49 protein-coding genes, 3 tRNA genes and 6 pseudogenes (1 of these 58 cut by a window edge) are annotated in these 57,057 nt (G+C 61.1%); 33 read left to right on the top strand and 25 right to left on the bottom strand.

The features are described from left to right. The first annotated feature begins 617 nt into the window (after nt 1–617). The 4 genes and pseudogenes from DQ405_RS16255 (at nt 618) to DQ405_RS16240 (ending at nt 3,661) form a co-directional block, all read left to right on the top strand. Nucleotides 618–1,067: a DUF2231 domain-containing protein gene (locus DQ405_RS16255; protein WP_168425179.1), complete on the top strand. Its 450-nt coding sequence runs from the start codon at nt 618–620 to the stop codon at nt 1,065–1,067. Next, a pseudogene (locus tag DQ405_RS16250) lies at nt 1,064–2,357 on the top strand (PQQ-dependent sugar dehydrogenase). Before DQ405_RS16255 ends, DQ405_RS16250 begins: the two are co-directional and overlap by 4 nt. Before the next feature lie 200 nt (nt 2,358–2,557). After that, entirely contained in the window at nt 2,558–3,013 is a 456-nt protein-coding gene (locus DQ405_RS16245) for a DUF6196 family protein (RefSeq protein ID WP_168425178.1), read from the top strand. Between the two features lie 144 nt (nt 3,014–3,157). Next, a complete protein-coding gene (locus DQ405_RS16240) occupies nt 3,158–3,661 on the top strand; it encodes a nucleoside deaminase (RefSeq protein ID WP_168425177.1) in 504 nt (167 codons plus the stop codon). A gap of 79 nt (nt 3,662–3,740) precedes the next feature. On the opposite strand, the gene DQ405_RS16235 is transcribed toward DQ405_RS16240, so the two are convergent. Next, entirely contained in the window at nt 3,741–3,932 is a 192-nt protein-coding gene (locus DQ405_RS16235) for a hypothetical protein (protein ID WP_168425176.1), read from the bottom strand. Between the two features lie 98 nt (nt 3,933–4,030). On the opposite strand from DQ405_RS16235, the gene DQ405_RS16230 reads away from it, so the two are divergent. The 4 genes and pseudogenes from DQ405_RS16230 (at nt 4,031) to DQ405_RS16215 (ending at nt 7,640) form a co-directional block, all read left to right on the top strand. Further along, nucleotides 4,031–4,174: a hypothetical protein gene (locus DQ405_RS16230; protein ID WP_241730035.1), complete on the top strand. Its 144-nt coding sequence runs from the start codon at nt 4,031–4,033 to the stop codon at nt 4,172–4,174. After that, nucleotides 4,171–4,248, top strand: a pseudogene (locus DQ405_RS16225) (YeeE/YedE family protein); the annotation flags it as partial. The gene DQ405_RS16230 and the pseudogene DQ405_RS16225, both read left to right, overlap by 4 nt. A 153-nt stretch (nt 4,249–4,401) precedes the next feature. Beyond that, complete coding sequence (locus DQ405_RS16220) at nt 4,402–5,187, top strand: sulfite exporter TauE/SafE family protein (RefSeq protein WP_206678909.1); 786 nt, start codon at nt 4,402–4,404, stop codon at nt 5,185–5,187. Nucleotides 5,188–5,414: 227 nt separating this feature from the next. After that, nucleotides 5,415–7,640, top strand: coding sequence for an esterase-like activity of phytase family protein (locus DQ405_RS16215; protein WP_168425175.1), 2,226 nt, complete (start codon nt 5,415–5,417; stop codon nt 7,638–7,640). Nucleotides 7,641–7,745: 105 nt separating this feature from the next. On the opposite strand, the gene DQ405_RS16210 is transcribed toward DQ405_RS16215, so the two are convergent. Together DQ405_RS16210 and DQ405_RS16205 are read right to left on the bottom strand one after the other, a co-directional pair. Beyond that, the gene (locus DQ405_RS16210) at nt 7,746–8,771 is read right to left on the bottom strand and encodes a CNNM domain-containing protein (protein WP_168425174.1); all 1,026 of its coding nucleotides are present in this window, start codon (nt 8,769–8,771) and stop codon (nt 7,746–7,748) included. Between the two features lie 304 nt (nt 8,772–9,075). Continuing rightward, nucleotides 9,076–9,534, bottom strand: coding sequence for a carboxymuconolactone decarboxylase family protein (locus DQ405_RS16205; RefSeq protein ID WP_168425173.1), 459 nt, complete (start codon nt 9,532–9,534; stop codon nt 9,076–9,078). 91 nt (nt 9,535–9,625) lie between these two features. Between DQ405_RS16205 and DQ405_RS16200 the strand changes: the two genes are divergently transcribed. The 3 genes from DQ405_RS16200 to DQ405_RS16190 all read left to right on the top strand — a co-directional run bounded on the left by DQ405_RS16200 (nt 9,626) and on the right by DQ405_RS16190 (nt 12,659). Further along, the gene (locus DQ405_RS16200) at nt 9,626–10,471 is read left to right on the top strand and encodes a helix-turn-helix transcriptional regulator (protein ID WP_168425172.1); all 846 of its coding nucleotides are present in this window, start codon (nt 9,626–9,628) and stop codon (nt 10,469–10,471) included. A gap of 341 nt (nt 10,472–10,812) precedes the next feature. Further along, complete coding sequence (zigA, locus tag DQ405_RS16195; RefSeq protein WP_168425183.1) at nt 10,813–12,015, top strand: zinc metallochaperone GTPase ZigA; 1,203 nt, start codon at nt 10,813–10,815, stop codon at nt 12,013–12,015. After that, nucleotides 12,015–12,659, top strand: a complete 645-nt coding sequence (locus DQ405_RS16190; RefSeq protein WP_168425171.1) for a DUF1826 domain-containing protein — start codon at nt 12,015–12,017, stop codon at nt 12,657–12,659. Before zigA ends, DQ405_RS16190 begins: the two co-directional genes overlap by 1 nt. Before the next feature lie 50 nt (nt 12,660–12,709). Here the strand turns inward: DQ405_RS16190 and DQ405_RS16185 are convergent, their stop codons facing one another. After that, nucleotides 12,710–13,039: a four-helix bundle copper-binding protein gene (locus tag DQ405_RS16185; protein ID WP_168425170.1), complete on the bottom strand. Its 330-nt coding sequence runs from the start codon at nt 13,037–13,039 to the stop codon at nt 12,710–12,712. 197 nt (nt 13,040–13,236) lie between these two features. On the opposite strand from DQ405_RS16185, the gene DQ405_RS16180 reads away from it, so the two are divergent. The 3 genes from DQ405_RS16180 to DQ405_RS16170 all read left to right on the top strand — a co-directional run bounded on the left by DQ405_RS16180 (nt 13,237) and on the right by DQ405_RS16170 (nt 15,734). Then, entirely contained in the window at nt 13,237–13,827 is a 591-nt protein-coding gene (locus DQ405_RS16180) for an IMPACT family protein (RefSeq protein ID WP_168425182.1), read from the top strand. 149 nt (nt 13,828–13,976) lie between these two features. Then, nucleotides 13,977–14,273, top strand: a complete 297-nt coding sequence (locus tag DQ405_RS16175; RefSeq protein WP_168425169.1) for a hypothetical protein — start codon at nt 13,977–13,979, stop codon at nt 14,271–14,273. A 510-nt stretch (nt 14,274–14,783) separates the two neighbouring features. Further along, the gene (locus DQ405_RS16170) at nt 14,784–15,734 is read left to right on the top strand and encodes an adenosine deaminase (RefSeq protein ID WP_168425168.1); all 951 of its coding nucleotides are present in this window, start codon (nt 14,784–14,786) and stop codon (nt 15,732–15,734) included. Between the two features lie 29 nt (nt 15,735–15,763). Here the strand turns inward: DQ405_RS16170 and DQ405_RS16165 are convergent, their stop codons facing one another. Continuing rightward, on the bottom strand, nt 15,764–16,681 hold the full coding sequence (locus DQ405_RS16165; RefSeq protein WP_168425167.1) for a LysR family transcriptional regulator: 918 nt from the start codon (nt 16,679–16,681) through the stop codon (nt 15,764–15,766). Between the two features lie 105 nt (nt 16,682–16,786). Between DQ405_RS16165 and DQ405_RS16160 the strand changes: the two genes are divergently transcribed. Continuing rightward, on the top strand, nt 16,787–17,800 hold the full coding sequence (locus DQ405_RS16160) for a zinc-binding alcohol dehydrogenase family protein (RefSeq protein ID WP_168425166.1): 1,014 nt from the start codon (nt 16,787–16,789) through the stop codon (nt 17,798–17,800). Nucleotides 17,801–17,830: 30 nt separating this feature from the next. Here the strand turns inward: DQ405_RS16160 and DQ405_RS16155 are convergent, their stop codons facing one another. Beyond that, nucleotides 17,831–19,021 (bottom strand): Bcr/CflA family multidrug efflux MFS transporter, encoded by a 1,191-nt coding sequence (locus DQ405_RS16155; protein ID WP_168425165.1) that lies wholly within the window; start codon nt 19,019–19,021, stop codon nt 17,831–17,833. A 200-nt stretch (nt 19,022–19,221) separates the two neighbouring features. Between DQ405_RS16155 and DQ405_RS16150 the strand changes: the two genes are divergently transcribed. Continuing rightward, on the top strand, nt 19,222–19,857 hold the full coding sequence (locus DQ405_RS16150; protein ID WP_168425164.1) for a TetR family transcriptional regulator: 636 nt from the start codon (nt 19,222–19,224) through the stop codon (nt 19,855–19,857). 47 nt (nt 19,858–19,904) lie between these two features. Here DQ405_RS16150 and DQ405_RS16145 read toward each other — a convergent pair whose 3' ends face one another. After that, nucleotides 19,905–20,096, bottom strand: a complete 192-nt coding sequence (locus DQ405_RS16145; protein ID WP_168425163.1) for a heavy-metal-associated domain-containing protein — start codon at nt 20,094–20,096, stop codon at nt 19,905–19,907. A gap of 146 nt (nt 20,097–20,242) precedes the next feature. Between DQ405_RS16145 and DQ405_RS16140 the strand changes: the two genes are divergently transcribed. The 5 genes and pseudogenes from DQ405_RS16140 (at nt 20,243) to DQ405_RS28605 (ending at nt 27,390) form a co-directional block, all read left to right on the top strand. Further along, on the top strand, nt 20,243–22,624 hold the full coding sequence (locus DQ405_RS16140) for a heavy metal translocating P-type ATPase (RefSeq protein WP_168425162.1): 2,382 nt from the start codon (nt 20,243–20,245) through the stop codon (nt 22,622–22,624). 109 nt (nt 22,625–22,733) lie between these two features. Continuing rightward, nucleotides 22,734–23,147, top strand: coding sequence for a Cu(I)-responsive transcriptional regulator (cueR, locus tag DQ405_RS16135; protein ID WP_168425161.1), 414 nt, complete (start codon nt 22,734–22,736; stop codon nt 23,145–23,147). 289 nt (nt 23,148–23,436) lie between these two features. Continuing rightward, nucleotides 23,437–25,003 (top strand): annotated as a pseudogene (locus tag DQ405_RS16130) (malate:quinone oxidoreductase). Nucleotides 25,004–25,344: 341 nt separating this feature from the next. Further along, nucleotides 25,345–26,487: pseudogene (locus tag DQ405_RS28610) on the top strand (methyl-accepting chemotaxis protein); the annotation flags it as partial. A gap of 39 nt (nt 26,488–26,526) precedes the next feature. After that, the gene (locus DQ405_RS28605) at nt 26,527–27,390 is read left to right on the top strand and encodes a methyl-accepting chemotaxis protein (RefSeq protein WP_446730887.1); all 864 of its coding nucleotides are present in this window, start codon (nt 26,527–26,529) and stop codon (nt 27,388–27,390) included. 52 nt (nt 27,391–27,442) lie between these two features. Here the strand turns inward: DQ405_RS28605 and bfr are convergent, their stop codons facing one another. Next, a complete protein-coding gene (gene bfr, locus DQ405_RS16120; protein ID WP_168425159.1) occupies nt 27,443–27,910 on the bottom strand; it encodes a bacterioferritin in 468 nt (155 codons plus the stop codon). Between the two features lie 201 nt (nt 27,911–28,111). Beyond that, nucleotides 28,112–28,999 (bottom strand): annotated as a pseudogene (locus DQ405_RS16115) (PA4780 family RIO1-like protein kinase); the annotation flags it as partial. Between the two features lie 162 nt (nt 29,000–29,161). On the opposite strand from DQ405_RS16115, the gene ada reads away from it, so the two are divergent. The 3 genes from ada to DQ405_RS16100 are packed head-to-tail and all read left to right on the top strand — an operon-like array spanning nt 29,162 to nt 31,318. Further along, nucleotides 29,162–30,199 carry a bifunctional DNA-binding transcriptional regulator/O6-methylguanine-DNA methyltransferase Ada gene (ada, locus tag DQ405_RS16110; RefSeq protein ID WP_168425158.1) on the top strand — a complete coding sequence of 346 codons (1,038 nt, stop codon included), beginning with the start codon at nt 29,162–29,164 and terminating at the stop codon, nt 30,197–30,199. A 48-nt stretch (nt 30,200–30,247) separates the two neighbouring features. Further along, nucleotides 30,248–30,493, top strand: a complete 246-nt coding sequence (locus tag DQ405_RS16105) for a hypothetical protein (protein ID WP_168425157.1) — start codon at nt 30,248–30,250, stop codon at nt 30,491–30,493. A gap of 45 nt (nt 30,494–30,538) precedes the next feature. Next, a complete protein-coding gene (locus DQ405_RS16100; protein WP_168425156.1) occupies nt 30,539–31,318 on the top strand; it encodes a TatD family hydrolase in 780 nt (259 codons plus the stop codon). Nucleotides 31,319–31,332: 14 nt separating this feature from the next. Here DQ405_RS16100 and DQ405_RS28600 read toward each other — a convergent pair whose 3' ends face one another. The 5 genes and pseudogenes from DQ405_RS28600 to nfi all read right to left on the bottom strand — a co-directional run bounded on the left by DQ405_RS28600 (nt 31,333) and on the right by nfi (nt 35,837). Continuing rightward, nucleotides 31,333–32,046, bottom strand: coding sequence for a methyl-accepting chemotaxis protein (locus DQ405_RS28600; RefSeq protein ID WP_446730886.1), 714 nt, complete (start codon nt 32,044–32,046; stop codon nt 31,333–31,335). Nucleotides 32,047–32,187: 141 nt separating this feature from the next. After that, nucleotides 32,188–32,325: pseudogene (locus DQ405_RS28595) on the bottom strand (HAMP domain-containing protein); the annotation flags it as partial. Between the two features lie 1,298 nt (nt 32,326–33,623). After that, nucleotides 33,624–34,460 (bottom strand): regulatory signaling modulator protein AmpE, encoded by an 837-nt coding sequence (ampE, locus tag DQ405_RS16090; protein WP_168425154.1) that lies wholly within the window; start codon nt 34,458–34,460, stop codon nt 33,624–33,626. Nucleotides 34,461–34,484: 24 nt separating this feature from the next. Further along, on the bottom strand, nt 34,485–35,036 hold the full coding sequence (ampD, locus tag DQ405_RS16085) for a 1,6-anhydro-N-acetylmuramyl-L-alanine amidase AmpD (RefSeq protein ID WP_168425153.1): 552 nt from the start codon (nt 35,034–35,036) through the stop codon (nt 34,485–34,487). Between the two features lie 72 nt (nt 35,037–35,108). Beyond that, entirely contained in the window at nt 35,109–35,837 is a 729-nt protein-coding gene (gene nfi, locus DQ405_RS16080) for a deoxyribonuclease V (RefSeq protein WP_168425152.1), read from the bottom strand. A 171-nt stretch (nt 35,838–36,008) separates the two neighbouring features. Here nfi and DQ405_RS16075 point away from each other — a divergent pair, with 171 nt between their 5' ends. Beyond that, nucleotides 36,009–37,001 carry a GlxA family transcriptional regulator gene (locus DQ405_RS16075; RefSeq protein WP_168425151.1) on the top strand — a complete coding sequence of 331 codons (993 nt, stop codon included), beginning with the start codon at nt 36,009–36,011 and terminating at the stop codon, nt 36,999–37,001. Between the two features lie 53 nt (nt 37,002–37,054). Here the strand turns inward: DQ405_RS16075 and zapE are convergent, their stop codons facing one another. The 3 genes from zapE to DQ405_RS16060 form a co-directional block, all read right to left on the bottom strand. Beyond that, nucleotides 37,055–38,149 (bottom strand): cell division protein ZapE, encoded by a 1,095-nt coding sequence (gene zapE, locus DQ405_RS16070; protein WP_168425150.1) that lies wholly within the window; start codon nt 38,147–38,149, stop codon nt 37,055–37,057. Nucleotides 38,150–38,305: 156 nt separating this feature from the next. Continuing rightward, the gene (locus DQ405_RS16065; protein WP_168425149.1) at nt 38,306–39,664 is read right to left on the bottom strand and encodes a tryptophan--tRNA ligase; all 1,359 of its coding nucleotides are present in this window, start codon (nt 39,662–39,664) and stop codon (nt 38,306–38,308) included. A gap of 75 nt (nt 39,665–39,739) precedes the next feature. Continuing rightward, the gene (locus DQ405_RS16060) at nt 39,740–40,369 is read right to left on the bottom strand and encodes an alpha/beta hydrolase (protein ID WP_168425148.1); all 630 of its coding nucleotides are present in this window, start codon (nt 40,367–40,369) and stop codon (nt 39,740–39,742) included. A gap of 247 nt (nt 40,370–40,616) precedes the next feature. Between DQ405_RS16060 and DQ405_RS16055 the strand changes: the two genes are divergently transcribed. Continuing rightward, a complete protein-coding gene (locus DQ405_RS16055; protein WP_168425147.1) occupies nt 40,617–41,048 on the top strand; it encodes a ZapG family protein in 432 nt (143 codons plus the stop codon). Between the two features lie 42 nt (nt 41,049–41,090). Here DQ405_RS16055 and nadC read toward each other — a convergent pair whose 3' ends face one another. Next, nucleotides 41,091–41,939, bottom strand: coding sequence for a carboxylating nicotinate-nucleotide diphosphorylase (gene nadC / locus DQ405_RS16050; protein ID WP_168425146.1), 849 nt, complete (start codon nt 41,937–41,939; stop codon nt 41,091–41,093). Nucleotides 41,940–42,254: 315 nt separating this feature from the next. Between nadC and DQ405_RS16045 the strand changes: the two genes are divergently transcribed. The 3 genes from DQ405_RS16045 (at nt 42,255) to DQ405_RS16035 (ending at nt 46,229) form a co-directional block, all read left to right on the top strand. After that, the gene (locus tag DQ405_RS16045; RefSeq protein ID WP_168425145.1) at nt 42,255–44,531 is read left to right on the top strand and encodes a DUF1631 domain-containing protein; all 2,277 of its coding nucleotides are present in this window, start codon (nt 42,255–42,257) and stop codon (nt 44,529–44,531) included. 171 nt (nt 44,532–44,702) lie between these two features. Further along, nucleotides 44,703–44,876 carry a DUF3094 family protein gene (locus DQ405_RS16040; protein ID WP_168425144.1) on the top strand — a complete coding sequence of 58 codons (174 nt, stop codon included), beginning with the start codon at nt 44,703–44,705 and terminating at the stop codon, nt 44,874–44,876. A 57-nt stretch (nt 44,877–44,933) separates the two neighbouring features. Continuing rightward, nucleotides 44,934–46,229 carry an NAD(P)/FAD-dependent oxidoreductase gene (locus tag DQ405_RS16035; protein WP_168425143.1) on the top strand — a complete coding sequence of 432 codons (1,296 nt, stop codon included), beginning with the start codon at nt 44,934–44,936 and terminating at the stop codon, nt 46,227–46,229. A 163-nt stretch (nt 46,230–46,392) separates the two neighbouring features. Here DQ405_RS16035 and DQ405_RS16030 read toward each other — a convergent pair. From DQ405_RS16030 to rluD, 6 genes are all read right to left on the bottom strand, one after another. Beyond that, nucleotides 46,393–46,468 (bottom strand) — tRNA-Lys (locus tag DQ405_RS16030). Nucleotides 46,469–46,473: 5 nt separating this feature from the next. Then, nucleotides 46,474–46,550 (bottom strand) — tRNA-Pro (locus tag DQ405_RS16025). Nucleotides 46,551–46,559: 9 nt separating this feature from the next. Continuing rightward, nucleotides 46,560–46,635: transfer RNA gene (locus tag DQ405_RS16020), tRNA-Asn, on the bottom strand. A 214-nt stretch (nt 46,636–46,849) separates the two neighbouring features. Then, nucleotides 46,850–49,420 carry an ATP-dependent chaperone ClpB gene (clpB, locus tag DQ405_RS16015; protein WP_168425142.1) on the bottom strand — a complete coding sequence of 857 codons (2,571 nt, stop codon included), beginning with the start codon at nt 49,418–49,420 and terminating at the stop codon, nt 46,850–46,852. Nucleotides 49,421–49,602: 182 nt separating this feature from the next. Then, nucleotides 49,603–50,337 (bottom strand): peptidoglycan editing factor PgeF, encoded by a 735-nt coding sequence (pgeF, locus tag DQ405_RS16010; protein ID WP_168425141.1) that lies wholly within the window; start codon nt 50,335–50,337, stop codon nt 49,603–49,605. Then, entirely contained in the window at nt 50,334–51,308 is a 975-nt protein-coding gene (gene rluD / locus DQ405_RS16005; RefSeq protein WP_168425140.1) for a 23S rRNA pseudouridine(1911/1915/1917) synthase RluD, read from the bottom strand. Before rluD ends, pgeF begins: the two co-directional genes overlap by 4 nt. 307 nt (nt 51,309–51,615) lie before the next feature. Between rluD and DQ405_RS16000 the strand changes: the two genes are divergently transcribed. The 4 genes from DQ405_RS16000 to DQ405_RS15985 all read left to right on the top strand — a co-directional run bounded on the left by DQ405_RS16000 (nt 51,616) and on the right by DQ405_RS15985 (nt 55,992). Then, nucleotides 51,616–52,623 (top strand): outer membrane protein assembly factor BamD, encoded by a 1,008-nt coding sequence (locus DQ405_RS16000; protein WP_168425139.1) that lies wholly within the window; start codon nt 51,616–51,618, stop codon nt 52,621–52,623. Nucleotides 52,624–52,719: 96 nt separating this feature from the next. Further along, nucleotides 52,720–52,956, top strand: coding sequence for a PP0621 family protein (locus DQ405_RS15995; protein WP_168425138.1), 237 nt, complete (start codon nt 52,720–52,722; stop codon nt 52,954–52,956). After that, nucleotides 52,946–54,538, top strand: coding sequence for an ATP-binding protein (locus DQ405_RS15990; protein WP_168425137.1), 1,593 nt, complete (start codon nt 52,946–52,948; stop codon nt 54,536–54,538). The genes DQ405_RS15995 and DQ405_RS15990 overlap by 11 nt, the downstream gene beginning before the upstream one ends. A gap of 113 nt (nt 54,539–54,651) precedes the next feature. Next, on the top strand, nt 54,652–55,992 hold the full coding sequence (locus DQ405_RS15985; RefSeq protein WP_168425136.1) for a sigma-54-dependent transcriptional regulator: 1,341 nt from the start codon (nt 54,652–54,654) through the stop codon (nt 55,990–55,992). A gap of 36 nt (nt 55,993–56,028) precedes the next feature. Here DQ405_RS15985 and DQ405_RS15980 read toward each other — a convergent pair whose 3' ends face one another. Then, on the bottom strand, nt 56,029–57,057 hold the 3' portion of the coding sequence (locus tag DQ405_RS15980; protein WP_168425135.1) for a DUF2333 family protein. It continues 27 nt past the right edge of the window; 1,029 of the gene's 1,056 nt are visible here — the last part of the coding sequence; the start codon falls outside the window, past its right edge — the gene reads right to left on this strand; the stop codon is at nt 56,029–56,031.

Genomic DNA, 57,057 nt, shown 5'->3' with positions numbered 1-57,057 from the left:
TTATTTATTTCGGGTGCCGTGTTTGCTGCAGCCGTAACCTTCCTCGTTTACGTAAGGGCTAATTGGGCGCCGTCAACCGCTGAGGACCTACTTGCCCTAGGCCACCTATTTTCACTACCTGGCGCAGCTATTGGCTTATTCATAACGGGGATTATCAGTCGACATGCAAAAAATCGTAGGCCAGCTCTCGCTTTCACAACTGGCGCACTAGGTTTCGCTACAGGTTTTTTAGTGAATCAAGTAGCGATATGCGGCTCTGTTCTGACTTGTGGTGTGCTCTTGGGCAGCTAATTAATTCAGTCAGCGGTCAGGTCGTGGCATAGATCTACTCAGACGGTTTTAAACCGGTCCCTTCGCTTAATCGCCAGACGCAAAGGAGGCATACCGCTCGCATCCTTCGCTTCGCTAATGCACTTCAGCCCTCCAACCGAATTTAGCCAGCCCATTCCAGCGGTATGGGCAAACATGGCGGTCGTTTCGGTGGTTCGACTCGTCGATCAGAGTGAACTTACCCCTCAGCGGCACGATCCCCTTCTAAGCACAGTCAGTGCGATCCGGGCAGCCAGTGCATTCGCGCCGCGCATCAAGCCCGGGTGGCCAGCGATGAGGACGCCTCCGTGACCGTTATCACCCAAAGCACTCACCACACGACACACAGCATCTCCCGCCACGTGCCAAACCCGCTGCATGCCACGCTGCTGGCCGGGACCATCCCCTTGTTCCTTGGCGGCCTGCTGAGTGATATCGCCTACTTTCGCACTTACCAGATTCAGTGGAGCAACTTCTCCTCCTGGTTGATCGCTGGCGGCCTGGTTTTTTGCGGCTTGGCGCTACTGTTTGCGCTGGCCAACCTGATCCGAGCCAACCAGAAGAAAGGGAGGCCGCTGGTTTACCTTCTTCTGCTGCTGGCGACCTGGGTGCTGGGCTTCATCAATGCTCTCGAGCACGCCAAGGACGCATGGGCGACCATGCCCCTGGGCCTGCTGCTGTCGGTAATCGTGACGCTGCTGGCCTGCGCGGCAACCTGGATCGGCTTAACCAACCTTCGCGCAGGAGGTGAATCATGAAACCGACGAGCGCACTTTCCGTTCTGACGATTTCGCTGCTGCTCAGCGCGTGCGGTGGCGCCGACGACGACACCCAATCACTCGGTGCCGAGCCCAGGCTTCCCGACCCTCAGCGCGGCCTGTTGCCCAGCATGACGATTGCTGATCCGGTGCAGTGGGGCGATCAGACGCCTACCGTGCCGGAGAATTTCACCGTCACGGCGATCGCGACCGATCTGAAGATCCCGCGCCAGACGCTCGTCCTGCCTAATGGCGACATCCTCGTGGCAGAAGGCCGCGGAGGCAACGCGGCGAAGCTCAAGCCGAAGGACGTGATCGCCGGCTACATCAAAGCCCAGGGCAACACCTCGGTCAAAAGTGGGAACCGCCTGACGCTGCTGCGGGATGCCGACGGCGACGGCAGCTACGAGCTACAAACCGTGTTCGCGGACAACCTCAACGCGCCGTACGGGCTGGCGCTGTTCGAGGGCAATCTATACGTGGCCAACCAGGATGCGCTGGTGCGCTTCGATTATCAGGAGGGCCAGACCGAGGCCAGCGGCCCACCGACCAAGGTCACCGATCTGCCATCGGAAATAAACCACCACTGGACCAAGGCGATGACCATCAGCCCCGACGGGCGCTTTCTGTATGTCGGCATCGGTTCGAACAGCAATATCACCGAGCGCGGAATGGAGGCCGAAGTCGACCGGGCGATGGTCTGGCAAATCGACGCCGAGACAGGTGCCCACAAGCCCTACGCAACCGGCCTGAGAAATCCCACGGCGCTGGCGATTCAGCCCGGGTCCGGTCAGTTGTGGGCGGTGGTAAATGAACGGGACGAGCTAGGCCAGGATCTGGTGCCGGACTACCTGACGTCGGTCCAGGAAGACGGCTTCTACGGCTGGCCTTACAGCTATTGGGGCCAGAACGTCGACGACCGCGTGCGCCCTCAGAACCCGGACAAGGTCGCGCGCCGCGATCAAGCCTGACTACGCCCTGGGCTCGCACGTCGCCGCACTCGGCCTGGACTTTTCCTCGGACGTCATGGGCAGCGAATATGCCGAAGGCGTGTTCATTGGCGAACATGGCAGCTGGAACCGCGAAAGCCCGGTCGGCTACAAGGTCGTTTTCGTGCCATTCAGCGACGGGCGCCCTTCAGGCGAGCCGGTGGATTTCGTCACCGGGTTTCGCTCATCCGACGGCAAGACCCGCGGCCGCCCCGTCGGGGTAACCGTCGACCCAAGTGGTGCACTTATCGTCGCGGACGACCTGGCAAATACCGTGTGGAGGGTGACCCGCACTCAGTAATCCGGGCCGGTCAATCTGGGAAAGCCAAGGGCCAGCGGGGTCGTTGGCTATCCTTTGCTTGTTGATCACGTCAGCCGGGGTTTCGTATCCGTTTCGTTACGTGTCGAGGACTACAGTTCATGCGAATCAACCCATGAGCATGGACTCCGCGATGGTATCCGGTATGTGTCCATCTACATTAAGTAACGGAGGGCCGGACGATGGTTCACATCAGCCATGAAACAAAAGAGCAAACAGAGCAGAGACTTCGGAAAGTAATTGCCCAAACAAAGTTCATTGCCTATGAGAACAGCTACGCTTTCGAAGAATTCCCCTTAGATCTTTTCCCATCAAGCGCAAACCCTAATGCTTTGGCTCTGGTTCGTGACAGCGAGGTCTGGAGTCAGTTAGTTCCTTCTAACGATCTGAGCAGAGAACTATTTCTTGTTTTCTCTTTTCACTTTGAGGGCTGCCTCGACAATAGCGGATTTGTTGGATGGCTCGCTTCTCATCTAAAACAATCGCTGGGCACAGGCGTATTTGTCACCTGTGGTCATAATTCTAATCGTGGCGGTATCTTTGACTACTGGGGGTGCCCGTTAGAGCTGGGCAAGCAAGCTATCGAGGAAATCCATCAACTCATAGCGCAAGGGAGAAGCCTGAGTGGTGAGGTATAACAAGACGCTCACTCGGAACCCGTTCTACGGCTCCTTAGCTCGGGATGATGCATGGAAGGAAATTAGCATTAAGCAATTTATTAAATCGGCTAAAGAAATCTTCGAATCTATTGAAAGCGGCAAGTTATAACTCAGGAGACCTTTATGACAACCGACGCCGAACTTCGACACTTGCGGCGCTGCATGGACCTGGCCGCCGAGGCCTTGGAAGAAGGCAACGAGCCATTCGGTTCTTTACTTGTCGATGCCGGTGGAGCCGTTCTCGCCGAGAGCCGCAACCGTGTTGTGTCTACCGGTGATCAGACTCGTCATCCAGAATTCGAATTGGCGCGCTGGGCCGCAGCGAACATGACCGCTGAAGAGAGATCTGCTGCGACGGTCTTCACGTCGGGCGAACATTGCCCGATGTGCGCTGCCGCGCATGGCTGGGTTGGGCTAGGTCGAATTGTCTATGCCAGCTCATCAGCGCAGCTGGCAGTATGGCTTGCCGAGTTGGGCGTCCCGCCACCTCCTGTGCGTACTCTGCCGATCCAGGAGATCGTCCCAAACATAACCGTAGAGGGCCCGATCCCTGCCTTGGCGGAAGATATGCACGACCTTCATCGTCGCCACTATCGCAAGTCCGGACAGGCATCGAAGAACGGCTAGCTAGCAAATACCGCCGGACAACGACTTTGGTTGGGTGGATAGGCGCCAGATATGACGTGCATGTCCAGATACGTTTTGGTCACGGCGTCTGGTTGCCGGTGTCTTTCGAACTGGAAGGATGTTTCTCGATTGGCGAAGGGTTTTCTTCATCCAGCTGGCAGATCGTGCAGCTGTCATTATCCGGGCGATTGGTTTCGACGTAACGAACGCGGCGATTAGACGCTTGCCGGTCGGCACTCACGCGGAAACGTGGTCGGTCATTGGTCTTCATGATAAATGTCCCCCGTTAGCGATATGGATTTCTGGGTAGCTTCGTTCGCTCGTAGCGGGGTTTTCGCGATATCGAGCTGAAATTGGCTCGGCGTAATCATGCGGCACAACGGCCTGGTCAGTACCCGGCGCGAGGGCAAGCAGGTTCATTACAGCATCGCCAGCCATCAAGCGATGGAGGTCATGCAGGTACTTTACCGGCTTTACTGCCAGCAACCGGATATCGAGGAGCCATCCGAATGACAATCGACTGGGCAAATTTCACCCCGTGGTCTTCGCTCGCCGGGGGCGCGCTGATCGGCCTCGCTGCAACTCTTTGTTCTGGCGATGCTGACCGGTATGACGCTTTATGAGCTGCAAACACGCTTTGCAGTCCCGGGGTTTATTGGAGCCCTGCGAGCAGGCCGCAGTGATCGGCCGCACGACTATGCGGTGTGCTCGGAAACGGCGCCGGAGTGGGAATATTGCCGATGATGATTGAGATCGGGCTCGGATTGATCGTTGGAGTCGTCTTGGGCCTGACTGGTGCTGGCGGCGGTGTTCTCACCGTGCCGTTGCTGATATTTGTGGTCGGCCTCGAGCTGCCGCAAGCCGCGCCAATCGGTCTGATGGCCGTCGGCCTTGCCGCATGGACCGGCGCGATAATCGGGCTAAGGGATGGCATCGTCCGTTACAAGGCTGCTGCGCTGATGGCGTGCTGCGGTGTGTTGCTCGCCCCCATCGGAGTCTGGATGGCCGGGCGGGTAGCGCACGATGTGCTCGCCGTGGTGTTTGCACTGGTGATGCTCTGGGTCGCGCTCAGGGCGTTCAGGCGCCCACCGACCGATGTTTCGACGACCAAGGCGGTTCCCTGTGAATTGAATCCCCTGACCGGCCGCTTTCGCTGGACCTCACGCTGTGCAGCGACCGTTGCCGCCTCGGGCACCTTGGCGGGCTTCCTGTCAGGGCTGCTGGGGGTCGGCGGCGGGTTTGTTCTGGTTCCCGCGCTGAGCCGCTTCAGTGATCTCCCGATGCGCTCGATCGCCGCAACGTCATTGGCCGTCATTGGCCTCGTATCGCTCAGCGGCGTGTTGTCCGCCGCGCTGACAGGCAATGTTCAATGGGCCATCGCGCTGCCGTTTTCGGCCGGGGCGATGATCGGCATGTTCGCCGGGCGCGCCCTTTCCACTCGCCTCGACGGCCAGCTGCTGCAGAGGGCTTTCGGGCTGGTCGCGGCTGTTGCGGCGTCTGCCCTGCTACTTCGCGTCGCCCTCTGATCGGGCAATCATGTGTGACGAGAACAACTGACCTGCCGGGCTCAGCCCTGCTGCACCCGGCAGGCTCGCCGTAGGTCCTCTGCCACGTCACGAAAGGCGGCTCCCTGCTCTGCCGGCCATATACAAAACTGATCACAGCATCTGAGCGCTCCGTCTCGTCATGGCCCTGTAAGAATCCCGGCCTAGCGTGTGTTGGCTGACCCCAATCATCCAACGCCGAGGCTCACATGAGATCACCGACCCGCCTGACCCGCACTGCGCTATCGACCGCGCTTACCCTGGCTCTGCTGCCGTTGGCGGCTCAGGCCGCATCCTCCCGTGCAGCGGAATACTTCGAGCGGGTCGCGACCTTTCCGGTGTACCGCAACCTTGGCGTGGACGAGGACATTACGCGGCAGACCGTTGCTGAAATCACCGCCGTGAGCCGCGATGGCCGGACGTTGATCTATACCGATAGCCCCGGTGAGCGGATTGGCCTGGTGGACATTGGTGATCCGAAATCCCCGAAACCGGCGGGCTTCGTTCAGCTTGAGGGCGAGCCGACTTCGGTGGCTGTACACCGGCACTACGTGCTCGTCGCGGTGAACACGTCGCTCAGCTTTACCCAGCCCGACGGCATGTTGGAGGTGTTCGACATCCGCAACCCCGCGCAGCCCAAGCGCGTTGCCAGCCTTCCCATGGGCGGCCAACCGGATTCGATTGCCGTCAGCCCGAGAGGCCGTTATGCCGCGGTGGCTATCGAGAACGAGCGTGACGAGGACCTCAACGACGGGCTGCTTCCGCAGCTGCCGGCCGGTTTTCTGCGTGTCGTTGATCTCAAGGGGCAGCCATCGCGCTGGCACGTACGGGACGTTGATCTGACCGGTCTGGCCGACGTGGCGCCGGGTGATCCGGAGCCCGAATACGTCAGCATCAATGACCATGACGTTGCGGCCGTCACGCTGCAGGAGAACAACCACATCGTGCTCGTCGACCTGCGTCGTGGCCGTGTGCTGCGCCACTTCAGCGCCGGCCAGGTCGACCTCGAAGACGTCGATGTGGAAGAGAACGACCTTATCGAACCGGTCGGCGTGCTTGCTGGAAAACGCCGCGAGCCGGATTCGATCGCCTGGGTCGGTCCGCTGCTGGCGACTGCCAACGAAGGGGATTACGAAGACGCCAACGGCGAAGAAGGCGGCAGTCGCAGCTTCACCCTGTTCGACTACAACGGCAGCGTCTGGCATGAAGCCGGCACTTCGATTGAACACGCGTTTATCCGCGCAGGCCATTACCCGGAGAAGCGTTCTGAAAACAAAGGCATCGAGCCCGAGGGCATCGCCTCGGCCAGCTTTCGCAAGCAGGATTTCCTGTTTGTCGGCAGCGAGCGCGGCAACGCGGTAGCCGTCTACGACGTCGCCCGCCCGTGGGCGCCGGTCATGCACCAGTTGCTGCCGGCCGGCATGGGACCGGAAGGGATTCTGCCCATTCCATCTCGTAACCTGCTGGTCGTCAGCAGTGAAGAAGATTCGGCCGAAGACGGCTACCGCTCGACCATTTCGATCTACCAGTTCGGCGCGAAAACGGCGTATCCGGAGATCCATTCCACCAGCAGCGCGCTGATCCCCTGGGGCGCGCTGAGCGGCATGGTCGCAGACCGTGCTCAGAGCGACCGCCTCTATGCGGTACCGGACAGCTACTACAAGGCCTCGCGCATCTTCAACATCGACGCGAGCAAGACGCCGGCGGTCATCGACGGACAGATCGAATTGCGCAAGTCAGGCAGCACCGTCGATTACGACCTCGAAGGCATCGCCCAGGATGCCAATGGTAACTTCTGGCTCGCATCGGAAGGCAATGGCAAAGCCAAGCCGAACTTGCTGATCCATGCCAGCGCGCAAGGCGAGGTGCTTGCCGAATATCCGCTACCGGCGGCTGTCGCGGCGCAGCAGACCAGCAATGGTTTCGAGGGCGTTGCGGTGGTCGGTGAAGGCACCAGCACCCGCGTATACGTGGCCTTCCAGCGCGAATGGAAGAACGACCCGGCCGGCAAGGTGCGCATCGGCGTGTTCAATCCGAACAGCGGCGAATGGGGCTTCTACCACTACCCGCTCGATCCGGCTGTCGAAGGCGGTTGGGTTGGGTTGTCCGAACTCACTTCGATCGGCAATGGCCAGTTCCTGGTGATCGAACGAGATAACCAGCAAGGTCCTGCCGCGGAAGTAAAACGCCTGTACCGCATCGACCTGAGCGGCCTGCAGCCCGCCGCTGAAGGCCAGGGTTTCCCGCTGGTGAGCAAACGTTTGGAGCGTGATTTGCTACCCGAACTGAAGAGCACCGGCGGCTGGGTGCTGGACAAGGTCGAAGGCGCTACGGTCGACAAGGAGGGCCGCCTGTTCGTTGTTACCGACAACGACGGTGTGGAAGACGCCAGCGGCGAGACTCGCTTCATGCGACTTGGGACGATCAAACCGTAGACCACAGAACCAGCCCTGTTCTGGCTATCAAGCCTTGCCGATAGCACCTACAGACAGGCAAGGCTTAAAGGATCTTCAACGGGTTAGCCTGCCCAGCGAGCCCGTTCAGCTTTCCCGGGCTCGCTTGATCCGGTGATCCCACCGACGCTTGGCAAAGCGCCGCATGTTCGGAATGTCGTCCGTTTCATCCATGATCGGTTTGCCGATGATGGTTTCCATGACGTCTTCCAGCGTAACCAGCCCGCGCCAACCACCGAACTCGTCGTACACCACGCACATGTGCTGGCGCTCGTGCAGCAGTTGAGTCATGAGCTGCTCGACACTGGTCATTTCGGGCGCGACCTTCAAGGGCTTCATGATCGATGAGACCGGCGCCTCATCGTCTGTCGCCGCCAATGCGTCATAGCGAAATATGACGCCCAATGGGCTTTCGTTATCGCCAATCACCGGATACCGCGAAAATTGGCTGTCGGCGACCTGTTTCTTGAGCGCGCCGATGGTGGCGTCAGGGGCCGTGTAGTCACAGACCGTGCGTGGCGTCATGATGTCGCGCACCTTCATTTCGTGCAGGTCGAGGATATTGCTGATGACGCGCTGCTCGTCTTCATCGAGGCTTTTCGTTTCGCGACCGAGCACTGTCAGTGCTTTGATTTCTTGACGGATGTCGTGTTCCGGCTCCTGTCCGCCCACTACGCGCATGATCATGTCTGACACGACAATGAACGGTTTGAGTATCCAGATCATGCCATTCAGCAGAGTGGGCAAGTAGGGCGCAAGCGAGCGCCAGTAGCGGGCACCGATCGTCTTGGGCAGGATTTCAGACAGGACGAGAATGAGCACGGTCATGATGGCCGACGCGATGCCGATATAGCCGTTGCCGAACACCACGGTGACCTGCGCACCAACGCCGGTCGCGCCGACAGTGTGAGCGACCGTGTTGAGTGTCAGGATGGCCGCAAGCGGCTGATCGACCTTGTCTTTGAGTTCTTTCAGGCGCTCGTAGAGCTTGGGGCTGGTGGCTTTCTGGTGAGCGATGAAGCTAGGCGTCAGAGAAAGCAGGGCGGCTTCCAGGATGGAACAGACAAACGAAACCAGGATAGATAAGACAGCGAACGCTATCAGGAGAGTCATGAGCAAGGAGCATCGTTACCAAGGGCCCGCCAATTTACAGCACCGCCGACAGACGTGGGCTGTATGCCGAGATGAGCCTGCAACATTTCATTTCGTCTGACTTGCTGCACGTGCCGTTAGATTTCGACAGCGCAGCGCAAAGGAATCCGCTCCATCGCGATCGCGCCCGATGCCTAGCCGCGGCCATGTTCCGGTGTTTTGGTAGCGGGCGATAAGTGATGAAACAGGAATAAGCAGACCTCGTTTCGTTTGTTTGCTCAGCAAAGCGAAACGTGGCCTGCCCTATCCAGATGCCGCTCTTGAATCATGCAGGTTGATAGCTGCCAGGCACTGGCGCGAAGGACACGCTGAAGCGATTCCAGGCGTTGATGGTTGCGATCGCCAGCGTCAGATTGGTGAGCTGGGTCTCGGAGAAATGCTGCCGCGTCTCGTCGAAAAGCGCTTGCGTGATGCCTTGGGGCAGCAGCGTGTTGGCTTCAGCCCAGGCCAGCGCGGCGCGTTCGCGGTCAGTGAAGAACGGCGTCTCGCGCCACGCACTTAACGCATAGATGCGCTGTTCGGTTTCGCCCAGTGCACGGGCATCCTTGGTGTGCATGTCGATACAGAACGCGCATTGATTGATCTGCGATACACGGATCTTCACCAGTTCCATCAGGGGTTTGTCGATGCCGTCTTCGCTGCGGCTCTGGCGCGCCAGGTAGGTTTCCAGTCCGATCATTGCCTTGATCGCCTCAGGTGCCGCGGCTTGATAGTTCATGCGCATGGTGATGTCTCCTCGGTTTGAATGGAGCCAGATTACGCAGCGGCCGACCTGCGCTATTGTAGATTTTCGACATTCGAACACCGAGGTCGCCATGCCCACATCCTTGCTGGAGCGCCTGCCCTGCCTTCAGGGATTCGTCGCCCGTCCACCGAGCCTGGCGCTGGAAAGATACGTGCAGCGATTCTGGTGGATGGAGGGCGACGCCACTCGAGTCTATGACGAGCAGATGCTGCATCCGGACGGTGGTAGCGGTGTCATCTTCAACTTTGCTGACCCGCTGAGCTTCGATGGCACCACGCGCAGGCCGCCCGCCTTGATCGCCGGCCCGCAGCTTGCCAGCACCCGCCTGCAGCTGGCCGGTCAGGTGAAACTGATGGGTGTTCGCTTTCGCCCGGGCATGGGTGCCGCTTTCTTCGGCATGGGCCTGGACGAGCTGTCCGGCTTTCACGACGCCGACTGGCCCCGGCTGGGACTGGCGGCTCTGGTCGATCAGTTAGCCGAACTGGACCGGGACGCGCAACAAGCGTTGGTCGAACGAGCACTACTCGCACGTCTCCGGGAAGCGCACGAGCACCGCTCTCCGGTGCAACAGCTGCTCATCCAGATCGCCGCCAGCCAGGGCCGGGCACGCCTGTCCGACCTCCTGCAGGCGATACCGCTTGGGCAAAGGCAGTTGGAACGGCTGTTTCGCTACCAAGTGGGACTGACGCCCAAGCAATTCAGCCGCGTCCAGCGTGTAGCGCTGGTCCGCCATCAACTTCAACAAGGCGAACCCCTGTTGGATACGGCGCTGGCATGCGGATACAGCGATCAGGCGCACTTCATTCACGACTTCAAGACGGTGGTCGGCATGACGCCTGGGCAATATCGGCTCCGGGCGAAAGCGGCAGGCAGCCCAGCAATGGCAGGGTTGCCGCGGCCAGGCCCTCGGGAGTAATCATCACCTGCGCGCGCCGAGTCATTCGTCGCAACGCGCCTCCACTAACTCGTAGGATGGGCTTCAGCCCACCCAAAACCTTTTACGCGAAATGCGGTGGGCTGAAGCCACCCGACAAGAAAGCGTTGCGTTCGCCGTTGGGCAGGGATTCTTGCGCTGCATTTCTATAGCCCGAAGTGACCTGCACCAATTCATAGTTGTTATGTTATAACTATCGAACACCCACTCGTACGCGCCGCCACGACTGAAGCCGAACTCCTCGCCCCACCACAATGCTGCGCATTGAGGCGAAAGGGCGCCAGGCACAGCGCGAGAAATATCAACGAACCGTCTGAGAGGCCCTGATGAAACGCCTTCCCGTCACTGTGCTGTCCGGCTTTCTTGGCGCCGGCAAGAGCACCTTGCTTAATCACATCCTGAAGAACCGCGAAGGTCGCCGCGTCGCGGTCATCGTCAACGATATGAGCGAAATCAACATCGATGGCGGCGAGGTCCAACGGGACGTTCACCTGAACCGCGCCGAAGAAAAATTGGTGGAAATGAGCAACGGCTGCATCTGCTGCACCTTGCGCGAGGACCTGCTCGATGAAGTCGGCAAGCTCGCCCGCGAAGGTCGCTTCGACTATCTGTTGATCGAATCCACGGGGATATCCGAGCCGTTGCCCGTGGCCGAGACCTTTACCTTTCGCGACGAACAGGGGCAGAGTCTGTCCGACTTGGCGCGGCTGGATACCATGGTCACGGTAGTCGACGGGGTTAATTTCCTGCGCGACTTTCACGAGGCCGAGAACCTGGCGAGCCGCGGCGAAGCGCTTGAAGAGGACGAGCGCTCGATCACCGATCTGCTGATCGAGCAGGTCGAGTTCGCCGATGTCATCCTGATCAGCAAGATTGATCTAATCTCCAGGGCCGAGCGCGAAGAGCTCGCCGCCATCCTGAGCCGCTTGAACCCCCACGCCGACGTTCTGCCGATGAGCATGGGCAACGTGCCGCTGGGCCTGATTCTCGATACAGGCCGCTTCGATTTCGAGCGCGCTGCCCAGGCACCTGGCTGGCTGAAGGAGATGCGCGGCGAACACGTGCCCGAGAGTGCCGAATACGGTATCGCTTCGATGGCTTATCTGGCACGTCGGCCTTTTCATCCGCAGCGCTTTCATGACTTCCTCGATCGCGAGTGGACCAACGGCCGCCTGCTACGCTCGAAAGGGTATTTCTGGCTGGCAAGCCGCCCACAGGAAGCCGGTAGCTGGTCACAGGCCGGCGGCCTGATGCGCTACAGCTATGCTGGGCGCTGGTGGCGCTTTACACCCGAAGACCAATGGCCGGAAGACGCTGAGGCGCGTGCAGCCATAAGCGACAAATGGGATGACGCGTGCGGCGACTGTCGGCAAGAGCTGGTGTTCATCGGGCAGAACATCGACTTCGGTCGGCTACGCGCTGAACTCGACGAATGCTTACTCAGCGACATTGAGTGGAACCTCGGCGCCGAGCGCTGGCTGCGAATGCCCGACCCCTTCGGCCCCTGGTATTCGGAGGTCGCGTAATGCCGGCGCAGCAACTCGTGCAACCCAGGCCGACGCAGGTTTTCGGCGATAAGTCTGCTGTGCTGGGCGAGTCGTTGAATGACCAGATCAATCTCGCGGTATGGCAGCGCCAGCTACCGCCGCACATCGACGGTTTTGCCCGGACGCTGCTTGCGCTGGGCGAGCCGCTGGCCGAATCACTGACGATTGAGCTGGATACTGACGGCGACGTGCATATACCGGATCTGGCGGCGCGTTACCGGGACCTTCTAGGCCATGCGGGATTCGTTGCTGATGTCGCCTGGCTGGTGGGCGCGTTTGCCTGTTTGGTCGAAGCACACCGTATTGGGCTTCGCCTCCGAGCGCTGGATAAGGCGATGTGCCCCCGCTTTCACATTGATCACGTGCCCCTGCGGCTGATCACCACGTATGCCGGTGCCGGCAGCCAGTGGCTGAGGGAAGGCGCGATGGACCGCCACCGATTGGGCGAGCCGGCCGCTGAACCCACCGAAGCCAAACTCATCGAGCAGCTCAAGGTAGGCGAAGTCGCGCTGTTCAAGGGAGAAAGCTGGCAGGGCAACGAAGGGGCTGGAATCATCCATCGTTCGCCGCAGCCTAGGCCGGGTGAACGTCGGCTGATCCTTACGCTGGACTGGCTGGCCTAAAAGGGTCGGCAGCAACGGCTACGCGACCCTTTGGATTGGCGGCGTGGTCATCAGGCCGCCATCTTTTCGCACTCTTCGGCACACTTGCGGCAGGCCTCGGCGCAGGCTTTGCAATGGTCCGCCTGATGCTTGCCACACTCCTCTGCGCAATCGCGGCAGACCTGCGCGCACAACTTGCAAATGGCTTGGGCATAAGCGCTGTCACGGGTCATCAACACGGCGGCAATGGCGCACATCTCGGCGCAGTCGCGGTCCAGCTCGATGCAACGAGCCATCATCTTCACGTCGTCTTCGCGCAGACAGGACGCGGCACAGGTTTCGCAGACCAGTGCACAGTTCGAGCAAGCCTGGATGCACGCCTGATATTTGGAATTGAGCATAGCTGTTCCTCCTCAGTGGTTGCTGCTAGGTGATCGAGCACGACCCGATGCAGGTTGTTATTCGTTGAGGCTGCCCTGCGTCTGAAAGTTCAGCTGATCCACCGAACGGCACCGCTATCACGCATGCCAGCACAAGTGCGGATCGCGTGTCGGCGCCGCTACAATGTCCGCCCACCCGCCTACGCATGCCCGCCTCGATGACGTTCACCCTCGCCGCGCCTTGTGAGTTCCACGAAACCATCCGCAAGAGCCGCTTTGTGGCCAAGGCAGCGCCCGTATCCAGCCCGGAAGAAGCCCAGGCATTTCTTCAGGCCGTTTACGACCCCACCGCGACTCACAATTGCTGGGCCTGGAAGATAGGCAATCAGTATCGGTTCAGCGATGACGGCGAGCCGGGCGGTACCGCAGGCCGGCCGATGCTCACCGCGATCGAGGGCCAGGACTGTGACCGGGTCATGGTCGTGGTGATTCGCTGGTTCGGCGGCATCCAACTCGGCACTGGCGGCCTGGCTCGCGCCTACGGCGGCTCGGCGGCGAAGTGCCTGCAGACGGGCGAGCGCATCGAGTTGGTGAGGCGAGACCGTTATAGCTGCCATTGCCGCTTCGCCGAGCTGGCCCTGCTGAAGGCGCGCCTGAGTGAAGTAGACGCCCTGATTGAAAGCGAGACTTTCGACGCAGAAGGCGCGCAGCTGGTGTTGGCGCTGCCGCCGGAACATCGACAACGACTGCTGCAAACGCTCGCTGATGTCAGCCGTGGGCGGATGGAACTGCGCGCGCTGGAACCTTGACCCCTGCTCGGCGTTGAACTGCGTGCAACGCGGGAAGTCCCTATTACAACGGCACTTGCCGTTGGGTCCGCAATGTCTATTGCTCGCTTTGGCCCAGCGAATCGTGGAGGTGCCGAAACGCGCATTCCGTTGCGATAGAGGAGTCAACCATGAAAAGCAATTACAAGTGGCTTATTCCAGGAGCCGTATTGCTCGCATCGCTAGGCCTTGCCGGCTGCGATGTGGAGAAGACCGAAGAAGGTTCGCTGCCGGACGTGGAAGTGGAAGGCGGAAACATGCCCGAATATGACGTGGATGCGCCGGAAGTGGATGTGGGCTCCAAGGAGAAGACCATCACCGTACCCGACGTCGACGTCACCATGCCTGAGGATGATGAGCCTGACGTGGGCGAGCCTGTAGAACCGCGCGCGCCTGCTCCAACGCCTGAGCCTGCCCAACAGAACTGACATGCTTCGCGTGGACACGGGTCCACCTGAAAGCCATGCCGACCCGGTCGAGCATGGCTTTTTTTGCGCCTGTGTTTTCCACTAATAATGTGCATGTACTTGTGGATAACCTTGGGAACAAGCGCTCTAGCTCAACGACGGCGCGCCCTCAACACAAGCGCTTATTTTTTAGCTAACACTCGCTGGATTTTCTCTCGGCAGAAAAACCCATTGATTTTCAAGCGTTTTCTGACGATTTTCGAACATTCCCGTAGCGCCATCAAAAAGCCATCCCCGCTAGCTTGTCTTATGCGCAAAATAAGTGGAAAACTCTGTGGATATTCTTTGGAAAGAGGTCGACAAGGCAGGCCCGCTCCCGCTCGCAACGCTCTGGTTATTTCTTGCGCAACTGTCGGCAAGACGCTTATCTGCAAGAGTCAGAAGGATAGACAGTGATTGATGGCTGAGTTGACCCTGGGGTCAATCGCCACGACAGGGTTAGAATGATGGTTTTTCCGGACGGGGTTTCTCATGTACGACTGGCTCAACGCCTTGCCCAAAGCCGAGTTGCACCTGCATCTCGAAGGCTCCCTCGAACCCGAGCTGTTGTTCCGCCTGGCTGAACGCAACAAGATCGCCCTCCCCTGGGATAACGTCGATGCGCTGCGCAGCGCCTACAACTTCGGCAACCTGCAGGAGTTTCTCGATCTCTACTACGCCGGCGCCGATGTGCTGCGCACCGAGCAGGACTTTTATGACCTGACCTGGGCGTACCTGCAGAAGTGCGAAGAGCAGAACGTCGTGCACACCGAGCCCTTCTACGACCCGCAGACCCACACTGATCGAGGCATCCCGTTCGAAGTCGCGATGCGCGGCATCAGCGGCGCGCTGGCTGACGGCCGCGAGTTGCTTGGCATCAGCAGCGGCCTGATCCTCAGCTTCCTGCGTCATCTACCGGAAGAAGAAGCCTTCAAGACGCTGGCACAGGCGATGCCCTTCCGTGATGCGTTCTTCGCGGTCGGTCTGGACAGCTCCGAAATGGGCCATCCGCCGAGCAAGTTCGAACGGGTTTTCGCCAAGGCACGCGCGGAGGGCTTCCTCGCCGTGGCTCATGCCGGTGAGGAAGGTCCGCCGGAATACATCTGGGAAGCGCTGGACCTGCTCAAGATCAGCCGTATCGACCATGGCGTGCGCGCTGCCGAAGATCCGAAACTGATCGAGCGGCTGATCGATGAGCAGATTCCGCTCACGGTCTGCCCGCTCTCCAACACCAAGCTCCGCGTGTTCGACGACATGAGCCAGCACAACATCCTGCAAATGCTGGAGCAGGGCGTAAAGGTCACGGTGAATTCGGACGATCCGGCCTACTTCGGCGGTTACGTCACCGAGAACTTCATGGCCCTGCATGAGAGCTTGGGCATGACGGAAGATCAGGCGCGTCGTCTGGCCCAGAATAGCCTCGACGCCCGCCTGGCCAAGTGATCGATGGGGCCGCCAGGTGCGGCCCCGCATCAATGCGCGAACGGAGCCAGCTGAATCAGCCGCTGGCATCGCCCGACCAGATGTTCACGCAACAGCCGCACCCTTTCACCCATATGTGCACGATGGGCGCAGATCAGGTTCAGCGGCGCCGGTTCGCCCAAAAGCTCCGGCAGCAGCGCGACCAGTCGCCCTGCCTGCACGTCCTGAGCGATGTCGAGCCAGGATTTGTATACCAGCCCTTGCCCCGCCAGCGCCCAGCGCCGCACCACGTCGGCATCGTCGCTGATGCGATCACCGCTCACGACCTGCTCCAGCTCACGTCGGCCGTCTTGAAAACACCAGCGTTCGTGCACCCGCCCCGCCAGCATGAAGCGCAGGCAGTTGTGGTCGGAAAGGTCGGTAAGCGAACGCGGCGCCCCATGTGTCGCGAGGTAGCCTGGCGCGGCGCAGAGCACCCGCCGATTAGTCACCGCCACGGGCAGCGCCACCAGGCTAGAGTCCTCCGGCTGACCGTAGCGCAGCGCGATATCCACCGGCTGCCGAAACAGATCGGCATTACGATCAGCCAACAACAATCGCAGGCTCAAGAGCGGATGCTGCAGCTGGAACTCGTCCAGCCAGGGCAAGAGCACATTGCGGCCGAAATCCGACGGAGCCGATAGCTGAAGGGCGCCACTGATGGTCGCCTTGCCACCGACCAGCACCTGCTGACCGTCGACAAGGCTCTGCAAGGCAGAGCGGGCATGGGGCAAATACTGCTCGCCCTCACCTGTCAGCCTCAGGCTGCGGGTCGAACGTACCAGCAGGCGGCAGCCCAGTTCTGCTTCCAGCCGTTTGAGGGCCGCGCTGGCCACCGCGGGCGACATCTCCAGGCGCCGGGCAGCGGCGGACAGGCTGCCCAGTTCAGCGGTCAGAACGAATATTTGCAGGTCATCGCTGCGCAGCATTTTCAAGAATCCATTGAAAGAGCCTCTGCCGAATATGCTGTTTTTCTCCATAACGCGAAAGCCGACAATGCTCAGATTCTTCTCTTCCCTATAACGGAGCGCATCATGAAAGCTATTGGCTACCAGCAATCTCGATCCATCGACGACCCGCAATCGCTACTCGACATCGAGCTGCCCGAGCCCACGCCCGGCCCACGCGATCTACTGGTTGAGGTGCGAGCCATCTCAGTGAACCCGGTCGATACCAAGATCCGTATGCGCGCGCAGCCGGAAGACGGTCAGTACAAGGTGCTTGGCTGGGATGTGGCCGGCGTGGTGCGCGCGGTGGGCAGTGAGGTCAGCCTGTTCAAGCCCGGCGACGAGGTGTTCTACGCCGGCGCGCTGGACCGCCCCGGCGCCAATAGCGAACTGCACCTGGTGGACGAGCGCATCGTTGGCCGCAAGCCGGCCAGCCTCGACTTCGCTGCAGCAGCGGCGCTACCGCTGACGTCGATCACTGCTTGGGAGCTGCTGTTCGAGCGCTTGCAGATAGGCGAAGGGAAGGAAGACCGAAACCAACGTCTGCTCATCATCGGCGCAGCGGGCGGCGTGGGCTCCATCCTCACGCAACTGGCGCGCCAGCTGACCGGGCTGCAGGTCATCGGTACGGCCTCTCGCAGCGATACCCACACCTGGGTGCGTGAGCTGGGCGCTCATGACGTGATCGACCACAGCCAGCCGCTGGCCGCCGAACTGCAGCGCCTGGGCATCGCCGACGTCACCCATGTTGCCAGCCTGACCCACACCGACCTGCACCTGCCGCAGATCGTCGAGGCGTTGCAGCCACAAGGTCGCCTGGCCCTGATCGATGACCCGGCGAGCCTCGACGTCAGCCTGCTCAAGCGCAAGAGCCTGTCGCTGCACTGGGAGTTCATGTACACCCGCTCGCTGTACCAGACGCCGGACATGATCGCTCAGCACCAACTGCTCAACCGCGTTGCCGAGTTGGTCGACAAGGGCGTGCTGAAGACCACACTGGGTGAGCATTACGGCACGATCAATGCGGAAAACCTGCGCCGCGCCCACGGTTTTATCGAAAGCGGCAAGGCCAAGGGCAAGATCGTCCTCGAAGGGTTCTGAACCAACCCCGCTGCGCAGCGGGCTGCGTCGTCAGGAGGATGGGGCCCGCTGCGCAATCGTTTGCTGACCGGTGTACCAAGCCAGACAGCCGGCCGCCAGCGCGCAGACAGTAATCACCAGCGCCATCGGTACCGCCGTGCCGTTATGCAGCGCACCGACTGCCGCTGACGCGGCGGCTGCAACGCCGAATTGCAGGCTGCCCATCAGGGCCGAAGCCAGTCCCGCCTGCTGACCCTGGCGCGCCATCGCGCAGGCAGTCGCGTTCGGCAGAATGCTGCCAAGGCTTCCCAGCCCCATGAACAATGGGATCAGCAGCGGCCAGAGCGATTCCGGCTGGTTCCAGGCGATCACCAGTAAGGCAGCGCTGCAAGCGAAATAAAACCAGACGAAACGCCGCAGCCAGAAACCTGGCCCGCGCAGCCTTAGCAGTCGCGCGTTGATCTGCGACACCAGGATAAAGCCCGCCGCATTACTACCAAACAGCCAGCCGTAGTGTTCGGCCGGGACGCCATACAGCTCAATAAACACGAACGGAGAGCCCGCGATGTAGGCAAACATGCCTGCCATCGAAACACCACCGCAGAGCGCGAACGCGATGAACTCGCGGTCGCGGAACAAGCCAACATAACGTCCTAGCGTGCCACCGAGCGGGTGCTTCGGCGCATCGGCCGGCAGCGTTTCCGGCAACCACAGCGCGACCGCAAGGCCGCACAGGGCGCTGAAGACCGTCAGCGAGACGAATATCGATTGCCAGCCGAACGCATTCATCAACAGCCCGCCGGCCAGCGGCGCGAGAATTGGCGCCAGCCCCATCACCAGCATCAGCTGCGAAAAAACCTTTGCGGCCTGCACCGGATCACAGCTGTCGCGTACCACGGCGCGCGTCACCACAATACCGGCGCATCCGCCTAGTGCCTGAACGAATCGCGCGGCAATCAGCCAATCCAGCGTTGGCGCGAAGGAGCAGGCCAGCGACGCCAGGGTAAACAGCGTCACGCCAATCAGCAGCGGCCAGCGCCGCCCGTAGCGATCCGCCAAGGGACCATAAATCAGCTGACCGAGGGCGAGCCCAATGAAATAGGCCGCCAGAGACAGTTGCACATGCTCGACGTCGGTGGAAAACGCCCGTGCCATTGCTGGAAATGCGGGCAGATAGAAATCGATGGCCAGCGGGCCAAAGGCGCTGAGAGCACCCAGTATCAAAAGAAGCGGGAGGCGCATTGGAAAAACTCGAGAGCAGAAAATCGATTCGCCAGCGCACGACAGCGTCGTGATTGACATCGAACATTTACAGAGAAGGTAAGATGCTGTTACATACACGGACGATTGTAAACAACCAAAGTTGCAGCAGGTTGAAGGATCAGCGCCGCATCGCCCGCCCTTAAGGGTCCCAACGCAGCCCGAAGCTGCCGTAGCCAGATATGCGAAGAACCAAAGAAGACGCCGAAAAGACCCGTATTACGCTGCTCGCGTCCGCCGAGCGGTTATTCCTGGACAAGGGTGTGGCGCACACCAGCCTCGATCAGATCGCCCGCGACGCTGGCGTGACGCGTGGAGCGGTGTATTGGCACTTTCAGAACAAGGCTCACTTGTTTCATGAAATGCTCAACCAGGTGCGGCTGCCGCCAGAACAGATGACCGAGCGACTCTGCGGCTGCACCCAGCAGCAGCCCCTACGGACGCTGCGCGACCTTTGCATCGAAGGAATCGGTGCGCTGGCCCGTGATGAGCAGAAACGCCGCGTGATGACCATTTTGCTGCATCGCTGCGAGTTCACCGAGGAGCTGCGCGAAGCCGAAGAGCGCCACCATGCGTTCATCAACATGTTTATCGACCTCTGCGAAAAGCTGCTGGAGCGCGCCGCCGGTAGCCTGTACCCGGGTGTGACACCACGTCTTGCCGCGCGCACGATCCATGCGCTGATTGTCGGCCTGTTCAGCGACTGGACCCGCGACCCTAACCTGTTCGATCCGGAAATCGATGGCCCGGCGCTGGTCGATCCGCTGTTCAGAGGACTGGTCCGTGACTGGGACACCGCAGGCAAGGCGAGCAGCTGACCGGTCCTTGTCCATGCATGCGGCAAACCGCTGTTGCCGCTGCTGGCTCACTGCAGTTGATACCCTTCTTCCTCGATGGCCTCACGAATCGCCGCATCGCTCAGATCCCCTTCGACCTCCACCACCCCTGCCTGCAGATCGACTCGAACCCTGGCCTGCGCATCACTCGCCTGGATTGCTCTGGTCACGGCGCGCTCGCAATGGGCGCAGGTCATGCCTGTTACCTTGAATGTTTGCATCGATGACTCCCGGTGTTTGTCCTATAGGTAGGTTCAAGCTTGTCATGCGGGTAAGGTCAATGGCGTTAGCTACGAACGACCTGGCCCTTGACCTTCCCATAAGGTAAAGGTTGAGCATTGCAACGATAGGCTATTCGGAGCGAATCATGTCCAACTCAACCTACACGCTGCCCATCAACGGGATGACCTGCGCCAGCTGTGCCGGACGGGTTGAGCGTGCCCTGCTGAAAGTACCCGGCGTGGAAAGCGCAGCCGTGAACCTCGCCGCTGAACAGGTCCGTATCGAAGCCACCGAGGGCGACGTCGCCGGCCTGATCCAAGCCGTGGAGAAGGCCGGTTATGGCGTGCCGGTGCAAACCTTGGAGCTAGCGGTCGATGGCATGACCTGCGCCAGTTGCGTCGGCCGCGTCGAGCGCGCCCTGCTCAAGGTGCCAGGCGTGCGCAGCGCCTCGGTCAACCTAGCCAGCGAGCGCGCCCACCTCGAAGTTCTCGGTGCGGTCGATCCGGCGGTACTGATCGAGGCCATCGAAGCGGCTGGCTACCAAGCGCGAGCCAGCGGCGACGAACGGCCGGGTATCGACAACGCCGAGCGTCGCCTGCAACGTGAGCGCATCGCCGTGACCGCCGCGATGCTGCTGGCTACGCCGCTGGTGATTCCGATGTTCGGCGAGCTGTTCGGCCAGCACTGGATGCTGCCACCGTGGTTGCAACTCCTGCTCGCTACGCCGGTGCAGTTCATTCTCGGTGCGCGTTTCTACGTCGCCGGCTGGAAGGCGGTGCGCGCCGGGGCCGGCAACATGGACCTGCTGGTTGCCATCGGTACCAGCGCCGGATACGGCCTGAGTCTTTATCAATGGTGGGCGGTGCCAGCCGGGCAGACGCCGCATCTATATTTCGAAGCCTCAGCGGTAGTTATCGCTCTGGTGTTGCTGGGTAAATACCTGGAAAGCCGCGCCAAACGCCAAACCAGCGCTGCTATCCGCGCCCTCGAAGCGCTGCGCCCGGATCGGGCGGTGCGGGTTATCGATGGCCGTGAAGAAGACGTCGCGATCGCCGCACTACGGCTGGATGATCTGGTGTTGGTCAAACCGGGTGAGCGCTTCCCGGTGGATGGCGAAGTGGTGGAAGGTGAAAGTCAGGCGGACGAAGCGCTGATCAGCGGTGAGAGCCTGCCGGTGGCCAAAGCGCCCGGCGACCGCATTACCGGCGGCGCAATCAATGGCGAAGGTCGGTTGCTGGTACGTACCACGGCGCTGGGTGGTGAGACGGTGCTGGCTCGCATCATCCGTCTGGTCGAGGATGCTCAGGCGGCGAAGGCACCGATCCAGAAGCTGGTAGACAAGGTCAGCCAAGTGTTCGTCCCAGCGGTTCTGGTCATTGCGCTACTTACCGTCATTGGTTGGCTGCTGGTCGGCGCGCCAGTGGAAGTCGCGCTGATCAATGCCGTCGCCGTGCTGGTGATCGCCTGCCCCTGCGCCCTCGGACTGGCAACCCCGGCGGCAATCATGGCCGGGACCGGCGTGGCGGCGCGCCACGGCATTCTGATCAAGGATGCCGAGGCACTGGAAGTCGCCCATGCCGTCACGGCGGTCGCCTTCGACAAGACCGGCACGCTGACCTCCGGCAAACCGCGCATCGTTCACCTGCACGCGATCGACGACGACGAAACGGCACTGCTGCAACAGGCAGGCGCACTGCAACGCGGCAGCGAACATCCGCTGGCCCTGGCGGTACTCGACCGCTGCGCCGAACTGGACCTGATCGTTGCTGATGTGAACCGGAGCCAGTCGCTGACCGGACGCGGTATCGCTGGCGACCTGGACGGTCGCTCGCTGGCCCTTGGCAACCGCCGACTGCTCGACGACAGCGGCCTGCAGCCGGGCGGGCTGGGCGCCATGGCCGAGACCTGGGAAGCCGAAGGTCGCACCCTGTCCTGGCTGATCGAGACGGCGCCGCAACGACGAGTGCTTGGCCTGTTCGCCTTCGGCGACACGCTAAAGGAGGGCGCAACCGACGCCATCGCCAGCCTCAATAAGCGGCATATCCGCAGCCATCTGATCACTGGCGACAATCGCGGCAGCGCCCGTGTGGTTGCCGAGGCGCTGCATATCGACAGCGTACACGCAGAAGTCCTGCCGGCTGACAAGGCCGCCACGGTTTCCGAATTGAAGCAAGGCGGCGCCGTGGTGGCCATGGTCGGTGACGGCATCAACGATGCGCCAGCATTGGCCGCCGCTGATGTTGGCATCGCCATGGGCGGCGGTACCGATGTGGCCATGCATGCAGCCGGAATCACGCTGATGCGTGGCGATCCGCGGCTGGTGCCGGCCGCGCTGGAAATCAGCCGACGCACCTACCGCAAGATTCAACAGAACCTGTTCTGGGCGTTCATCTATAACTTGGTGGGCATCCCGCTGGCGGCCTTCGGCTTCCTCAGCCCGGTGGTGGCCGGGGCGGCGATGGCGCTGTCCAGCGTCAGCGTGGTCAGCAACGCGCTGCTGCTCAAGCGCTGGAAACCGGAGGAATGATGGCCGGTTCCGACGCTTGTCGCTGCGCTCACCCCCTCGCTGTGGTTGAGCACAGCGATACCCATCGTCATTCAGCTTCTTCATCCGATTCAACACGTGTGGATACCGCATGAACATTGGCCAAGCAGCAAAGAAAAGCGGGTTGTCGGCAAAGATGATCCGCTACTACGAGTCCATTGACCTGATCTCGCCCGCGGGGCGTAGCGCCAATGGCTACCGTCATTACGGTGACGAAGACCTGCACCGCCTCGCCTTCATCAAGCGTTCACGCGACATGGGATTTTCTCTGGAAGAAGTGGGCAAACTGCTCACGCTCTGGCAGGACCGCCAGCGCGCCAGCGCCGATGTGAAAGCGTTGGCCGGTACGCATATCGATGCGCTGAACCAGAAAATCGACGAACTGGTGAGCCTGCGCGATACCCTGCAACAACTGGTCGATAGCTGCCATGGCGACGACCGGCCGGATTGCCCGATCCTCAAAGATCTGGAATCGGGAGGCTGTTCCGCCCCTTGCAAGACATAGCCATCGGAAGCAGCGCCCATCCAGGTTCGTTTGTAGCGAGCGATTGCCGTTGCCATATTCTTAGCTCCCTAATAAACTCCGCGCCCCTCGCAATGGCGGTCGCGGCACTCCTGCCATCGGTCGTCTGCCGCACTTAAGTGCGGCATCGACTCAGTCGCCTTGCTTCTGGCCTCCCCTACGCAATTGTTTGCTCATCGGTCCGATTCGGCCGCTCTTCAGGCGGTTGCTCGCTCCGTCGGGCGATAGGCGCGTATCCGTTAATACCTCTACCAGGCAAACAGAACCACTGATGAAGAAATTGATCCTGGCGTTTTTGTGCTTCGCACTGATCGCCTGCTCCAAACCCAACGAACCCGAAAAAACCGTGGATGTCCTGCTAATTGGCGGTGGCATCATGAGCGCAACCTTGGGCACCTACCTGCACGAACTCGAGCCGCAATGGACGATCGACGTCTACGAACGCCTGCCCAGCGTCGCCGATGAAAGCTCCAATGCCTGGAACAACGCGGGCACCGGCCACTCCGCGTTCTGCGAGCTGAACTACACCCCGCAGAAAGCCGATGGCAGCATCGACATCAGCAAGGCTGTGAGCATTGCCGAATCGTTCGAGCTCTCCAAGCAGTTCTGGGCGCATCAAGTGCAGCGCGGCGTGCTTCGGGAGCCCCGTCGGTTCATCAACTCCGTCCCGCACATGAGCTTCGTCTGGGGCGAAGACAACGTCGACTTCCTGCGCAAGCGTCATACCACGATGCAGCAGAGCCCGCTGTTCCGCGGTATGGCGTATTCCGAACAACCCCAGCAAATCGCCGAATGGGTTCCGCTGCTTATGAACGAACGCGGCGAGTCCCAGCCGATCGCCGCGACGCGGATGCCGCTCGGCACCGATGTGAACTTCGGCGAGATCACTCGACAGTTGTTCGACGCCCTGGGCAAGAGCGACCAGGTGCAATTGCATCTGCAACATGAAGTGCGCGACATCGTGCGCAACGATGACGGCACCTGGACCGTGACGTCGGCTAACCTCGCCGACGGCGAAGCACAAACCAGCGTCAAGGCCCGCTTCGTCTTCATCGGCGCAGGCGGCGGCGCGCTGAAGTTGCTGCAAATGACCGGCATTCCCGAGGCCAAAGGCTACGCGGGCTTTCCGGTTGGCGGCCAGTTCCTGATGACGCGCAATCCCGAGGTCGTCGCCCAGCATCAGGCCAAGGTCTACGGCATGGCGTCGGTCGGCTCCCCACCGATGTCCGTTCCGCATCTGGATACCCGCGTGATCGACGGCGAGAAAGTGCTGCTGTTCGGACCCTTCGCAACCTTCTCCAGCAAGTTCCTGAAGAACGGCTCCCTGATGGACCTGCCCAGTTCCGTGAGCGCTGACAATGCCCTGCCGATGATCCAGGCCGCGCCTGGACAACCTCGACCTGAGCCAGTATCTGGTCGGTCAGCTGATGCTCAGCCAGGAAGACCGCATCGAGGAGCTGAAGAACTACTTCCCGCAGGCGGATGCCAGCGATTGGGAGCTGATCACTGCGGGGCAGCGCGTCCAGATCATCAAGGACGATCCAGAGAAAGGCGGCGTGCTGCAGTTCGGTACCGAAGTCGTAACCTCGACGGACGGCTCCATCGCTGCCCTGCTGGGCGCCTCGCCGGGTGCCTCCACTGCCGCTCCGATCATGCTCAACCTGCTGAAGAAGACCTTCAGCGAACAGGTCGAGTCGCCGGAATGGCAAGCGAAACTGAAAACGATTTTCCCATCGTACGGCCTGGCCCTTAATGACGACGCGGACCTCACCGCACGCGTGCGCGCCTTCACTAGCCGGCAACTGCAGCTCGACCTGCCGACCAATCAGGCTCAGTAAAGCCGAGCAAGGTTCGGCTGACTGAGCCAGTCGGCCGGCCTGAAGAAACCCGCTTCGCAGGGGCGAAAACTACTGCGCTCGGTTATGCGGCGTTAAAAACACGCTCGGTTGCGAGCCCAGTCAAAATGCTCCTTTACAGCACGTAAACTGCGCTTTTTCGCCTGTTTTGACTCGCTGCGCTCGCCCTTCGGGCCAGCCTTCGGCTGTTACTCCCGCTGGTCGTTGCGCCCTGCTTAACCTTCGCTCGCTATGTTTTCACACGGCCTGTTCGGCGGATTTCTTTTTGTGACCGACACTGGCGAGTCGGCGTCGCAAACACCTCGACACCATTCATCAGAAAAATGGCGTCATATTCACGCCGCTCTCAAGTTTGCGGTAGCACCGCCGACAGCGAGCAGCCCTTCAGCAGCCGATTCCTGTCGTCGGCCAACTCTAATCGAATAGCCCTTGTCATTGGTATTTGCATGAATAGATGGTTTGGAAACGTTGGCGTCAGCCGAAAGCTCACCATGGGCTTCGGCGTCGTCCTGGTGCTTACGCTTGTCCTGGCCTGGACTGGCTGGGGCAGCCTCGGCAGCGTGATCAAGCGCAGCGGCTGGATGACAGAGATCGTGCATCTCAACAACACCCTGACGGATCTGCGCATCGCGCGCCTGCAGTACATGCTGGCCAATGCCGACAGTGAATCCACCGAGCGCCTGAACAAGAAGCTGGAGAGCTATCTGGCCCAGCACACCAAACTGCTCGCCACCTTCGTGAACCCGGTGAACGTGGCGATGCTCAAGGAGCAGGACGGCTATAACCAGCTGTATCAGCGCTCGCTGAACGACATGCGCCAAGGCTATGCCAGCGTAAACGCGGCCTACCGGAGTGCCGACGATGCCGCGGCGCAGCTCGGCGAACTGACCACTCGCGTCAGTGCTCGGGTCATGCAGCTGTCGGAGTACGATGCCCAGCGTTTCGAGCAATACCGCGCCATCACGGAAGTCAAAGAAGAGCTCAAGCAGGCACAGTACCTGCTGCGGATCTACATTGCCTCGCCAACCGCGCAGAACGCGGAAACCGTCTACGCTCAGCTCGACGCAGCTCTGGCCACCCTGGATCGTAAGGGCAGCGCTCTCGACGCTGTCAGCCGCGACGCCGCCGAGCAGATTCGCTCAGCCCTCGACCAGTACCGCACGGCGATAGAAACGCTGGAAACGGCGACCCAGGTGATTGCCAAGGCGCGTCAGGGGATGACCGACCATCAGGGCGAGATCCTGCGCCTGAGCCAAGACCTTTATGCGTATCAGTTGGAGCGGCTAGATATCGAGGGCGGCGAAGCGGGCAAGCGCCTGATCATCAGTGCCACGCTGGCGGTATTACTCGGCATTCTGGCGGCTTGGTTGATCACCCGCCAGATCGTTCTGCCGCTGCGCACCACTCTCGCGGATGTCGAGCGCATCGCATCGGGCGACCTGACCGCCACCGCGCAAATCACCCGGCGAGACGAGCTGGGCGCTCTGCAGCAAGGCATTCAGCAGATGGGCGCCACCCTCCGCGACCTGATCGGCGGCATTCGTGATGGCGTGGGCCAGATCAGCAGCGCCGCCGAGGAACTGTCGGCGGTGACCATGCAGACCAGTGCCGGGGTTAACAGCCAGAAGGAGGAGACCGATCAGGTCGCCACCGCCATGCATGAGATGTCGGCCACTGTTCAGGAGGTCGCGCGTAACGCCGAACAGGCGGCGCAAGCGGCCACCGAGGCGGATATCGAAGCGCGCGAAGGTGATCGTGTCGTTGCGGAAGTGGTCGCGCAGATCGAGCGGATGGCCAGCGAAGTCGTCCGCTCGTCCGAGGCGATGACGGCACTGCAAAGCGACAGCGACAAGATCGGCAGCGTGATGAGCGTGATCCGAGCCGTGGCTGAACAGACCAATCTGCTGGCGCTCAATGCTGCAATCGAGGCGGCGCGCGCCGGCGAGGCTGGTCGCGGTTTCGCAGTCGTCGCCGACGAAGTCCGCGGTCTGGCGCAGCGCACCCAGAAGTCCACCGAGGAAATCGAACAGCTGGTGACCGCTCTGCATAGCGGTACCCAGCAGGTCGCAGCGATCATGCAGAGCAGCCGCAGCCTCACCGACAGCAGTGTCGAGCTGACTCGCCGCGCCGGCACCTCGCTGACCAGCATCACCCGTACCGTGTCCAATATCCAGGCCATGAATCAACAGATCGCCACCGCAGCCGAAGAGCAGAGCGCGGTTGCCGAGGAGATCAGCCGCAGCGTAGTGAACGTGCGTGATGTATCGGAGCAGACCGCCGCAGCCAGCGAACAGACGGCGGCCTCGAGCGTCGAACTGGCGCGTCTGGGCAGTCAGCTTCAGACGATGGTAAGTCGTTTCCGGATCTGACCGGCACTCGGAACAACAAGGCCAGGCATTGCGCCTGGCCTTGCTTGCAGGGTCAGCTTGCCTGCGATTGCAGGTAGTTCTGCAGCCCCATCCGGTCGATCAGGCCGAGCTGTTGTTCCAGCCAGTAGGCGTGATCTTCCTCGGTATCCATCAGTTGCGCCGCCAGAATGTCGCGAGTCGGGTAGTCGCCGTGCGACTCGGCCAGTTCGATGCCTTTGGCCAGCGCTTCGCGGACCTTATACTCCAGCGCTAGATCGCTGCGCAGCATCTCAGGCACGGTATGGCCGGGATGCATTGCGTCGGGTGTCATATCCGGCGTGCCTTCGAGGAAAAGGATGCGCTTGAGCAGCGCGTCGGCGTGCTGGGTTTCCTCTTCCATCTCGTGATTGATCCGCTCGTAGAGCTTGGCGAAGCCCCAGTCGGCATACATCCGCGAGTGCAGAAAATACTGATCGCGCGCGGCCAGCTCTCCACGCAGTAGTTCTTTCAAATATTCGATGACCTGTGGCTGACCTTGCATTGCGACTCTCTCCTGCACTGACATTGAAACGCCAGGCAATGATACGCCCAATCGGTAGTGCACGAACCGCTGGCCATTGCCGCCGATCGCACTTACCTGATCAGCATAGACTGAACGCCGAAGGGCGCGTCAGAGGTGAATCTTCAGCGAAAATCTTCGAATCAGCGGGCTCGTAGAAGCGAGCCCTTCCGAGCTTGAGCCTCAGCCACGCATCCACGGCGGTGTGGGCGGTTCATCGCTGGGTTCGTCCGTTGCATTGCGCAACGCTTCCTTGCGCGCCTGATCGGCCAGCGTAGCCTTGATCTCACGCATCACCGCATCGAGATCGGCGGCGTCTTCCGGTTCGGCAAACTCACCGGTCAGCTCGGAGTCCGGCGTCAGCTTGCCATCTTCGTAAAGTGCCCACATTTCCTTGGCGTAGCGGGTGAATTTGAGTTCCGGCGCGAACTGTCCGAAATAGGCCGCCATGTTGCCCACGTCTCGCTCGAGCATCTCGAACGCATGGTTATTGCCGGCCGCATCCACCGCCTGAGGCAGGTCGATGATGACCGGCCCGTGTTCATCGAGCAGAACGTTGAACTCGGAAAGATCACCATGGACCAGGCCGGCGCAGAGCATCTTCACCACCTCGCCGATCATGAACGCATGAAATTCGCGGGCATCATCAGGGTGAAGATCGACGTCGTTGAGGCGCGGTGCGGCATCCCCATCTTCCCCGGTGACCATCTCCATCAGCAGCACGCCGTCGAGGAAGTCGTACGGCTTCGGGACACGAACGCCGGCATCGGCCAGACGGAACAATGCCGCGACTTCGGCGTTCTGCCAGTTCTCTTCCTTTTCCTTGCGCCCGTGCTTGGAACCCTTGGCCATGGCCCGGGCGTCACGACTACTGCGCACCTTGCGGCCTTCCTGGTATTTCACCGCCTGGCGGAAACTACGGTTGTTGGCTTCCTTGTAGACCTTCGCGCAACGCAGCTCGTCACCGCAGCGCACCACATAGACCGCTGCTTCCTTGCCGCTCATCAGCGGCCGCAGCACTTCGTCGATCAGCCCATCCTCGACCAGCGACTCGAGTCGTTTTGGTCGTTTTCATCAGCGACTTACAGACCCTTTTCGACTATGCAGGCCTGCAGGTTACGGTAATCGTCAACGGGCTTCCATGCTCGCCCGCAAGTTTAAAAGCGTGTTGTGGATTGGCATCGCAGGCGAGCAGGACGGACAATCGCAATCACTCACTCAGGGAGCACCCCAATGCTCGATTTCGACCGCTGCTGGCACGCCCTCTGCGACCGCGACGCAGGCTTCGATGGTCGCTTCGTATTCGCCGTCCGCTCGACCCGAATCTTCTGCCGGCCAAGTTGCCCGGCTCGCCGCCCACGACGTGACGGCGTCAGCTTCTTCAGCAATGCAGCAGATGCCGAAGCCGCCGGCTATCGCGCATGCAGGCGCTGCTCGCCACAGGGGCAAAGCCCGGCCGAACAGCTCGACGACCTGGTCATCGCCGCCTGTCGCCTGCTGGATGAAAGCCCTGAGCCAATCACGCTGGATCAGCTTGCAGCACGTATCGGTCTGTCCTCATCGCACCTGGCTCGCGCGTTCAAGGCCCGCACCGGCCTCACCCCACGCGCCTGGGCTGCGTCGCGCCGCCGGGAGCGGCTGGAGACGCGCTTGCCTGCAGCCGATTCGGTGCTGAGCGCAGCCCTGGATGCAGGCTATGGGAGCACCCGCGGCGTTTATCAGGATGTCACGGCGCTGAGCCCGGCTCAGCGTCGTCGCAGGGGTGCCGGCGAGTCGCTGCGCTATGCCATCGGCGAGTGTCCGCTGGGGCTGCTGTTGATCGCCGCCAGCGACCGCGGAATTTGCGCGCTGCTGTTCGGTGACGATGAACAAACGCTGCTGGACGAACTGCAATTGCGCTTCGCCGCAGCGCAATTGCAGCGCGATCAGGAGGGCCTGGGCGAGTGGTTGCATTCGATCCTGGCGCAGCTGGAAGAACCTTCACGCGCCGCCCGGCTGCCGCTCGATCTGCGTGGCAGCGCGTTTCAGCAACGGGTCTGGCAGGCGCTGCAAGAGATTCCCCCGGGCCAAACCCGGCGCTATGGCGAGCTGGCCGAAAGCCTCGGCAGCCATGCCCGCGCCGTCGCCCGTGCCTGTGCGAGCAACCCGGTCGGGCTTCTGGTGCCCTGCCACCGCGTCGTTGGCGCCAATCAGTCGCTGACCGGCTATCGCTGGGGCATCGAGCGCAAAGCGGCGTTGCTTGAATCGGAGCGTGAGGACTCGGGAGCCTGACAGCGATTTGGCGGTCCGATGTTCCACAACCCGGACTCGAGAGCCGCCATGACCGAACTGAAACGCTACCGTATCCACTACCTGATCAATGGCAATCCGGCCTCGCTGACGCTCAGCTCTTTCGAAGAACCGGACATGGAGCAGGCCGAACTTGAGATTCTGCTGCATCATGTTCGCGAGCCACGCGCGGCGATCGATGCGCCCTGGGAAAATCCGGTGCGCCCTAGCGAGGACAGCCGCATGGCGGAGTTGGGGGTTAGCGACATCCAGATCGAGGAAGAGCCGAGCCACTGAACCGCCGCTTCACCCGTAACCAGCTCTGACCAGGAGAAACCGGCCGTGCGCCTGATTGACACCCACACCCATCTCGACTTTGACCCCTTCGATGCCGACCGCGGTGAGGTACTGGCCCGCAGCAACGCGGCCGGCGTCGAGCGCATTCTGGTGTTGGGTGTGCATCAGGCGAATTGGGCAAGGGTCTGGCAGCTGGCCCAGGACCAGCCGGCAGTTTACGCCGCGCTGGGGCTGCATCCGGTGTTTCTGAAGGATCATCGACCCGAGCATATCGACAGCCTGCGCGAGTGGTTGCGGCAGTTGCGCGGCGAAGACAAGCTCTGCGCCATCGGCGAGATCGGGCTGGATTACTACATCGAAGATCCCGACAAGGCGCGCCAGCAGCACCTGCTCGAAGCCCAGCTGGACCTGGCCGACGAATTCGAATTACCGGTCCTGCTGCATGTTCGCCGCGCCCACGCGCCGATGATCGCAACGCTGAAGCAACGCAAACTCAAGCGCGCCGGCATCGCCCATGCTTTCAGTGGTAGCTGGGAAGAGGCACGCGAATATATCCGGATGGGCTACAAGCTCGGCCTCGGCGGCGCAGGCACTTGGCCGCAGGCGCACCGCATGCACCGGGTGCTGCAGCAACTACCGCTGGACAGCATCGTGCTCGAGACCGACGCGCCGGATATCGCGCCTCACAGCCACGCCGGTCAGCGCAACAGCCCGGAGTTTCTTCCGGATATCTGTCGCGAGCTGGCCGAACTCCGCGGCATCAGCCCCGAGGAGCTGGCAGACGCCAGTTACCGTAACAGCTGCGAGCTGTTTGGCTGGAGCTGAGCCACCGATCTTCGTTAGATGCGGAATGCTCCGATCAGCTGTTGCAGACGCCCGACCAGCTCGGTGAGCTCGCGACTGGCCTGCTCGGTGTGCCCTGCGCCTTCGGCGGTGCGCTGGCCGGCCTCGTTGATGGCAACGATGTTGCGATCGATATCATGCGCGACGGCCGTCTGCTCTTCGGCAGCCGCGGCAATCTGCTGGTTCTGGTCGACGATGGCACCGACCGCAGTGAGGATGTTTTCCAGGGCCTGCTGGACCTGTGCCGACTGGCTGACGGTTTCCTCGGCCATCGAGTGGCTGGAATGCATAGTCTTGACCGCCGCTCCGACACCACCCTGCAGCCGGCCGATCATTTGTTCGATCTCCTCGGTGGACTGCTGGGTGCGTTTGGCCAGGTTACGCACCTCATCGGCCACCACAGCGAAGCCGCGGCCCTGCTCGCCAGCACGCGCCGCCTCGATCGCCGCGTTGAGCGCCAGCAGGTTGGTCTGTTCGGCAACGCCCTTGATCACGTCCAGGACCTGACTGATAGCTTTGCTGTCGCTGGCCAACTGATTGATAACGTTGACCGACTGCTCGATCTCCGCTGCCAACCGCTCGATACCGTCGACCTGCGCCTCCACCAGACTCCGGCCGCTCACTGTTTCATCGTTGACACTCTGAGCACTGCCGACCGCGGCTTCTGCGCTGGTCGCGACGCCCTGAGCGGTTGCCGACATCTCGTTCATGGCGGTGGCGACCTGCTCGATTTGGCCGCGCTGTTCGGAAACCGTCTGGTTGCTCTCGCCGGAAACGGTTTCGACTCGCGACGCCTGGCGCTCCACCTCGCCCACCGTCTGACCGACGCGTTCGATCAGCTCGCGAATCTTTGCGACGGTCTCGTTGAAGACCTGCCCCAGCTCGCCCAGCTCGTCTCGGCTCTGCACCTCGAAACGTGCCGTCATATCCCCCGCGGCCACTCGGCCCATGGTCGCACCAAGGCTGCGCAGCGAAGCGCGCGTGGACATGTAGAACGCACTGTAGAGGTAGACCACCAGAAGAAAAACCAGCGCCAGCGCGGCCAGCAACAGGACCATCAACAGGCGTTTCTGCTCCAGGCGCAGCTCGAGTTCGTCATCGAGGAAGCCGAGAATCGCATCGTTTAGCGCATAGGTCTTGGCCATCTCGGCGCTGATCATGTCGTAGAAGTCATCCCAGGGGCGATCTAGCGCTTCGGCCATGATCACCTGATCCTGGAAGATATCGCTGCTGATCTGGAGAGAGCCGCGGCTGGCTTCGGTGTAGCTTTCGAGCTGACGCAGGGCAGCGGCACTGCCGCCAAGAACGTCCTGCAACTGGGCGCCGTACTGAGCCTGCTGCTTCTCCAACTCAAGCAACAGCTCGTCCAGCTTATTGCTGGCATCGGAGTTCAGAAAGCCCTGACCGAAGGTGTAGGAACCGACCGCCCGTCCTTCACCGAGCGCCGCAGTAATCGAGGGCGTGACCGAGGTCAGCAGCTCGGCGAGCATCCGTACGTCCCGCTGACTGTCCTGGCTCAGCCCCGACTGGCTGGCGATCAGCTTGATCATCACCTGAGCCTTGCCCAGCAATGCGCGCGCCATCGCCGCCTTGGCCTGCAACGACTGCTGCCCCTGGGCCTCGCGCAGGGCAGCGCCGAGCTCGTCTCGACGGGTGTTGAATTCGGCCACCTGCTCGGGATTGTCGCTGACCGGCTCCAGAGCTTGCATTCGAGCGGAAAGCTCTCGCTCGGCATTATCCAGCCGACTCACCAGTGCCTGCACCTCGCCGGTCTGGCCGATGATGCCCTCGATCTCGATCAGATCTTTCCAGTTCTCCATCTCACGGCGCAGCTCCAACGCCGTGCCCAACAGCTCCAGGCTCTGCAGCTCGGTGCGGGTACCAACGAACTCCCGGTACGAATCACGCACCAGATAGAAGTTGGTCAGCAGCATGGGAACGAAGAAGAGCACGCTGATCAGACTGAACTTCATTCCGAAGCTCAAGCGGTTCATCAATGCAATCGCGGGATACAACAGACTGTTCAAAAGACGTCTCCCAATTTCTTGTTTTATTGCCGGCAGCATCGAGGGCAGCAGCAGGGCTCGTCAGAGAGTGGCGCGAGAAACTTATACGGGATATCGGTCGTTGTTTATGTAACTTAAGGTAATGGCATGATGATGGCCAGGCAAGCGACAGAAGGCACACCGATCCCGGCATATCCAGCGTGCTTATCCGACGCCTGGCTGCCGGCGCACGCTGCAATCAGACGCGATGCGAGGCTGTCTTCTGGAATGACCGAGAAGGGCTAGAGAAGAAGAACCCAGAGGGCAATGGCCGCGTACCAGAGCATGCGAGTGCGCACCAGCAAAGCGGCGAGGCTATCGAGCCGGACGATACCCGCCTCGCCTTCATACGACTCGCTCAGGTCAGCCGCAACCGGACCAACCTCGGCCAGCAGTCGTGAAGCGGGAATTTCCCAGTGCAGCAGCTCCTGCAGCAAGACGCGATTAACCGCGACGAAATTGCCAACCAGTCCGAAGCTGGCGAGCAGGACCCGCACCGGCAGCCAATCGAAGGCGTGCCGCAGCTGTGCGGCCCGTTCACGGGTGTTTTCACTTCGAGAATGTTCGATGGTCAGCGCAAGCAGCCGGTAGGCCAGTGCGGCCACGGGGCCAAGCAACACGTACCAGAAGATCACTGCAAAAAAACCCTGGTGGCTGCGCCAGAGCAGTTGCGCCTCCACGGCACGCAGAAGGCTCGGCGCGTCCGACGCGCTAAGCCCCAGATCGCGCTCGGCAACCAACGTGGCCGCTTCGCTATCGCCCCGGCGCCAGGCGTCGCGGAACGCGCCGAATTCCCGCTTACCTTGCCCGCGACCCAGGCTGTAGAGCAGCACCAGCAGATGTAATGGCAGGCTGAGCCAACCGTAGGCCAGCGGCTTGAGTGCGATCAGCAGCAGCCCGAGCAACATCACCGGCAAGAGCACTAACAGCGATAAGCCCAGCCATGGCCTGGAGGACATACCCGTGTGCGCTTCGATCCGCCGCAGTAGCTGCAACCAGGGGCCATCCTGTTGCACGTCACGCCGCCAATCGGTGAGCTTGTCTATGAGGAACGCCAGCAGCACCACGAGAAAGATCATGTCGACATCCTGTTTGGGCGGTTTTCAGACAACAATCGAAGCCGAGCGCAGACGCTGCCAGTTGAACGCAGGGCCCGGGTCGGTTTTACGCCCCGGCGCAATGTCGCTGTGGCCACAGACCCGCTCGGAGGTGATCGCCGGATAGGCTTGCTGCAACACCTGACAGAGGCGAATCAGACTGTCGTACTGAGCCTCGCTGTAGGGTGTCTCGTCAGCGCCTTCGAGCTCGATACCGAGGGAGTAGTCATTGCAGCTTTCACGCTCGCCGAAGCGCGAGATTCCGGCGTGCCAGGCGCGATCCAGACAAGACACGAACTGGGTGATCGCACCATCACGCTCGATGAGGAAATGCGCCGACACCTGCAGGCTAGCGATTTCCGCGAAAAAGGGGTGCTCGTCTGTAGGAAGGCAGTTCTGAAAGAACTGCTGAACCTTGCCGGTCCCGAAGCAACCGGGCGGCAGGCTGATGTTGTGGATGACCAACAGCGAAATCTCGCCATCCGGACGCTGGTTGAAGTTGGGCGAGGGACAGTGATGAATGCCTCGGCACCAGCCTGTCGCATGATCCAGCTGCATCGGGGCGAAACCTGGTTGATCTGCGGGTTTGCAGGCTATCGCCTGCAGGCGGCTGGCTGCAAGCTTGCCTGCCTATTCGAGATCCATCGGCTGCTGGTTGTCGGCGCGCTTTTCATCGCGGCGCGAGGCAAGGCGATCGGCCAGCCGCGTCGGCTCCGGCAGGCGATAGCGCGTGACATAGCGCATCACCAGCAGCGGCGCAGTCGCCAGACTGACCCGATTGCCCGGCGAGATGATCAGCGGCCGAACCTTGTCCTTGCTGCGCAGTACCGTGCCGATCGGCTTGCCGCCCTTGTCCAGCAGATCAACCTGATCGCCGCGTCGCTCTCCGAGCGCTTCATGCTGGCCGGTGAGGATTTTCTTCGCCACGCCGATGGTTGGCAGGCCGGTAATGACGCCCAGATGCGCGGCGATACCGAGGCCGCGCGGGTGCGCGATACCGTGCCCGTCGGAGAAGATCAGGTCCGGCACCTGCCCGAGCGAGTCGAGCGCCTGCAACACGGCAGGCAGCTCGCGAAAGGACAGCAGTCCGGGGATATAGGGCATGCTGGTCGGAATCCGCGCCAGCGTCTGCGCCAGCGGTTCAAGGGTGTCGGCATCGAGCAGTACGACCGCCGCGCGGGTAATTTTGCCACCCTCTTCGAAGCCGACATCGACCCCAGCGATCAGTCGTAGCGGCCCAAAGTCATCCTTCAGTACGACCTTGCTGGCCAGCTGTTTCTGCATTTCTCGGGCGGCGGCGGGGCTGCCATCCCATCCGCTGAAAGCTTCGGACCGAGGCTGTGGTGTGTTTGTAATCATGAAGGTCCTCTCTGTCCTTGTTCAGATGGGCAGCGCCCTGAGCGGTTCCACCGTGTTAGACGGATGGATGACTGGACAGTCAGCGCAAAAAATAGGACGCTCACGCCGGGACACGGCAGTTTTACCCTGCTTTGCCCTATAAAAATAATCAGAGTCACCGGAAGACAAGGCATGCCCACCGCTCAACCATTGAAACGTATCAGCATTCTGGCCACTGACGGGGTATTTGCATCCACCCTGCTGCACGCCAAGGATTTCTTTCACATGGCCAGCCTGCGCTACGGCAAACAACTGGGCCTGGATCTAACCCCTGCCTTCGAGACTGTGCTGGTAAGCCCCGATGGTCGGCCTGTCACTACCTTCAGCGGTCCTCGCATTGAGGTAGACGGGCCGCTGGATGATGCCGATGCGGTGATTCTGCCGGCGTTCTGGGCCGATTTCGACGTGCTCTGTCGGCAATACCCGCAGGTCGCACCCTGGTTGCAGGCGCGACATGCGGCCGGCAGCATCATTTGCGGCGAAGCCTCCGGAGCGTTCTGGATGGCCGCAGCAGGATTGCTCGATGAGCGCGAAGGGACCACGCACTGGCGCTTCGCCCGCGAATTCGCCGAGAGGTTCCCGCGCGTGCTCTTCACTCAGGAAAAGCATCTCACCGATAGCGACAACCTGTACTGCGCGGGTGGCACCACCTCGGCCTGCGACCTCTACATGCATCTGGTCGAGCGCTTCTGCGGTGCGCACATCGCACAGGGCATGGCCCGCGATGTGCTCTTCGAGGTGCGGCGCAACTACAACCCCGGACGCATCGGCTTCGGCGGCCAGAAACTTCACCTGGATACCCGTGTCCTGCAGATTCAGGAGTGGCTTGAGGAACATTTCGCGGAGAAATTTCGCTTCGAGGACGTGGCGCGGGACCACGGCATGAGCATTCGCAACTTCATGCGGCGTTTTCAGACGGCCACTGGCGACAAGCCGCTGCACTATTTGCAGCGGTTGCGCATCGAGACAGCCAAGACATTGCTCTCCACCACCCGCAAGAGCATCAAGACTATCAGCTACGAAGTGGGCTACGACGATGCCAGCTTCTTCGCTCGACTGTTTCGCCAGCACACCGAGCTATCGCCGAATCAGTATCGGCAGCAATACAGGCATAAGGGCAGCTAGAAGCTGGCCTGAACGGGGAGCCCAGCCTGATGCTCCCGCTTCAGGCTGCTTCTTCAAGGTTTGTGTGGGCGCGCCAGGTATTCGTGCGACTGCATTTCCAGCAGACGACTGAGGGTGCGCTGGAATTCGAATTCCAGGCGCCCGCCGGCATACAGATCCTTGAGTTCGACTTCGGCCGACAGGATCAGCTTGACGTTGCGGTCGTAGAACTCGTCGACCATGTTGATGAATCGCCGCGCCATGTCGTCCTTGGAGACGTCCATCCGCTCGATGTTGGCAACCAGCACCGCGTCGAAGATCTTGCCCAGCTCGATATAGTCGTTCTGGCTGCGCGGACCATCGCAGAGCTCGCGGAACTCGAACCAGGCGACGCCGCCTGCCGCCTTGCGCGCGACGATCTCGCGGTTCTCGATCATCAACGCTTCGTTCTCCTGAACCCGGCACTGCTCGGGCAACAGGCTACGGAAGCTCTTCTCCAGGCTTTGCTCCGCCTCGGCATCGAGCGGGAAGTGATAGAGCTCGGCCTGCTCGAGCGCGCGCAGGCGGTAATCGATGCCGCTGTCGACGTTGACGATTTCGGTATGTTTCTTCAACAGCTCGATCGCCGGCAGGAAGCGAGCGCGTTGCAGACCATCCTTGTAAAGGCCATCCGGAACGATGTTGGAGGTTGCCACCAGGCTCACGCCGTTCTTGAACAGCTCCTCGAGCAGGGTCGCCAGAATCATCGCGTCGGTGATATCGGAGACGAAGAACTCGTCGAAGCAGATCACGCGCGACTCGTCAGCGAAGCGCTTGCCGATGATGGTCAGCGGATTCTTCTCACCCTTGAGCGTGCGCATCTCTTCGTGCACACGCTTCATGAAGCGGTGAAAGTGCGTACGGGTCTTCTGTTCGAACGGCAGTGCATCGAAAAAAGTGTCGACCAGATAGGTCTTGCCGCGACCGACGCCACCCCAGAAATACAGGCCTTTCACCGGTTCCTGCTGTTTCTTGCCGAACAGCTTGCCAAGCAGGCCAGATTTGCTGCGGTCATCAGCAACCAAGTCGTCATACAGGCGCTGCAGATGGCGCACGGCAGTTTCCTGGGCGGCATCGTGAAAAAAGTCGGGACGTTTCAGGTCTTCCTGATAGCGCTCAAGAGGGGTCATGGCCGGGTCTGGGTAGTGAAACGGGGCCGACACTTTAGCCGCGCCCTCAGTGGTTGGCAATTTACGCAGGTCGTTCAAGCGCTTGAGCCTCGGGTGGTATCAGGGGATCGGCGGGGGTCCGCTGGCATGCAGCGATCGGCGAACCCCTGCGGGGAGTTACACGGCAAGTGTGGCCAGTGCCTGACGCAGGCGCAGCATGGCGGCTTCCAAGGCTTCTTCATCGGCATAGCCAGGGCTGTCGGCAATGCATTCGCCGTCCAGCCACAGGGTGAATTGATTGTCTTCGTCAGCACGAAGTTCCAGCGCATCCACACCCTGAGCAATCAAGCGTTGGCTGATTACGCCGATTGCCTTCGGGTCATTAAACGGACGTGACAGCAGTAATTCCTCGCCATCGGCGGCGAAAAAGCGGAAGCGGAAGCTGCCATCGTTTTCGCGGAAACTGGCGAAACGAGCGGCCTTGCCGCCTTTCTTCTTGGCCGGCGCGGTGCTCGCCACTTCACTGCGGAAGTTACGCAGTCCCACCGCTTCACGCAGCTCGCCGAGGAATGGTGTTGCGAGCTTGCGCGCCTTGGCGGCACCGGCTTGCAGGATGTCCTCCAGATCACCGGGGCGCTGCATTAGAGTGTGATAACGCTCGCGCGCCTCGCCCAGCTCGTTGTCGAGTAACTGGAACAGGCGCTGTTTGGCCTCGCCCCAGGCCAGCCCGCCGATCAGCTCGGCGCGGAACTCAGCCAGTTGCGCCGGGGTAGCAAAGGCTTGGTAAATAGTGAACAGATGGGAGTCGTCCGGGTCTTTCGGCTCGCCCGGCAGTTTCGAGTCGGTAACGATGCGCGCAATGGTGCTTTTCAGCTCCTTGGCACTGGCGAACAGTGGAATGGTGTTGTCGTAGCTCTTGGACATCTTGCGTCCATCGAGCCCCGGCAAGGTCGCCACGCCTTCCTCGATGATGGCGGCCGGCAGCGTGAAAAACTCTTTGCCATTGCCGAACAGGTGATTGAAGCGCTGAGCGATGTCACGCGCCATCTCCACATGCTGAATCTGGTCACGGCCGACCGGCACCCGGTGCGCATTGAACATGAGGATGTCTGCCGCCATCAGCACCGGATAGCTGAACAATCCCATGGTAACGCCGGCGTCCGGGTCCTCGCCCAGCTCGACATTCTTGTCCACCGACGCCTTGTAGGCATGCGCGCGGTTGAGCAGCCCCTTGCCAGCGACGCAGGTCAACAGCCAAGTCAGCTCAGGGATTTCAGGAATGTCGGACTGCCGATAGAAAGTCACTCGATCCGCATCCAGACCACAGGCCAGCCAGGTGGCAGCGATCTCCAAACGCGACTGCTGGATGCGCCGCGGATCATCACACTTGATCAGCGCGTGATAGTCGGCGAGGAAGTAGAAGGAATCGGCATCGGCTTCACGACTGGCCACGATAGCCGGCCGAATGGCCCCGGCATAGTTGCCCAGATGGGGCGTGCCCGTAGTGGTGATGCCGGTAAGGATTCGGGTTTTCATACGATCATCTCGGTTCAGTCAGCGCAAACGGCAGGCGGTTGGAAGGCCATTTGAAGGCGGTCACGCAGCGGAGCACTAGGCCAGCCGGGGCGCTACCAGCTCTTTCAGCTCGACCAGCTTGCCGTGGAAAAAGTGGCCGCATTCTGCCACTTTCAGCAGCTCGTGGGGGCGCTGGAGCTCAGCCGAGAACGCGTGCACCGAAGCCGGATCGATGACTTCGTCATCGTCTGGCTGGATAACCACTAACTCACAGCGCTCGGCCAGCGGCTGATCGGCCAGTCGCGAAACCGCCGGCGCGACCATGAACAACCGCTCCAGCGACTCGCCACGGCCTTCGAGTCGGCCGGCCAGCGTGGCCGCTACGAAACCACCGAACGAGAAGCCCAGCAGGGTCAATGGCAGCTCGGGATGCTGATCACGAAGCCAGCGCAGGGCGGCTTCGGCGTCATCCACTTCACCGGTATTCATGTCATGGGTGCCGGCGCTGCCGCCAACGCCACGAAAGTTAAAGCGCAGCGTGACATAGCCGGCATCGCGCGCGGTGCGCTGCAGCGTCGAGACCACCTTGTTGAGCATGGTCCCACCCTTTACCGGGTTGGGATGACAGATCAGCGCCAGCCCGCGAGCATCGGTTTGATCGAAATACAGGCCTTCCAGCACACCGGCCGGACCCTCGATGGAAATGGGGTTTTCACGTTTCAACAAAGTAACTCCGTGACGTTGGGGCGAGTCGACTCGTCTTGCTTGTACCTGCGACGCGATCGCCGCATCGCGTCGCGGTATACAGGGCAGGTACGAGACGTTAACGTATCAGGCCGTGGGAAAACCACCGTATAAGACGGTGCAGAACCCGGGGGACAGCTGCGTTCTGGTTCGACAACCGCCCTGCCCGACCAACACCGCAAGATTTTTCGCTGCTGCACAGCACAGCCGTTATTTAGAGGAAGTACTCGTGGAACAGACCCTCGCGACCTGGTTGCTCCCGATCGTCGGCGTGATCGCTGGCATCGTCATTGGTTATCTGATTGCGCGCAACAGCGCACCAAGCAGCACGCAGCGTCAGGTGGATGATTTACAGGAACGCCTCGATACCTATCAGAGCGAGGTGGTTACGCACTTCAACACCACCGCCAGCCTGCTGCGCAAACTGACTAACAGCTACCAGGACATGCAGAATCATCTGTCCGAAGGCGCCGATAAGCTCGCGCTCGATGAACAGACCCGGCAGCGTCTGCTTGCCGCGTTGCACAGCGAAGAGACCCATAGCCACCGGGAACGCTTGAATTCACCGACGTTCACCGAGCCGCCAAAAGACTATGCGCCCAAGGATGCCGATGTCCCCGGCACGCTGGATGAAAACTTCGGATTGAAAAGCAGACATTGAGCATCGCGGCGGCACGCTGAGGTGCCGCCTTCCCCGATTGCGCTACTGCTTAAGGCGCATCGATAGATCGATTGCCCGGATATGCTTGGTCAGGGCACCGATCGAAATGTAATCCACGCCGGTTTCAGCGATCGCGCGTAGCGTCTCATCATCGATCCCGCCGGACGCCTCCAGCTTCGCCCGACCAGTCGCAATACCGACTGCGGTGCGCATGTCAGCCAGACTCAACTCATCCAACATTACAACATCAGCACCGGCGCACAGCGCCTGCTCCAGCTCCGCGAGGCTTTCTACCTCGACTTCCACTGGCTTGCCCGGCGCAATGCGATGAGCAGCCGCAACGGCTTCGGCGATCCCGCCGCAAGCCGCGATATGGTTTTCCTTGATCAAGAAAGCATCGTACAGACCAATCCGATGGTTATGGCAGCCACCACAGGTGACTGCGTACTTCTGCGCCAGGCGTAAGCCAGGAATGGTTTTGCGGGTATCGAGCAGTCGCACACCGGTGCCTTCGACAAGATCGGCATAGTATCGGCAGCGGGTCGCGACACCCGATAGCGTCTGCAGGAAATTCAGCGCCGCGCGCTCGCCGCTGAGCAACGCTCGCGCCGGACCCTCGAGATGAAACAGCACGCGATCAGCAGCAACCTGCTCGCCATCGGCCACTTGCCAATGCACCGCAACACGCGGGTCCAACTGTCGAAACACCGCGTCTACCCAGGCCGTACCGCTGATGACGGCCGCCTCGCGAGTAATGACGGACGCATGGGCAAGCCGCTCCGCCGGGATCAGCTGCGCCGTGATGTCACCCGTACCGACATCCTCAGTCAGCGCTTTGCGTACATTGGTTTCAATTTCGGCGGATAGATCCGCTAGGGTGATATTGGCCACGACGAGCTCCCATTGAATTCGGGGCGAGAGTATAAGACGTAGACAAGCCTGGCAGCACATGGGCTTGGCACGACGCTGACAACTCTGTCAACGACGACCGCCTGTAGGATCCCGAGAAGTATCTGTGAGCTGCGTCATGTCCAAAACAAAACCGCGCTAGGCTAATGAACAAGATGCATATAATGGCGTCAGAAATTGGCGCCATTGAAATGGCGGCACCTTGCCATGATTGCCAAGCCGTTGCCCCCGCCCCTGATCAGCGGCATGCTACGCGTTGTTGAGCGCTTGAATATTGCAGGCGACCGGAGAGTCTCGATGCGAACCGATGCGAAAGTGGTGCACCTGAAGGCCACCCCTGAGCAAAAGCCGTCCTCGCCGGCAGGTAGACTACCTGTCGCGCTCATCAGCGTGCGCGACAAAGCCGCACAGCAACTGCGCTTGGCCTTGCAGACACTGTTCGACAACGCCGACGACTCGCTCTTCGAGATCGCTGATCGCGCCACCAGCAATGCCGAACAGAACGCCTTCTTCGAAGCCATGCGCGACCTGCGCATGAAGCGCCGGGGTATCGAGCGCGGCTTCCTGCAACAGGTTTTCGAATCCTTCGCCAAGCTCAACCAGTACGAAATAGGCAAGCCCGCGCAACCGGAAGCGTCATTCGACAGCCTGGCGCTGGTGCAGAACGACGAACTGGAAGAATCGGTCGCGATCGACACCATGGTCGCAAAAGTGATGAGCCGCGCCAGCCAACCGCTCAGCCACCTCACGACTCGAATGAACGTGCTGGTAAGCAAAAAGCTGGACGACAAAAACAATCCACTGGGCCCACAGCAGCTGTGCGAATACTTCCTCGAGGCCTGTCGCAGCCTTGGCGTTGAAATCAAGGTCAAGCTGATTATTCTCAAGCTGTTCGAGCGTTACGTGCTTACGGATCTCGAGCAGCTCTACGCCGAATCGAACCAGACATTGGTCGCCGCGGGGGTCCTGCCAGAGCTGCAGTCGGCACCGCCGCGCCGCTCCCCGAATCGTTCAGCTGCGACGGGAAGCAGTGCACCGCGAACGGGAACGGGCGTCGGTGAATCACCGGCGTACGCCGATGATGGTGTTCATGAAGCGTTCAGCGCCCTGCAGGCACTGCTTTCAGAGCTGCGCGGCAGCGCCCTGCCCGCCCGCAACCTGCCCAACGACGCCGTCCCAATCTCCAGCAACGACCTGATGCGCTTGCTCTCGCACCTTCAGTCACGCGCCCCCCAGCAGGTTGACGAATACGATCTGCCGGGCCAGCTCGAGCAGCTCCTGCAGCGAGTCAGCGCCAAGAGCGGTAAATCACGGGTGGTCGGCGAAGTCGACGAAGACGTCATAAACCTGGTGTCGATGCTGTTCGAGTTCATCCTCGACGACCGCACCCTGCCTGACTCGCTGAAGGCGCTGATCGGCCGCCTGCAGATCCCGGTATTGAAAGTCGCCGTCCTGGACAAGACCTTCTTCAGCCGCGGCAGTCACCCGGCCCGGCGCCTGCTCAATGAGATCGCATCGGCCGCGATGGGCTGGGGTGAGCAGGACGAAGCCCAACGCGACAGCCTGTATCAGAAGATCGAGCAGGTGGTATCTCGCCTGCTGAATGACTTCGTCGATGACCCCGCAATCTTCTCCGAGCTGCTGGCCGATTTCCTAGCTTTCACCGGCGATGAGCGTCGCCGCAGCGAGCTGCTTGAACAGCGCACACGGGACGCCGAAGAAGGACGCGCCAAGGCTGAAATGGCCCGCCAGGAAGTCGAGCATGCGCTCAATCAGCGCCTGCTCGGCAAGACCCTTCCCGAAGTGGTCGTTCGGCTACTGCAAGAGGCATGGAGCAAGGTTTTGCTGCTGACCTGCCTGAAACACGGCACGCAGTCCGAACAATGGCAAGCCGCACTCGGAACGATGGATGACCTCATTTGGAGCGTCACGCCACACGACGACCCCGAGTCCCGCGCACAGTTGCTGGAACTGGTTCCGAGCCTGCTGAAAAATCTTCGTGAGGGGCTGGTCAGCGCGGCGTTTGACCCATTCTCCACCAGTGACTTCTTCACCCGACTCGAAGCGCTGCATGTCCAGACGCTGCAGCAGTTCACCCAGCCTGCCCCGACCAATGCCCCGGCTCGCGGGGAGATCATCACCGAGCAGAAGCTGGAGCTACCTCCGCGCGAAGATGAAGCCGATGAGCCCACCTCCCCTGCGATGGTCGAGGTGAATGAAGAGATCGTCTTGCTGGCTCCGGGCGAAAGCCGGGAGCCGGAGCCCGAAATCAACCTGGCCGACAACGATGAAGCACTGACTCAGGTAGACAACCTGCGAGTCGGCAGCTGGGTCGAATTCCAGGAGGATGAGGATCACAAGCTCCGCTGCAAACTGGCCGCCGTGATCAAGCCCACGGGCAAATATATTTTCGTCAACCGCACTGGCATGAAGGTTCTCGAAAAGACGCGAATGGGGCTCGCCATCGAGTTCCGCCGCGGCGCAATACGCCTGCTCAACGATGCACTGCTTTTCGACCGTGCGCTGGAGTCGGTAATCGGAAACCTTCGCAGCCTGAAGCACAGCGGCCGCTAAGCGCGGCTGGCGCGCAGGAGCCAGCGCTCCTCATGCCGCATGCCGCAACGCGTCCTCCAGCGAATATCCATTCCGCCTCGCTCTGCTCTGCCGGCAGCCGCTATCAATGGCTGTCGTGCTTGGCTTTTGCCACCGCACCGCTAGAATGCCTGCATCCCTTTCGAGGTGCGTATGCCTAGCCGCCTGAATCCTGAAGACCAGAAACGCGTTGACCAATACCTCAGCGCGCCTCAGCACCAAGTCGAGCGCCGCCCCTTTCGGCCCTGGCTGCTCCTTGTGCTGGTGCTGGCAGTGGTCGTAGGGCTGGGCCTGCTGAGCCGCCTCCTGAGTCGCTTGGTGCTATGAATAGCCCCTCTCCCTCGGCGCCTGATCGAATTCCGCAAAGCCTTATGAGTTCATTCCATGACACATCGCATCGTAATCGTCGGCGGCGGCGCCGGCGGCCTGGAGCTCGCCACCCGACTGGGTAGAACCCTGGGAAAGCGTGGCAAAGCCCGCATCACGCTGATCGACGCCAATCTGACCCACATCTGGAAACCGCTCCTGCACGAGGTGGCGGCCGGGTCGTTGAATTCGTCAGCCGATGAGCTCAACTATGTTGCCCAAGCCAAATGGAATCACTTCGAATTCCAGATGGGCCGCATGAGCGGCCTGGAGCGTGGACGCAAATGCGTACACCTGGCTGCCTCATTCGACGAGCACGGCATCGAACTGGTACCAGCCCGAACGCTGGACTATGACACGCTAGTGATCGCCGTCGGCAGCACGACCAATGATTTCGGCACCAAAGGCGCGGCCGAGCACTGCATTTTTCTCGATACGCGCGAGCAGGCTGAGCGCTTCCACCGCCACTTGCTCAGCCATTACATGCGTGCCCATGCCAGTGAGGGCCACCACAGCACCATTGAGATGGCCATCGTCGGCGCCGGCGCAACCGGTGTCGAACTGGCAGCGGAACTGCACCATGCCGCACGCGAACTGGCCGCCTATGGCCTGGACGGGATCAAGCCGGAAAACGTCCGCATCACCCTCATCGAAGCAGGCCCCCGAGTTCTTCCAGCGCTGCCAGAGCGCATCGGCCAGCCGGTACATCAGACGCTCCGCGACTTGGGCGTAACCGTCCTCACGGACGCCGCCGTAAGCGAGGTTACGAAGGAAGGCTTGCATACCAAGAGCGGCGATTTCGTACCTGCCTCACTTAAGGTCTGGGCAGCGGGTATCAGGGCGCCGAGTTTCCTGCATGAGCTGGACGGCCTGGAAACCAACCGAATCAATCAATTGCAAGTGCTGCCAACTTTGCAGACCACCCGAGACGAAAACATATTCGCCTTCGGCGATTGCGCCGCCTGTCCGCAGCCGGACAGCGACCGTAACGTTCCGCCAAGGGCCCAGGCCGCCCACCAGCAGGCTTCGCTGCTTGCCAAGTCGCTTGCGCGACGGCTCGAAGGCCAAGGCCTGCCCAGCTACCGTTACCGCGACTACGGCTCCCTGATTTCCCTGTCGAGCTTCTCAGCGGTCGGCAACCTGATGGGCAACCTCACCGGCAATGTGATGCTCGAAGGTTGGCTCGCACGGATGTTCTATGTCTCGCTGTACCGGATGCATCAGATCGCACTGTATGGAATCGCGCGCACCACACTGATGATGATCGGCGACAAGCTCAGCACCAGCACGGTGCCCCGCCTCAAACTGCACTGACCGGGCACATCCAGACGGCGCCTCTCCGCGCAGGAAAGGCGCTGGCAGAACAACCGGCAGGCATGTGACGAGAGGAGCAGCCGTACCTTACAAAATCCAGGCAATAAAAAACCGGAAGATCCGTTCGGACCTTCCGGTTTTTCGCGCCTCTGGCAAGGCGATTTGGTGGGTCGTGTAGGATTCGAACCTACGACCAATTGGTTAAAAGCCAACTGCTCTACCAACTGAGCTAACGACCCAAAATTGGTCGGGGTAGGGGGATTCGAACTCCCGACATCCTGCTCCCAAAGCAGGCGCGCTACCGGACTGCGCTATACCCCGATTGGAAATTGGCTCCGCGACCAGGACTCGAACCTGGGACCCAATGATTAACAGTCATTTGCTCTACCGACTGAGCTATCGCGGAACTATCACTTCCAGCTCCTTGGATGGCTTGCTGTGTTGCTTTGCAAACCCCCCTTAGAGGCGCGCCATTTTACGGTTCTCGGCGCGCCTGTCAACAGAAAAAATACGATTTACTACAATGCGTTGCGACTAGACTCGGTCTTCGCACCGAAGCACAGCGAAGCCCCACCGAAACGGCCCCAGGGCCGCCCCGGCTGACGGCCCCGCGAGCCTGGTCAGGCTTTGGCGAAGTGAATCTCTTCGCCCTCCACCTTTCCGACGATGGATGAACCCGGCTCGAACGTACCAGACAGTATGTTCTGGGCCAGCGGGTTCTCGATCCAGCGTTGAATGGCGCGCTTCAACGGCCGCGCGCCATAAACCGGGTCGTAACCAACGGCAACCAGCTTATCCATGGCCTCGTCGCTAAGATCCAAGCTCAGGTCTCGCTCCGCCAGACGTTGCTGCAAACGTCCCAGCTGGATCTGAGCGATGCCCGCGATCTGCTCGCGCGCCAGCGGATCGAACACCACGACCTCATCGATACGGTTGATGAATTCTGGCCGGAAATGGCTGCTCACGGCATCCATGACTGCTGCACGCTGCGCATCTGGATCGCCCACCAGCTCCTGAATCTGGCTTGAACCCAAGTTCGACGTCATCACGATCACGGTGTTGCGGAAGTCCACCGTACGTCCATGACTGTCGGTCAGACGCCCATCCTCGAGCACTTGCAGGAGGATATTGAATACGTCCGAGTGAGCCTTTTCGACCTCATCCAGCAGCACCACCGAGTACGGTTTGCGACGCACGGCCTCGGTCAGGTAGCCGCCCTCCTCGTACCCCACATAACCTGGCGGCGCACCAATCAGACGCGCCACCGAGTGCTTCTCCATGAACTCGGACATGTCGATACGGATCATCGCCTCCTCCGTATCGAAGAGGAATTCTGCCAGCGCCTTGCACAGCTCGGTCTTGCCCACCCCGGTCGGGCCGAGGAACAGGAAGGAACCACTGGGCCGATTCGGATCGGCCAACCCAGCGCGGGACCGACGTACCGCATTGGCAACCGAAACCACCGCCTCATGCTGGCCGATCACCCGCTGGTGCAACAGGTCTTCCATCTTCAGCAGCTTCTCGCGCTCTCCCTCGAGCATCTTCGAGACCGGGATGCCGGTCCACTTGGATACGACCTCGGCGATCTCCTCGTCAGTCACCTTGTTGCGCAACAGCTGGTTCTCGGTTTTTCCGTGCTGATCGACCATCTGAAGGCTGCGCTCAAGATCAGGAATAACGCCGTACTGAAGCTCGGCCATTCGCGCCAGGTCGCCCTTGCGCCGCGCCGCCTCCAGATCAGCCTTGGCTTGCTCGATCTTCTGCTGCATCTGCGCGGAGCCCTGCACCTCAGCCTTTTCTGACTTCCAGATCTCCTCGAGATCGGCATATTCGCGCTCCAGCTTGACGATTTCCTCGTCGAGCTTTGCCAAGCGCTTCTTGGTCGCCTCGTCGTCTTCGTTCTTCAGCGCCTCACGCTCGATCTTCAGCTGGATCAAGCGCCGATCAAGGCGATCCAGCGCCTCCGGCTTCGAGTCGATCTCCATGCGGATGCGGCTCGCGGCCTCATCGATCAAGTCGATGGCCTTGTCCGGCAGCTGGCGGTCCGTGATGTAGCGGTGCGACAGCTTCGCCGCCGCGATGATCGCGCCGTCCGTGATGGAGACACCGTGGTGCACCTCGTAGCGCTCCTTCAGGCCGCGCAGGATGGCGATGGTGTCTTCCTCGCTCGGCTCGTCGACTTGCACGCGCTGGAAACGCCGCTCCAACGCGGCATCCTTTTCAATGTACTGGCGATATTCATCGAGCGTGGTGGCGCCGACGCAGTGCAGCTCGCCGCGGGCCAGGGCGGGCTTGAGCATGTTGCCTGCATCCATCGCGCCCTCGGCCTTGCCGGCGCCGACCATGGTGTGCAATTCGTCGATGAACAAGATGACCCGGCCTTCCTGCTTGCTCAGTTCGTTGAGCACCGCCTTCAGGCGTTCTTCGAACTCGCCGCGGAACTTGGCCCCAGCGATCAGCGAGCCCATGTCCAACGCCAGCAAGCGTTTGTCCTTGAGCCCGTCCGGCACCTCGCCGTTGACGATGCGCTGAGCCAGCCCCTCGACGATGGCGGTCTTGCCGACACCGGGCTCACCGATCAGCACGGGGTTGTTCTTGGTCCGCCGCTGCAGCACCTGAATCGTCCGACGGATCTCATCATCACGACCGATCACCGGATCGAGCTTGCCGTCCTCGGCGCGCTTAGTCATGTCGACCGTATATTTGTCCAGCGCCTGACGCGATTCCTCGGCATTGGGATCGTTCACCGCATCGCTGCCACGTAGATTGCTGATGGCGTTTTCCAGAGCTTTCTTGCTGACACCCTGCGCCAGCAGCAGCTTGCCCAGACGGGTATTGCTGTCCAGCGCTGCGAGCAAGACCAGCTCACTGGAGATGTATTGATCACCCTTCTGCTGGGCCAAGCGGTCGGCCTGATTGAGCAGGCGCGCCAACTCCTGCGACATGTTCATGTCGCCCGTGGGATTCTGCAGCTTGGGCAGCTGATCCAACTCTTTGGTCAGCGCCTGGCGCAAGCCGTTGATATCGAAACCCACCTGCATCAGCAGCGGCCTGATCGAGCCGCCCTGCTGATCGAGCAGCGCCTGCATCAGATGCAGCGGTTCGATAGATGGATGATCGAGGCCCACAGCGATGGACTGGGCATCGGAGAGCGCAAGCTGGAGCTTGCTGGTCAAGCGATCGATACGCATGTAATCACCTTTCTGATTAGGCAGGCCGGCGCAATCAACCGCACCTCGACAAAAGCCTGCGAGATGGAACTTAGATGAGGTTGATTGTTGGAGATTCAAGCCGGATGACATTGATCCAGATCATCTGGCGATTCACCGGCACGGGCTGACGGGTTCGCGAGATACCGATGCGGCTCTACCGCTTAATCAAGCCAAATCAGGCTTGCGAAGCGTCCGGTACGAGCGGAGCGCCGGTAAGAATAGAAACAAGGGTCTTTAAGGGTACAGAAGCCGCCACCGAACACGGCAGAGACGCCGCAGGCAGCAAGACGGATCCGGGCGAGCTGGTAGATATCGGCCATGTAACGGCCAGCGTTGCGGCTGGGGGAAAAGGCTTCGACCGCCGCGGCATGGCGGGATACGAATGCCTCACGCACCTCGGCGCCGACCTCGAATGACGCTGGACCGATCGCCGGACCGAGCCAGGCCATTAGCTGGGTTCCAGGTGTGTGCATTGCTGCCACGGTCGCTTCCAGCATGCCGGCCGCCAGCCCGCGCCAGCCGGCATGTGCTGCCGCCACCCGGGTCCCGGCGAGATCGCAGAACAACACTGGCAGACAATCAGCAGTCAGCACGGCACAGCCGACACCCCTCGTGCCTGTCCAGCTGGCATCCGAAGTGGGGCAGGCTTGCGGACTGGCTTCGACAACGGTGGCCGAATGAATCTGGCTCATCCAGGCCGGCTGGCAACCGAGCGCCTGCTGCAACCGCCGCCGATTGGCTGCTACCGCCTCTGGGGCATCGCCTACGTGATCGCCCAGGTTGAAACTATCGAAAGGGGCCTGACTCATCCCGCCCAGGCGCGTGGTGACGCAGGCCTTCACCGCTATGGGCGCCGGCCAGTCGGGAAGAATCCAATCGTCAGGCCAGCCACTCACCCGACGAACGCCTCGCGATCCTGCTGCAGCAATGTCAGCAACCAGACGAAGTCATCCGGCAATGGCGACTCCCATTTTAGCCGCTCACCGCTTACCGGATGATCCAGCTCGAGGAAGCGCGCATGCAGCGCCTGACGAGGGAAATCGCGCAGCGTTTGCACCATGGTCGGATTCGCCGCCGGCGGGATTCGGAACCGCCCGCTGTACAAGGGGTCGCCCACCAGCGGATAGCCGATATGCGTCATGTGCACGCGAATCTGATGCGTGCGACCGGTCTCCAGCTTGACCCGAACATGGGTATGCGAACGGAAGCGCTCGAGTACCCGATAGTGGCTGACGGCAGGCTTGCCACCTTCCACAACAGCCATGCGCTGGCGCTGCTGACCGTGGCGCCCGATGGGTGCGTCGACCGTACCGCCGGTGATGATCACGCCAATGACGATGGCCTCGTAGATGCGACTGACGCTGCGCGCCTGCAGCTGCTCGACCAGCCGAGTCTGTGCCTGCAGCGTCTTGGCAACCACCATCAGGCCGGTCGTATCTTTGTCCAGGCGATGCACGATGCCGGCGCGCGGCACATTGATGATGTCCGGCACGTGATGTAGCAGAGCGTTGAGCAGAGTGCCATCGGCATGCCCGGCTGCGGGGTGCACCACCAGACCGGACGGCTTGTTCAATACGAGGATGTGCTCGTCCTCGAAGACGATATCCAGCGGAATATCCTGTGCCACCCACTCACCCTGCGCCTGCTGTTCGGCAGACAACTCCAGAATCGCGCCAGCATGCACCGTGTCCCGGGGGCGCAACGCGGCGCCGTCGACAGTGAGGCGCCCCTCCTTGATCCAGCCCGCCAGGCGCGAGCGGGAATGTTCCGAGAACAACTGAGCCGCGACCTGATCGAGGCGCTGCCCGCCGAGGTCGAACGGCACCTCGGCGCGGAGATGAATGGCCTGGGTGGTGATCGTGGACATAATTAAGAGCGCTTCATAAATAGGAGGAAGAAACAACAATGCGGCCCACGGCCGGAGTGGCAGGTGTATGTCAGTGGCGTTCGCGGGTGATGCATGCTTCGACGCCGACCGGCATGCCACAGGCTGGGCTGCCGCCCGGGTCCACTCACCGATGCGGACACCATTGATGACGGCACAGGTCGAGCCTTTGGTTTCGGCAACACGCTTGTGTTTAAATACGGCGTCTTTGTCCCGGCCAGCCGGGGCGCTCATCATAACAGGACGGCTCAGCGCGAGACAGCCAGCCGTCACAGGGACGCAAGCCGCCATGCAAGTGAAACACCTGCTGCTGATCGCCATTTTCGCCCTCACCGCTGCCTGTTCGTCCAACGAAACCATTAGCGAAAACCTCGGCGAAGCGGAACTGTACCGGCAGGCGCAGGCCGACCTGGACAACAAGAGCTACACCAGCGCCATCAACAAGTTGAAGGCCCTGGAGTCCCGCTATCCCTTCGGCCGTTTCGCTGAACAGGCGCAACTGGAGCTGATTTACGCGTACTACCGTAACACCGAGGCCGAGGCCGCGCGCTCATCCGCCGAGCGCTTCATCCGCCTGCATCCACAACACCCCAGCGTCGACTATGCCTATTACCTGAAGGGGCTGGCCTCCTTCGACAAAGACCGCGGGCTGCTTGCACGGTTTCTGCCGCTGGACATGACCAAGCGTGATCCGGGCGCTGCGCGCGATTCGTTCAACGAGTTCGCGCAACTCACCACGCGCTTCCCGAACAGCCGCTACGCGCCGGATGCCAAAGCGCGAATGGTCTACCTTCGCAACCTGCTGGCCGCCAACGAGATTCACGTCGCCGATTATTATCTACGACGTCAGGCCTATGTTGCCGCCGCCAACCGCGGCCGCTATGTAGTCGAAAACTTCCAGGGCACGCCTGCGGTCGGTGATGGTCTCGCGGTGATGACCGAAGCCTACCAGCGCCTGGGGCTCGATGATCTTGCCAGCACCAGCCTGGAAACGCTCAAGCTCAACTACGCGGAACATCCTAGCCTTGAAGACGGCGAGTTCGTGCCACGCCAGCAGGAATCCGACAACCGTGGCTGGCTGTCCCGCGCCACGCTCGGACTGATCGAAACGGAAAACAAGGCCCCGGACAGCTCACAATCCAACCGCGACGTGGTCCGTCAGTACGAAAACGCCGCCCGGGATCTACCCGATGAATTGCGCCCGGTGCTAAAGGAAGCAGAAGCCGAGGCGCAGAGCGAACAGCAAGACGAAGGCCGCTCCTGGTGGAGCTACCTGACGTTCGGCCTGTTCGACTGAAGTAACGCCCGGCGTCAGGATCCATCGATCCGGGTGTATCAGCACACGGAGCCTGCCAGACCGGCAGGCCCGCATGGCTTAGCCAGGAAGTAAAATATGGGTCTGTTTCGTCTGTTGTTCTGGATCATTCTGATTGCCGCCGCGTTCTGGCTCTGGCGTCGCCTGACAAGCAAGTCCACATCGTCCAGCAAACCGCAGGAGACTACCGTAATGACGGTTCGCTGCGCTCAGTGCGGCGTCCACCTGCCACGCGAGCAGGCGCTGCAGAGTCATGAGCGGTGGTACTGCAGCCAGGCCCACCTGGAACAGGGCAGCAAGTCGGGTGGCAACTGAACGCCTGACGTTCCTCGGCGCCCAGGGCAGCCGAATCCTCCGGCTTTACCATTTATACCGCGTCGCGATCGGCCTGGTACTGGTCCTGCTCATCAGCAGCGATCTGCATAACGACCTGATGCGCATGATCAATCCGGCGGCGTTTCACTACGGCGCCTGGCTCTATCTGATCCTCAACATTCTTATCGCCGTACTGCTGCAGAACCCGAAGCGGGAACTGCCGGTTCTGGCCCTCGCATTGCTGGACGTCACGCTGCTCGCCACGCTGTTTTACTTCGCGGGCGGCACACCCAGTGGAATCGGCAATCTGTTGATTGTCGCGGTCGCCATTGCCAACATCCTGCTGCATGGACGCATCGGATTCTTCATCGCCGCGGTTGCCGCGACCGGCCTCATTTATGTGACCTTCTACCTCAGTTTCAGCGACGCTACCGCAAGCCGTCAGTATGTTCAGGCAGCCGCGCTCGGCACGCTATGCTTCGCCGCTGCACTGCTGGTGCAGGGTCTGACGCGACGGCTGCAGGCCAGCGAAAGCCTGGCCCGCCAACGCGCCGAAGAAGTCGCTAATCTTGAGGCGCTGAATGCGCAGATCCTTCAGCGAATGCGCACCGGTATCCTCGTGCTCGACGCTCACGAACGCGTGTTGCTCGCTAATCAGGGTGCTCTGGAGCTGCTCGGCCAACAAGCAATGACCGGCGAGCCACTGGCGCCCCGCTGCCCTGAACTGATCAAGGGCTTGCAGCAGTGGCGTGACAATCCAACCCTGCGTCCACGCAACTTCAAGGCAACGCCCAACGGCGCCACGTTGCAGCCGAGCTTCGCTACACTGCAGCATGGGGAGAAGCTGGACACCCTCGTATTTCTCGAGGACATCTCTCAGATCGCGCAGAAAGCCCAGCAGCTCAAGCTCGCCTCGCTCGGTCGACTGACTGCCAGCATCGCCCACGAGATTCGCAACCCGCTCGGCGCCATCAGCCATGCCGCCCAGCTGCTGCAGGAATCCGAGGTACTGGACGCGGCCGACCTGCGGCTGACGCAGATTATTCAGGATCATTCGCGACGCATGAACCTGGTCATCGAAAACGTGCTGCAACTGTCACGCCGACGCCAGGCCGAACCGCAGCTGCTGGACCTGAAATACTGGGTGCATCGCTTCGCCAGCGAATTTCGAAACTCCCTGCCGCCCGCCCATAGCGTGCATGTGGAAACCCGGGGCAGTTCACTGCAAACTCGCATGGATCCGAACCAGCTGATCCAGGTCCTGACCAACCTGGTACAGAACGGTCTGCGCTACAGCGGACAGAAACACGGACAGGCGCAGGTATGGCTACAGGTGTTTCGTGATCCGGCCAGCGATCTGCCTGTACTCGAAGTACTTGATGACGGTCCGGGCGTGCCACCCGAACAGCTGCAGAATATCTTCGAACCCTTTTTCACGACGGAGAACAAGGGCACCGGATTAGGCCTCTATATTTCTCGCGAGCTGTGTGAAAGCAATCAGGCTCGCCTGGACTATCGGGAGCGAGACGAAGGCGGTAGCTGCTTTCGTATCGTTTTCGCGCATCCGCGCAAGCTGAGCTGAGCCTATCGAGGCGGCACGGGTCACACATCGGCACGGTTGCGGTACAAAGCACGTACGGTAGCGTTAACATTGCGGGCCTCCGCACCACCCACGCCAACTGAAAGACCGAGACCATGACCGCCCGCCAGAAAGCGCTGATCATCGATGACGAACCCGATATCCGGGAACTCCTGGAGATCACCCTTGGACGCATGAAGCTCGACACCCGCAGCGCCCGCAACCTCAAGGAAGCCCGCGAGTGCCTGGCCCGCGAGCACTACGACCTTTGCCTGACCGACATGCGCCTGCCCGACGGATGCGGCCTTGAGCTGGTGCAGTTCATCCAGCAGCAGTATCCGCAGCTGCCGGTGGCGATGATCACCGCCTACGGCAGCCTCGACACAGCTATCGGCGCGCTCAAGGCCGGCGCTTTCGATTTTCTCACCAAACCGGTGGATCTCGGCCGACTACGCGAACTGGTCAACACTGCATTGCGGCTGCGCACCCCGAATCCCAATGAGCTGAAGGTCGATAGCCGTCTGCTCGGCACTTCGCCACCGATGAATGTGCTACGCAAGCAGATCGGCAAACTGGCACGCAGTCAGGCGCCGGTCTATATCAGCGGCGAATCCGGCAGCGGCAAGGAGCTGGTGGCGCGGCTGATCCATGAGCAAGGCCCACGTCACGAGCGCCCCTTCGTGCCGGTCAACTGTGGAGCAATCCCATCGGAGCTGATGGAAAGCGAGTTCTTCGGCCACAAGAAAGGCAGCTTTACCGGCGCCATGGAAGACAAGCCGGGCCTGTTCCAGGCTGCCAATGGCGGCACCTTGTTCCTCGATGAGGTGGCTGACCTGCCGTTGCCCATGCAGGTGAAGCTGCTGCGGGCGATCCAGGAAAAGGCTGTACGCGCTGTCGGCGGCGCCAAAGAAGTCGTGGTCGATGTGCGGATTCTCTGCGCCACCCACAAAGATCTGGCGAGCGAGGTCGCCGGGGGCCGTTTCCGCCAGGATCTTTACTATCGACTGAACGTCATCGAGCTGCGCGTGCCGCCTCTGCGCGAGCGCCGTGAAGACATCGCCCAGCTAGCTGAGGCCATGCTCCGTCGGCTTTCGCAAGAATGTGGCGATACGCCCGCGCGGCTGCACCCCGACGCGCTGGCCAAGCTGCAGAGCTATCGGTTCCCGGGCAACGTCCGTGAACTGGAGAACATGCTGGAGCGCGCCTACACCCTCTGTGAAGGTGAGGAAATCAAGCCCAGCGATATGAGGCTGTCCGATGCGCCGAGCATGGCGGAGAATGGCGAAGCGAACCTGGCTCAGATCGATAATCTCGAAGATCACCTTGAGGACGTCGAACGCAAGCTGATCATGCAGGCGCTCGAGGAAACCCGCTGGAATCGTACCGCTGCGGCGCAGAGACTGGGCTTGTCGTTCCGTTCCATGCGTTATCGCCTGAAAAAGCTCGGGCTGGATTGAACCGCAAACTGCGACCCCGAAGGGTCGCAGGTCGCTTTACCCCTGCGACAGCAGATTGCGCAGATCGATGATCGCGGCGTTAGCACGCGAGATGTAATTTGCCATTACCAGCGAATGGTTAGCCAGCACACCATAGCCGCTGCCGTTCAGCACCATTGGGCTCCACAGTGGTTGCTGCGCGGCCTCAAGTTCGCGAATGATCTGTCTGACGCTGATTGCGGCGTTCTTCTTGGCTAGCACATCAGCAAAATCCACCTCAATGGCACGCAGCAGATGGGACAAGGCCCAGGCCTGGCCGCGCGCCTCGTAGAACACGTTATCGATGTGCAGCCAGGACGTCTCGACGCGTTCTTCCTCGACCACTTGCTGCACACCGTCGCCCGCCAACTCTGGCGCGACCTGAGCATCCAGACGAACCCGGCCGACACTGGCAGACAACCGTTGCGACAGGGAGCCTAGCCGGGTACCCACATCTCCTAGCCAGTTATTGAGATTATCGGCCCGCGAATAGAACTGCGCCTTGGGTGCAGGGTCGCTCAGGCGCGCCAGATAGCGATCCAGGAAGCGAATAGCGTTTCGGTACTCCGATTCGCTGGCAGGCAGCGCCCAGCTGCGATTGTCGAAATTGAACAACGGCTCGGCCTTGGACAGATCGGCATCTTCGGTCGACTGGGATTGCGAGCGGGCGAAATCCTTGCGCAATGCGCGGCTAAGATCGCGCACCTGAACCAGCACTCCATATTCCCAGCTGGGCATGTTATCCAGCCACAGGCCGGGGGGGGCGACGTCATTGGTCAGGTAACCACCCGGCTTCTCCAGCAGGGTGCTGGCGACCTGCTTGAGGGTCTCGACCGTGGTGTAGCCATTGACGATCTGCTGCTGCGAAGCCTCAGCAGCCTGCCGGACCTGCTGCTGCACCGGGAAGCGATCAGGCTCGGAACTCCAATACCAGCCCACCAGCAGCGCGACCAGCAAATAGACCCCGATTACGGCTGCCAGCGCGAGCAACAGCGGATTGCGACTCCCCGCTTCCGCTCTGGCTGTGTTTCCTGATGAGCCGAGGCG

This window comes from Pseudomonas sp. SST3, from assembly GCF_003325755.1.
This window is presented reverse-complemented; position numbering and strand designations above follow the sequence as displayed.

Bases quoted from the DNA above. Each gene is read 5' to 3' on its own strand.
- DQ405_RS16245 (WP_168425178.1), top strand. From the start codon at position 2,558: ATGGTTCACATCAGCCATGAAACAAAAGAGCAAACAGAGCAGAGACTT.
- DQ405_RS16240 (WP_168425177.1), top strand. From the start codon at position 3,158: ATGACAACCGACGCCGAACTTCGACACTTGCGGCGCTGCATGGACCTG.
- DQ405_RS16235 (WP_168425176.1), bottom strand. From the start codon at position 3,932: ATGAAGACCAATGACCGACCACGTTTCCGCGTGAGTGCCGACCGGCAA.
- DQ405_RS16230 (WP_241730035.1), top strand. From the start codon at position 4,031: ATGCGGCACAACGGCCTGGTCAGTACCCGGCGCGAGGGCAAGCAGGTT.
- DQ405_RS16220 (WP_206678909.1), top strand. From the start codon at position 4,402: ATGATGATTGAGATCGGGCTCGGATTGATCGTTGGAGTCGTCTTGGGC.
- DQ405_RS16215 (WP_168425175.1), top strand. From the start codon at position 5,415: ATGAGATCACCGACCCGCCTGACCCGCACTGCGCTATCGACCGCGCTT.
- DQ405_RS16210 (WP_168425174.1), bottom strand. From the start codon at position 8,771: ATGACTCTCCTGATAGCGTTCGCTGTCTTATCTATCCTGGTTTCGTTT.
- DQ405_RS16205 (WP_168425173.1), bottom strand. From the start codon at position 9,534: ATGCGCATGAACTATCAAGCCGCGGCACCTGAGGCGATCAAGGCAATG.
- DQ405_RS16200 (WP_168425172.1), top strand. From the start codon at position 9,626: ATGCCCACATCCTTGCTGGAGCGCCTGCCCTGCCTTCAGGGATTCGTC.
- DQ405_RS16190 (WP_168425171.1), top strand. From the start codon at position 12,015: ATGCCGGCGCAGCAACTCGTGCAACCCAGGCCGACGCAGGTTTTCGGC.
- DQ405_RS16185 (WP_168425170.1), bottom strand. From the start codon at position 13,039: ATGCTCAATTCCAAATATCAGGCGTGCATCCAGGCTTGCTCGAACTGT.
- DQ405_RS16180 (WP_168425182.1), top strand. From the start codon at position 13,237: ATGACGTTCACCCTCGCCGCGCCTTGTGAGTTCCACGAAACCATCCGC.
- DQ405_RS16175 (WP_168425169.1), top strand. From the start codon at position 13,977: ATGAAAAGCAATTACAAGTGGCTTATTCCAGGAGCCGTATTGCTCGCA.
- DQ405_RS16170 (WP_168425168.1), top strand. From the start codon at position 14,784: ATGTACGACTGGCTCAACGCCTTGCCCAAAGCCGAGTTGCACCTGCAT.
- DQ405_RS16165 (WP_168425167.1), bottom strand. From the start codon at position 16,681: ATGCTGCGCAGCGATGACCTGCAAATATTCGTTCTGACCGCTGAACTG.
- DQ405_RS16160 (WP_168425166.1), top strand. From the start codon at position 16,787: ATGAAAGCTATTGGCTACCAGCAATCTCGATCCATCGACGACCCGCAA.
- DQ405_RS16155 (WP_168425165.1), bottom strand. From the start codon at position 19,021: ATGCGCCTCCCGCTTCTTTTGATACTGGGTGCTCTCAGCGCCTTTGGC.
- DQ405_RS16150 (WP_168425164.1), top strand. From the start codon at position 19,222: ATGCGAAGAACCAAAGAAGACGCCGAAAAGACCCGTATTACGCTGCTC.
- DQ405_RS16145 (WP_168425163.1), bottom strand. From the start codon at position 20,096: ATGCAAACATTCAAGGTAACAGGCATGACCTGCGCCCATTGCGAGCGC.
- DQ405_RS16140 (WP_168425162.1), top strand. From the start codon at position 20,243: ATGTCCAACTCAACCTACACGCTGCCCATCAACGGGATGACCTGCGCC.
- cueR (WP_168425161.1), top strand. From the start codon at position 22,734: ATGAACATTGGCCAAGCAGCAAAGAAAAGCGGGTTGTCGGCAAAGATG.
- DQ405_RS28605 (WP_446730887.1), top strand. From the start codon at position 26,527: ATGGGCGCCACCCTCCGCGACCTGATCGGCGGCATTCGTGATGGCGTG.
- bfr (WP_168425159.1), bottom strand. From the start codon at position 27,910: ATGCAAGGTCAGCCACAGGTCATCGAATATTTGAAAGAACTACTGCGT.
- ada (WP_168425158.1), top strand. From the start codon at position 29,162: ATGCTCGATTTCGACCGCTGCTGGCACGCCCTCTGCGACCGCGACGCA.
- DQ405_RS16105 (WP_168425157.1), top strand. From the start codon at position 30,248: ATGACCGAACTGAAACGCTACCGTATCCACTACCTGATCAATGGCAAT.
- DQ405_RS28600 (WP_446730886.1), bottom strand. From the start codon at position 32,046: ATGAACGAGATGTCGGCAACCGCTCAGGGCGTCGCGACCAGCGCAGAA.
- ampE (WP_168425154.1), bottom strand. From the start codon at position 34,460: ATGATCTTTCTCGTGGTGCTGCTGGCGTTCCTCATAGACAAGCTCACC.
- ampD (WP_168425153.1), bottom strand. From the start codon at position 35,036: ATGCAGCTGGATCATGCGACAGGCTGGTGCCGAGGCATTCATCACTGT.
- nfi (WP_168425152.1), bottom strand. From the start codon at position 35,837: ATGATTACAAACACACCACAGCCTCGGTCCGAAGCTTTCAGCGGATGG.
- DQ405_RS16075 (WP_168425151.1), top strand. From the start codon at position 36,009: ATGCCCACCGCTCAACCATTGAAACGTATCAGCATTCTGGCCACTGAC.
- zapE (WP_168425150.1), bottom strand. From the start codon at position 38,149: ATGACCCCTCTTGAGCGCTATCAGGAAGACCTGAAACGTCCCGACTTT.
- DQ405_RS16065 (WP_168425149.1), bottom strand. From the start codon at position 39,664: ATGAAAACCCGAATCCTTACCGGCATCACCACTACGGGCACGCCCCAT.
- DQ405_RS16045 (WP_168425145.1), top strand. From the start codon at position 42,255: ATGCGAACCGATGCGAAAGTGGTGCACCTGAAGGCCACCCCTGAGCAA.
- DQ405_RS16040 (WP_168425144.1), top strand. From the start codon at position 44,703: ATGCCTAGCCGCCTGAATCCTGAAGACCAGAAACGCGTTGACCAATAC.
- DQ405_RS16035 (WP_168425143.1), top strand. From the start codon at position 44,934: ATGACACATCGCATCGTAATCGTCGGCGGCGGCGCCGGCGGCCTGGAG.
- clpB (WP_168425142.1), bottom strand. From the start codon at position 49,420: ATGCGTATCGATCGCTTGACCAGCAAGCTCCAGCTTGCGCTCTCCGAT.
- rluD (WP_168425140.1), bottom strand. From the start codon at position 51,308: ATGTCCACGATCACCACCCAGGCCATTCATCTCCGCGCCGAGGTGCCG.
- DQ405_RS16000 (WP_168425139.1), top strand. From the start codon at position 51,616: ATGCAAGTGAAACACCTGCTGCTGATCGCCATTTTCGCCCTCACCGCT.
- DQ405_RS15995 (WP_168425138.1), top strand. From the start codon at position 52,720: ATGGGTCTGTTTCGTCTGTTGTTCTGGATCATTCTGATTGCCGCCGCG.
- DQ405_RS15985 (WP_168425136.1), top strand. From the start codon at position 54,652: ATGACCGCCCGCCAGAAAGCGCTGATCATCGATGACGAACCCGATATC.